The organism is Amycolatopsis acididurans, assembly GCF_012328925.1.
Taxonomy (GTDB): Bacteria; Actinomycetota; Actinomycetes; order Mycobacteriales; family Pseudonocardiaceae; genus Amycolatopsis_E; species Amycolatopsis_E acididurans.
The window spans coordinates 1-48624 of sequence record NZ_JAAXLS010000050.1 but is presented as its reverse complement, the minus strand read 5'-3'; the positions used below and the strand labels follow the sequence as shown (position 1 = coordinate 48624).

The window sequence follows — 48624 nt, the reverse complement described above, 5'->3', positions numbered from 1 at the left end:
CCTAACCCACCCACCCGGCTGGGGTACCTACCGCCGCCGCGTTCTGCACGAGGCGCTGCACGACGCCGGCCTGCCGAACGTGCTCCTGCTGCCCAGCCCGGTCGCGGCGGCGGAAAGCCAGCTCGTGCGCGAACGCATCGAACCGGGCACCACGCTGGCCGTGTGCCGGCTCGGCGGCGAGCACGTCGACACCGCCCTCCTGCGCCGCGGCGCCAGCACGTTCGAGATGCTCGCCCACGCCGAACAGCCCGCGCCCGAATTCGACGATCTGCTCGCCGACCGCTGCGAGGGCGATCTCACCCAGCTCAAGGAACTGCTGTCCACCTCGGCGGACTTCGACGCGCCCGTCACCCGCACCGAGTTCGAACGCCTCATCCACCCCTACGTCCACACCACGCTCACCCAGCTCACGCGGTACGAACAGCTCGACGCCGTCCTGCTCGCCGGCGGCCACGCCCGCATCCCGCTGGTCGCGGAGGTCGCGGCCGAACTCGTGGACTGCCGGATCATCACCGATCCCGACGCCGGCACGGCGGCCGCGCGCGGTGCCGCACTGGCCGCGCGCCCCGCGGCGGAGGCCTCGCCGGAGTCGACCGCGCTCGTGCCGCGCGTCACCGGCTATCCCGAGCTCGACCCGGACGAGGTCTACGATGCCGAACCCGCACCCCCACGACCTCCGGTCGTGATCACCCCACTGGAACCACCGCGCCGCCGGTTCGTGCCGGCGCGGCGCTCCCGTAGCGAGGACACCGAGTGATCCTGCTGGACGAGCCCACCGAACGCGTGTGCGCCGCCATCGTTTCCGGCGAGCTGGCGCCCGTGCGGCTCGCGATGGTCGCGCCCGGTGGCTACGGCAAGACCACCGTGCTCGACCACCTCGCGGGGGCCGACGTGCGGCTGGTCGACGACGCGCATCTGCTCGGCGACGAGGACCTCGCCGCGATCCTGCGACACCTCGACGACGAGCAGGCCGGCCTGGTCATCGCCGCGCGCCCGTATCCGCGGCCGGTCAAGCTGAACGAGGTGCTGGGGCGGCTGCGCGGCCAGATCGTGCTGCGCCCGTTCGACCGCGCGCGCACCGAGCGTTTCCGCGGGCGCGAGTCCGCCGCGGTGCAGGCACAGACCGGCGGGGTGCCCGGTCTCGTGCGCGCGGCCGACGACCTGACGCTGCTGCGGCACGAACTGGACCGAGCCAGCGAGGACGTCCTGCGTTTCCTGCTCGCCGCCGAGGCCGGCGCCGGACCGGACCTGGCAGGCACGGCGATCGAGGCCGCGCACGCCACGGGTCTGCTCGCGGCCGACGGCACGCTCCTGCCCGTCGCGGCCCGCGCGTTGCGGGAACTGATCCCGCACGACCGGCAGATCGCGTTGCGGCGCCAGCTCGTGGAACGCCAGCTCGAACGGGGCGGCCCGGTCCTGCGCCTGGTGCTTCCGCTGCTCGGCGCGGGCCTGACCGGCGACGGGATCGCGGCGGCCTTCGAGGCGGCGGCCGCCGAGGCCGAGCCGGCGACCGCGCTCGAACTGTACGAGGCCGCCGTACGAGCGGGACGCCCGGTGAGCGCGCGCTGGGCGGAAGCGGCCGTGCGCCATGGGGATTTCGACACCGCGCTCCGGCTGGCCGACCAGGTCATCGCCGCCGAGTCCGCACCGGATCGCGGCGAGGCGGCCCGGATCGCGGGCATCGCCCTGGCACATCGCGGTCAGCTGGCGCGCAGCGCGGAGTTGTTCCAGTGGTCGGACAACGGCGACGGCAACTGCTTCGCCGCGATCGGTTTCTACGGCACCGGGCAGGCGACGCAGGCACGGCAGGCGCTGGAGAAGTGCTCGGCCGGCGGCCCGCCGACGCTGCTCGCCGGTGCCGTTTCCGCGGCCGCCAAAGGGATCGCCGAATCCGTAACGGACCAGCCCGCGGTCGCGCTGGCCACACTGGTGCGCTCGGCGGAGATGCTCGAACCGGTGTCCGCGAGCGCGCTGCTGCCCGACAGCCCCGCCGCGCTGGGCGCGCTCGTGGCGCTGCACAGCGGCGAGGCCGCGATCGCCGAACCGCTGCTGGCCCGCGCGGTCGAAGCCGGTTCGCTGGTGGCACGGCACCGGCTGCTGCTCGCGTGGATCGCGATGGTGCGTGGCGAGGAAGAGACCGCCGCCACCAGGCTCGGCGAGGCCGGCGACGAGCTCGCGCCCCGCGACTGGTTGTTCGCGGTCGGCCTGCGGGTCGGACTCGCGCGCCGGGCGAGTGACCTGGCGGCACTGCGCCGGATCTGGGGGCAGGCACGGGAGGCCGTCGTCCGGCATCCGGTCGACCTGTTCACTTTCCTGCCGTTCGGGGAGTTCGAGGTCGCCGCCGCCCGGCTCGGCGAACGAGCCCGGCTCGCCCCGCATCTGCGGCAGGCGCGGCAGTTGCTGGCCGCGCTCGGCGACCCGCCGCTGTGGGCGACGGCGCTGCACTGGAGCGGGCTGCACGCGGCGATCCTCGACGAACAACCCGGCGAGGCCGCCGAGCACGCGGGCGCGCTGCGGGCCGCCGCGGAGGCCGGGCCGTACTTCGAGGTGATGGCACGGGCCGCCGAGTGCTGGCTGAAGGTGCTCGGCGGAGACGTGGATCCGATCGCGGTCGAGGACGCCGCGCGCGGCCTGCACGGCGCCGGGCTGTGCTGGGACGGGGCGCGGCTGGCCGGGCAGGCCGCGATCCGGACCTCGGACCGCAAGGCGATGGTGACCCTGCTCGACTGCGCGCGCGTGCTCCAAGGCCGGGAACCGTCGGTGACGCCGGGTCCCACGCGGCTGTCCGAGCGGGAACGGCAGGTCGCCGAGCTGGTGCTGGCCGGGTTGACCTACAAGCAGATCGGCGACCGGCTGTTCATCTCCGCCAAGACGGTCGAGCACCACATGGCGCGCATGCGGCAGCGGATCGGCGCGGGCAGCCGCAGCGAGCTACTCGCCGAACTGCGCGTGGAACTGGATCAGGGCACGACCTGAACGGCCTCGCCCACGCTGAGCGAGTTGAAGAACTTCTGCGCCGCAGCGCTGGACAGGTGCACGCAGCCGTGCGACTGGGCGGCGAGGCTGCCGGAGTGGAACGCGACGCCGGTGTTGGTGAAGAACACCGAGTTGGGCATCGGCGCGTTGTTGAACTCCTTGCTGTAGTGCATCTTCTCCTTGTACTGCACGCTGAAGCGGCCGACCGGAGTCGGATGTCCCTTGCGCCCGGTGGTGACCGGCACCGGCCCGTACACCACCTTGCCGCCGCTGATCAGCCACGCCTTCTTCGCGGAGATGTCCACGCACGCGCCCTCGGTGATCGAACAGGGCGTGCCGGTGTCCGCGGGCGCAGCGGTGGTGCTCGCCGGCTTCTTCGTGGTCGTGGTCGACCGGCTGGTGCTGGGCGGGGTGGTCGTGGTGCTCGGCGGCGCCGTCGTGGTCGTGGTGGTCGGCGCCGCTTCGCTGCTCGACGCCGGGGTGCTCGCCAACGCCGCGGCCTGGACGTTCGCCCCACCGCCGCCGGACGAGCAGCCCGCGAGCGCGGCCGCCGCGACGGCACCGGTCAACACCAGCCAGATCTTGTTCACGCCGGTATTGACGTCGTGCGGGCGCCGAAGGTTCGCTCCGCGATGATCACGATCTTGTTGCTGCAAGGATGGGGGCATGCGGTATGTCGTCATCGGTGCGGGGGCGGTCGGTTCGACCGTGGCCGCGCAGCTGCAGCTGGCCGGAATCCCGACGGTTCTCATCGCACGCGGCGAGCACGCCGCGGCGATCCGCGAGCGTGGGCTGCGATACCGGCGTCCCGGCGGCGAGCAGGTGGTGCGAATCCCGGTCGCGACGAGTTCCGCCGAGGTCGAGCTGACCGAGGACGACGTGCTGGTGCTCGCGACGAAAACCCAGCACACCGAGGACGTGCTGCGGGAATGGTCGTGGCGGCCGGCAGGCAACGGCGTCGCGGCCGATCTGCCGGTGGTCAGCCTGCAGAACGGGCTGGAGAACGAACGCGCGGCGCTGCGGCGCTTCCGCACCGTGTTCGGCGCGGCGATCTGGCAGCCGTGCGCCTACCTGGAGCCGGGCGAGGTCAGCGCCGAGGGTGTGGAGAAGCCCGGGCTGTTCTGGCTCGGCCGGTATCCGAGCGGCGGCGATCCGCGGCTTACGGCGATCGCGGCGGACTTCCGTGCCGCGGACTTCGCGGTGCAGGAGGTGCCCGATCTGCCGCGCTGGAAGGCGGGCAAGCTGCTGGGCAACCTCGGCAACGCGGTGCGGGCCCTGTTCGGTGCGGACAACCGGTTCGCCGCGCTGGCGCGGGCCGAGGCGCTGCGCGTGTTCCGCGCGGCGGGGCTGACCGCGGCGAACCTCCTCGAAGAGTCCGAAGTAGACGTTTCCATGGTGGTGTCGGTGCTGCGCGGCCAGGGGTCGACGTGGCAGAGCCTGGCGCGCGGCGCCGGATCGGTCGAAGGGGACTTCCTCAACGGCGAGATCGTGCTGCTCGGCCGACTGCACGGGGTGCCGACCCCGGTCAACGAGGCGTTGCAGCGCAGGCTCGCGATCGCCGCCGCCCGCGGCGAGAAGCCGGGTAGCGCCCGCGTCGAGGAACTGCAGCTGCCGGTGCTGGTCGGCGCCGGGGAACTGGCGCGGGAACTGGCCTCGGCGGAACCGCCGGTACTGCTCGACGTGCGCTGGGCCCTCGGCGATCCGCACGGGCACCAGCACTACCTCGACGGCCACATCCCCGGCGCCGTCTACGTGGACCTGGACACCGAACTGGCGGCGCCGCCCGTGCCGACCGAGGGCCGCCATCCGATGCCCGATCTGGACGCGTTGCAGGCGGCGGCCCGTCGGTGGGGGATCCGCGAGGGTTCGTCGGTCGTGGTCTACGACAACACCGGCAACACCGCGGCGGCCCGCGCGTGGTGGTTGCTGCGCTGGGCGGGCCTGACGGACGTCCGGTTGCTCGACGGCGGTCTCGGTGCCTGGCAGGCAGGGCTGGAAGCCGGGCCCGGACCCGAAGTCGCACCCGGTGACGTGACGTTGACACCGGGCAACCTGCCGACGCTGACGATCGACGAGGCGGGCGACTTCCCCGGCGGCGGCGTGCTGCTCGACGCGCGGGCGGGCGAGCGGTATCGCGGTGAACAGGAGCCGGTGGACCCGCGCGCCGGGCACATCCCCGGTGCCGTGAGCGCGCCGACCTCGGAAAACCTCGCGGCCGACGGCCGGTTCCGGTCTCGTGCGGAGCTGGCCGCCCGGTTCCGCGCCCTGGGCGCCGCGGACCGTCCGGTCGGCGTCTACTGCGGATCCGGGGTCACGGCGGCGCACGAGATCGCGGCCCTCGCCGTGGCCGGGATCAACGCCGCGCTGTACCCGGGTTCGTGGTCGCAATGGTCGAATCATCCGGCCCGTCCGGTGGAGAACTGACGGCGGGAAATGCCTCGCCACCGAGGAATTCGCATTTGGTCCTTTGTGGAGTGGCTGCGGATGCCGGGTGAAATTGACGGCCATTCCCGAATGGAAGTACGTCAATCAGCCACGGTGGTTACCCTGCGCACGAACTCCCCGACCTGCATCACCCGATAGAGTCAATTTATCCCGCGACCGTGGAAAGTGAGACTCTCTCGCCATCGTTTCAGGGGTCGCCCTGGTAGTTTCGGCCGGGCGTCGGGGGCGGCAATACAACGTCGTGTGTGCGTTCGGGTGAATGGGTTTTTCTGGAGGGTTTGATGACGCGCACGATCCTGCACGGCAGGTCGAGCGATCTCCTGTCCGAGGTGCGGATCGCCGACCGGACGGGCATCGTCGCGGCGAGCGCGCCGCCCGCCGCCGAACCGGACGACGTCACCGAGGCCCTGCCCGTCCCGTTCTTCGAGTTGCCACCGCTGCCCGCGAAACCGCGCCGCGTCCGGCGGACCGTGCTGTTCACCTGCGCCGCGGCTCTGTTCCTGGTGGTCGGCTGGATCGGCGGCGGCACGTTCGGCCAGAGCGATCCCGTTCCCGCGGCCGCGTCGGCGCCCGCGCCCGATCGGGACGACCTGCCGGGAGGTGCCGGCGGCCCGGCGACCACGTCGGTCCCGAGCGCGCCGCCCGCGCCCGCGGCCCCCGCGCCGGTGGACAAGACGGTGACGGCGACCAAACGCGTCACGGTGCGGCCGCAGGCTCCCGTGTCGAGCGACAACGCCGCCCAGGCGCGCAGCGAATCGGTCGCGCCGAGCACCGCGGCCCCGGCCAACCCGATCGACGCCGTCAACCAGCAGGTCCAGCAGGCGCTGGACCTCTGGGCACAGGTGAACACCGCGCACCGCGACAGCACGCCGCGACTGGGGCGCTAGTTCAGGGCTTCAACGCTCCTACCGCCCACGCGACGACCAGCAGCGCGATCATCAGCGAGATCGCGGACTGGAGCATCATCGTCAGCTTCGCCCAGCGGCGTAACGGCATGACGTCGGTGGGGCTGAAGGCGGTGGCGTTGGTGAACGAGAGATACAGATAGTCCGGATACGTCGGCTCCCAGTCCTTCGGCGCCAGCTCGGGGTTCGACATCTGGGGGAACATCAGGTCCGGATACTCGGCGCCACCGGACGCTCGCTGTCCGGGACCGCCGCGGTCGAACTCCCAGTACCACAGGGAGAACACGACGATGTTCGTCCAGTACACGATCGCGGCGCTCAGCAGCACCGAGCCGGGCCGGTTCGTGATCGAACCGTCGATGATGCCGGAGACCAGCCCGACGGCGGACGCGCCGTTGGCGACGCTCACCACCGCCACCACCCCGAGCGCCACCGTGCGGTCGACCGGCGTGCGTCTGCTGACCCGGCCGGGATTGATCAGCATCAGCGCCACCACGAGCAGCGCCGTCACGGCCGGCAGCAGCCACCATGGCCGCAGCACCAGTTCGTCCGGCAGGAGCACCTGCAGTGCGACGGTGCCGACGACGACCGCGACCGCGGGCCAGCGGTGTTCGCCGGGGGTGGGTCCTCGCCACGCCGGAACCGGCGTCTCGTCCGCGTGCACGGACCAAACGTAGTACGGATCAGACGTTGGTGATTTCGGCGATGAACGCGTCCACGTCGAAGTGCTCGCTCTCGCTGCCGATCGGCACCACCGCGGCGGCGGCGTCGAGGAACCGCTCGACGTCCTCGCGCTCGATCTCGACCAGCGCGTACCCGTCCGGGGACTCGATCTCCAGGATCAGGATGTCCTCGTCGGCGGCCAGGTCAGGGCGCACACGCACGTCGCCGAGACCGGCCGGCTCGGCCAGGCCGGTCACGAGCAGGTCACGTGCGAACGTCCACTCGACCCAGCGGCCGCGCTCCGTGCGGAAGGCGATGTTCACGGCGAACGGCTCGGTGCCCACATAGGACAGTCGAGACAGGACTGGGGCGCCGGACCCGTTGAGGGTCACGAACTGGCTCTGGTTGACGGCATCGGTGTTCACGTGCCACTCCTCGCGGTCTTGGTTCGCGGGGGCGAACGGTTCGGACAGCCAGGAGATGGTGTAGCTACTCAACGATGATGCGCGGACGCCGACTTTCACGCGATCGGCTGCAAATGTCGGAAAACCTGTAACGCAGTGCGCCACTGGTTGTTAGTCCCCGTGCAGCGGGACGCTCAGGCCGACCTTGACCCGGTCCATGACGACGCTGGTCGTGAAGTGCCGTACCTCACCGTTGTCGAAGAACATACGCCGCGTGAACTCCTCGAACTCCGTCATGTCCCGGCAGGCCACGACCAGCACGAAGTCAGCCGTTCCGGTGACGTAGTAGCACTGCTGTACGGCGGGGTCGCCGAGCACCTGTTTGCGGAAGGCGTCGAGCACCTCGATCCGCTCGCGCTCCATCTCGACCATCACGACGAAGGTCATGTGCACGCCGACCGACTTCGGCTCGACGACCGCGACCTCGCGCGCGATGACGCCGGTCTCCCGCAGCCGTTTGATCCGGCGCTGCACGGCCGCGGCGGAAAGGCCGATCTGGGCGCCGATCGACTCCGCGATCGTGCGGGAGTCTTCCTGCAACTTGCTGAGAATGGCGCGGTCGAGGTAATCCAGGTCGGCGGCGGGCACGTCAGGCATCCTATCCGGGGAACCGTCGCCGTAAGGGCGGATTACCTACCAGGGAGTCATGGTCCTTATGGGGGCAATGGAAGTGACCTGGAACACAACTGACCGGTCTACTAAGGGGTAGCCCCTACAACCGATGCATGAGAAAGGGGCACTCCGCGGTTCTCGCCGGGCTCGGTGCCTGGCTCCCGCCGCGAGTGGTGGACAACCAAGAGCTCTCCCGGCGCCTGGACACCTCCGACGAATGGATCCGCACCCGCACCGGCATCCGGGAGCGGCGCATCGCCGACCCCGATGTGTCCACAGTGGACATGGCTGTGCACGCGGGCGGAAACGCGTTGCGCAGCGCGGATTCCGACGAGGTGGACGCGCTCGTGCTGGCCACCGCGACCCCGGACCATCTGTGCCCCGCCAGCGCGCCGAGGGTGGCGTCCGAACTCGGCCTCAGCGGTATCGCCGCGTTCGACGTGAACGCGGTGTGCAGTGGTTTCGTCTACGCCCTCGCGACCGCGAGCGGGCTCATCGCGGCGGGCGCCGCGAACCGGGTGCTGGTCATCGGCGCGGACGTGTTCAGCCGGATGTGCGATCCGGACGACCGCGCGACCTACCCGATCTTCGGGGACGGTGCCGGTGCCGTGGTGCTGCGTGCGGGTGAGGCGGACGAGCCCGGCGCGATCGGCCCGTTCGACCTGCACAGCGCGGGCGACCTGGCGGAGCTGCTGATCGTCCCGGCCGGTGGCGCGAAACAGCGCGTCGCCGCCGAGCCGCACGACTACTTCGTGACCATGCAGGGCACGGCGGTGTTCCGGCACGCGGTCGCACGGATGGCGGAATCGGCCCGCACCGTGCTGGGCGAGCTGGGACTGGCGGTCGGCGACGTGGACCGCTTCGTCGGGCACCAGGCCAACATCCGCATCCTGCACGGCGCCGCCAAGCAGCTCGGCCTGCCCGAGGAGCGCGTGGTCGCCAACATCGGCTCGGTCGGCAACACCAGCGCGGCCTCGATCCCGCTCGCACTGGCCGACGCCTGCGACGACGGCGACCTCCGCCCGGGGCACCGCGTGCTGCTGGCCGCCTTCGGAGCGGGCCTCACCTGGGGCTCGACGGTGCTGACCTGGCCGGACGTCAAACCGGGCTAGGCCCGCCACGTCACGGTCGGAACGCGGCGGCCGCGCAGGCGGATCTTGCGGTGCTCGGTCCACAGCTCGCGCTCGCCCGGCGCGGCTCCCACCAGGACGGCGTCGCTGGCCAGTATCCGGCCGGGCACCTTCTTCGCGTGCTCGGTCAGCCGCGACGCCTCGTTGACCGCGTCGCCGATGACCGTGTACTCCAGCCGGCTGCGGGCCCCCAGCTGCCCGGCGAACACCGGACCCCACGCGACCCCGATGCCCAGGTCCAGCTCACCGGTCTCGCGCACCGCATCGCGGATCGCGCGTGCCGCCGACAGTGCCGCGGTCGCCGGATCGGCCAGCCGGGTGGGCGCGCCGAACACGCACAGCGCCGCGTCGCCCTGGAACTTGTTCACCAGCCCGCCCCGCGCGTCGACCGCCTGCACGACGCTCGCGAACAGGCGGTTGAGCTTGCGCACCAGCTCCTCGGGCGGCAGCTGGTAGGCCAGCGCCGTCGAGTCGACCACGTCCACGAACAGCGCGGCGGCCTCGCGCACATCGCCGGAAAGGGAGACGCCGTGCTCCAGCGCGTGCGTCGCGACATCGGCCCCGACGTGCCTGCCGAACAGGTCGCGCATCCGGTCCCGCTCCCGCAGCCCGGCCACCATGCTGTTCACCGACACCTGTAGCTGCCCGATCTCACTCGCGTCGTCGACCAGTACCCGCACGTCGGTGCGCCCGCGCGCGACCTGGTCGAGCGCGAGCCGCAGCCGGTGCAGCGGCGCGGCGACGGCGTGTGAGAGCAGCGCGCTGGCGATCCCGCCGGACAGCAACCCCATGATCGCGAGCATGATCAGGCTCGCGGTGTTGTCGGCGTGCCCGAGGTCGGGCGGCGCGGCCACGACCAGCACGCCGAGCAGCGGCACCCCGGAGGCGACGCCCCAGCTGATCGCCAGCCTCGTGCGCACGGTGACCGTGGTGCCGCGTTCCGGCGGGCGGACCTCCAGTGCGCGGGTCAGGATCGGCCTGCCGACCCACTCCGCCGCGAGGTAGACCAGCCCGCAGGTGAGCAGCCCGCCGAGCCCGATGGTGAGCGCCACGCCGGTCATGTCCGCCCACGAGCCCAGCAGCGGCGCGATCCCGCCGAGCACGATCGTGCCGCCGAGCCACAGCATCCCGCTGATCACCGCCAGGTGCTGGGGCAGGCGCAGTGCCCGCTCGGCCTCGGCCTGTGTCGGCTTGCGTCCGGCGATGAACCACAGGCCGGTCCTGCGGTGCAGCACGGCCGTCCACACCGTGCCGACGGCGATCGAGACCGCGACGTAGACACCCGCGCACGCGACGAAGATCCAGGCGCGCCCGTCCATGTCGGCGGGCAGCCCCTGCAACGCCAGCAGCAGTGCCACGGCACCGGCGCCGAGCACGCTCGAGGCGAATCCGAGCACCCCGAAACCCAGCCCGGTGCGCAGCACCACCCGAAGCCCGGTCACCCGAATCACGGGTTGATCGTATTGCGCCGGCCGTTCAGGAGGCGCGCTTGTTCGCCGTTGCGACGGCTTTCTCCAGCTCGGCGCGTGCCATCTTCGAGCGGCCCTTGATGTCCAGCTCGCGTGCCATCCGGTCCAGTTCGGTCTTGGACAGCTCGGAAAGGTCGGGTGCCTTCTTCCGGGATTTCCGGCCGCCACCGGACTTGCGGCTTTCGACACTGCGGGACAGCGCGTCGAACAGGTCGACCACCTTCGTCGGTTCCGAGGGCGGCGCCTCGACCGACACCTTCCGCCCCGCCTTCTTGTCGTCGATGAGCTTGAGCACGCGCTCGTTGTACGTGTCGTGGTAGGCGTCGGGCCGCCAGTCCTCGGTCATGGAGTCGATCAGGCTCACCGCCATGTCGAGCTCCTTGCCGCGCGGCTCGGCCTTGTCCGGCAGCTTCTTCAGCTCCTTGGCCGGGTCGCGCAGGTCCTCGCCGAACATCAGGATGTCGAGGATGATCACGTTGTCCTCGCCTGCGCGGATGGCGGCGATGTGTTCCTTACCGCGCATGACGAAGCGCGCGATCCCGGCCTTGTTCGTGCGCTCCATGGCCCGCACCAGCAGCCCGTACGCACGCCCGAACTCCTCTTTCGACGGTGCCGAGCCAGTAGCTCTTCTGGAAGTAGACGGGATCGATGTCGTCCAGCTCCACGAACGCCTCGATGTCGATCGAACGGGAGCGCCCCGGCGCGATCTCGTCCAGTTCGTCCTGCTCGACCAGCACGTACTCGCCGTCGCCGAGGTCGTAGCCCTTCACGATGTCGTCGAAGTCGACCTCCTTGCCGGTGCGCTCGTTCACGCGGCGGTACCGTATCCGGTCCGACGTGCCGCGTTCGAACTGCCGGAAGTGCACCGTGTGGTCCTCGGTCGCGCTGTAGAGCTCCACGGGCACCGTCACGAGCCCGAAGTTGATCGCTCCGCTCCAGATCGCTCGCGCCATCACGCGCCTCCTAGCTGCCGCAACGCCTTCTCCGCCGAGCCGGCCGCCGCGTGCAGGTCCTGCCACGGATCGGACTTGCGGGCCAGCCTCCTGTCGATCCTGGCCGGATCGAACCCGTTCGGCACCGCGCGGCCCAGCTCGGACCAGTCCAGCGGGGTGGCGACCGGTGCCCCGGGCCTCGCCCGCAGCGAATAGGGCGCGACGAACGTCTGCGCGTAGCCGTTGCGGTTGGTGTCCAGGAAAATCCGGTCGCCGCGTTTGTCCTTGCGTTGTTCGGTGGTCAGCCGCCGCGGATCGCGTTGCGCCAGCACGTCCGCGACCCCGCGTGCGAGCGCGCGCACGGTTTCGTAGTCGGCGGAGCGATCCAGCGGCGTCACGATGTGGAAGCCGCGCCCGCCGGTGGCCTGCACGAACGCGGACAGGCCGAGGTCTTCGACGGTCTCGCGCGCCCGGCGAGCCACCTTCCGCAATTCCGCCACGCCGGTCCCCTCCGGTGGGTCGAGGTCGAGCACCATCAGGTCCGGTCGTTCCAGGTCATCCACAGTGGACAGCCAGACGTGGAACTCGATCGTCGCCTGGTTGGCCAGATACACCAGCGTGGCCTCGTCGTCGCAGACCACGTGGCGGACGTTGCCGCCGGCCCGCTGCGGGATCCGCTCGATCCGCAGCCAGTCCGGGAAATAGTCCGAAGCCTCCTTCTGGAACCAGCCTTCGCCGGAAATGCCGTCGGGAAAGCGGCGCAGCGTGAGCGGGCGCCCGCGCAGATGCGGAACCATGACCGGCGCGACCCGCCGGTAATGCTCGACCACGTCGCCCTTGGTCACGCCGTCGCCGGGGTAGAACACCTTGTCCGGCTTGGAAGTCCGGATCTCCTCGGGCTTCACGGCTGCTCCCGCACCACGTCGGCCGCCGGCTTGTCGTCGCGCAGTCCGGTGAAGCGCGGATGCCGCAGCTTGCCGTCGGTGGTCCACTCCGAGAACGCGACCTGCACCACGAGTTTCGGCTCCACCCAGCGCGCTCCGCGCTCGGGCACCGTCTCGGCGAACGGGGACCGATCGCGGCGCATTTCCCCCATCGTCGCCGACAGTTCCCGCAGCATGGCCTCGTTGTATCCGGTCCCGACCTTGCCCGCGTACCGCAGCTTCCCCCGGTCGTAGTAGCCCACCAGCAGCGCCCCGAACCCGTTACGCGAACCGCCGGGCAGGGTGTACCCGCCGACCACGAACTCCTGGTCCTTGACGCATTTGAACTTCAGCCAGTCGGGTGAGCGGCCCGGCCGGTACAGGCTGTCCGCGCGTTTGGCGATCAGCCCTTCCCAGCCGTGCGCGCACGCGTAGGCGAAGTACTCCTCGCCGTCGGCGTTGCGGTGCTGTGAGTACCGCAGCGGGTCCTCCCAGTCGAAAGCCTTGCGCAGCAACTGTTTCCGCTGCCGGAGCGGCAACCGTCCGGCGTCGGCGTGATCGAACACCAGCAGGTCGAACAGGTAGTAGTAGACCCGTACGCCGGTGGCCTCGATGCGCTTGCGGTCGGTGAGGTGGATCCGCTGCTGCAGCCTGGCGAAGCTGGTCTGCTGGCCGTCGAACGCGACGATCTCGCCGTCGGCGACGAAATGGGTGCCGCCCTGCTCGGCGAGGGCCTCGACGATCTCGGGATAGGAGGCGCTGACGTCGTTGTGGTTGCGCGACCACAACGTGGGCGTGCCCCCGTTGCGCGAACAGATCGCGCGCACGCCGTCGAGCTTGCGCTCGAACAACCAGTTCTCACTGGAGAAGCGCCGCTGCGTCAGCGTCGCGAGCGTGGGCTCGCGCCAGCCAGGCTCGACCTCCATGATCATCGGAGTACCCCCGATCCCGGCTGGTGAATCCTACGAGGAAACCGGGTCCTCGTCCTGCTCGGTGAGGCCCTCGCGCAGCCGTTCGAGGGTGCGCGCGAGCAGGCGCGACACGTGCATCTGGGACACGCCGATCCGCTCGGCGATCTGCGTCTGCGTCATGTTGTGCACGAAGCGCAGGCCGAGGATCTTGCGTTCCCGCTCGGGCAGCTCGCGGATCAGCGGCAGCAGCGCCTCGTGGTTCTCGACGCCCTCCAGCGCCGAATCCTCCTCGCCGAGCGTGTCGCCCAGCGCGAGGTTGTCGGTGTCCCCGGACAGCACCTCGTCCAACGACATCGAGTGGTAGGCGTTGCCCGCCTCCAGGCCCTCGAACACCTCGTCCTGGCTGACGCCCAGATGCGCCGCGATCTCGCTCGGCGTCGGCGCCCGGTTGAGCCGCTGGGCCAGTTCGGTGTTGGCGCTGGAGATCGACAGGTGCAGTTCCTTGAGCCGGCGTGGCACGCGCACCAGCCAGCCGGTGTCCCGGAAATGCCGCCGCACCTCGCCCATCACGGTGGGCACCGCGAAGGACAGGAAGTCGGTGCCGCGCGCGGGGTCGTACCGGTCGACGGCGTTGATCAGGCCGACCGTGGCCACCTGAACCAGGTCCTCCTTGGCCACGCCGCGGCCGGAGAACCGCTGCGCGATGTGTTCGGCCAGCGGCAAGTGCCCGGTGACGAGCTGGTCCCGCAGCTCGGCCCGCCGGGTCTCGTCCGCCTCGTCCAGTGCCGCGAGTTCGCCGAACAGCGGAGCGAGATGCTCGTATTCGTTCGACGAAGTCGGCTGTGCGGGCTCGGCTCGGGAGCCGGTCACGCGCCCGCCCCTGGCACGTCCACCGCTGCGCGCCGCTTCGCGATCTCGATGTCGACCTTGTGCCCGTCGTGCCCGTCGGCCGCGACCCGCGCGTCCACCGCGTCGGTGAGCGTCGTCAGCACCCGCCAGCCGAACGATTTGGTGCTGGGTGTGCTGTCGGTGGCCGACTTGACCGTTCCGATGAACCGCAGTTCGTCGCCGCTGACAGTGAACCTGCAGCGCATGGTGGTGCCGGGGATCGCCCGGGTGATCAGGGTCGAACACGCCTCGTCGACCGCCAGCCGGAGATCGGCGATCGCGTCGAGGTCGAAGTCGGCACGCGTGGCGATGGTCGCCACCACCGAACGCACGATCGGCAGGTGCACCAGGTCGGCCCCGAGCCACAACTCGATGTCGTTGTGCGCGTGCAGGGGCGGAGGTTCCCAACCGGTCACTTTCACCTCGCCGTAGTCGGAGTACTGCCTGCGCACCATGATGCCTCTATCGGGGGACGTTCGCCGGGTAGTGTCATCGGTGCCGCAAGATCACGCCGAACCCGTCGGCGAGATCGCTGTCGACGTATATCAGATCCGCGTCGACAGCGACGGCGGCCACCGGAATCGCCTCGTCGGCGTTGCGTTCGCGCACCTCGGACGCGCCGAGCGTGCGCAGCTGGTTTTCGGACGTGGCGATCATCGTAGGTTCCGTGCCGGTGTAGACGCGGGCCCCGGGCGGGTCGGAGATCAGCAGCGTCGCCACGTTGCCCTCCATCAGCGCCGAGGTCACCGCCTCCAGGCCCTGCACGGCCAGGCCCTGCTCCTGGCCCAGCTCGTCGCGGAACCGGTTCAGTACCTCCTCCAGCCTGCGCCGCTTCTCCGATTCGATGAGCTCGGGCACCACGTCGACGTGCGTCACCTCGTGCGTGATCTCCTGCCACGGCTTCGGCAGCGCCTCGTACACGCCGCGCCGGCCCTGGATCTCGCCGGCCAGCACCACGAGCCGGGCGCCGGTCCGCTGTGCCACGTTCGCCACCTCGTCGGCGATGTCGGCGACGTTGCGCCGCAGCGTCTCCTCGGTGTGCTCGCGCATCGGATACTGCGCCGACCCGCCGCCGCGGACCCGGTGCACGGGGTGGTCGCGGCCGGACACCTCGTCCGCGCCGATCTTCCTGCCGTGCTCGTCGAAGGCCTCCACGGTCGCGTTGACTTGGTCGAGCGAGGCGACCACGTAACGCGATCCCGGTTCGGCGTAGCGCGTCAGCGGCACCAGGTAGGGCAGTTCGGACACGCGCGTGACCGGTGCCGCGGGCGGCTCGTCGAAGCGTTCGTCCACGACCACCGAGTCACCGGTGGCCAGCAGTGCGCGGCCGCTTCGGCCCACCGAGGGCGGTGCCTGCCGTACCGCGGTTTCGATGGCCCGGCACGTCTCGTCCGGTGCGTGTTGTTCGGCCAGTTGTGCACGTAGGTCCCGCAGCTTGAGGTCGAGTTGTTTAGCGGCGTCCTCCGTGTCGTGCGAGTCTTCGAAGTAGACCGACGTGAACGGGCCGGGCTTGCTGACCAGCGGGCGCAACATCGTCGTCTGCATGGAATCACACATACCCGGCGGTACCGAGAGTGAAACTATGGAGCGATGCCAGCCGAATTCGAGGACCTCTGCCTTGCCCGCGGGCCGCTGATCTGGATCGACGTGTTCGCGCCATGACCTGGTGGCAGGCGCTCATCGTGCTCTTCGCCGGGGTGTGGGCGGGCACGATCAACGCGATCGTCGGCTCGGGCACGCTCGTCACGTTCCCGGTGCTGGTCGCGCTGGGCTATCCGCCGATCACCGCGACCACGTCCAACGCCGTCGGTCTCGCCCCCGGCACGATCAGCGGTGCGGTCGGCTACCGGCACGAGCTGAAGGGACAGGCACGGCGGCTCGCCCGCTACGCGGTGCCCTCCGCGCTCGGCGCCGGTTGCGGCACGGTGCTGCTGCTTCTGCTGCCGCCCAACACCTTCGAGTTGGTCGTGCCGGTGCTGGTCGGGCTCGCCGTCGTGCTCGTGGCGGTGCAGCCGCGGGTCGCGGTGTACGTCGCCCGGCGCCGCGAGCGCGAACCGGAACAGGAGACCCGGGGCGGGCCGCTGCTGCTGTTCCTGATCTTCCTGATCGGTGTCTACGGCGGCTACTTCACCGCGGCGCAGGGCGTCATGCTGATGGGCGTCATGGGCATGCTGCTGACCGATTCACTGCAGCGGCTCAACGGGATCAAGAACGTGCTCGCGGCCGTGGTGAACGTGATCGCCGGCACCGTCTACGCGTTCGTGGCACCGGTGAGCTGGCCGGTGATCGGGCTGCTCGCGGTCGGCTCCACGCTCGGCGGGCAGCTGGGCGCCAAGATCGGCAGGCGCCTGCCGCCCGCCGTCCTGCGGGGCGTGATCATCGTGGTCGGTATCGCGGCGATCGTTCAGTTCTTGCTGCGGTAGCTGCGAGCCGCGTGCAGGAACAGGTCGTTCTCGTCGTGGTGGCTCACGGTCACCCGCACGCCGTCGCCCGCGAACGCGCGCACGACGACCTTGTTCGCCAGGGTGTGCTCGGCGAAGTCCAGCGCCTTCTCGCCGAGGGGCAGCCAGACGAAGTTCGCCTGCGAGTCCGGCACCTCGTACCCGGCCTCGATGAGCGCCGCCCGCACGCGATCCCGTTCCGCCACAATGGTTTCGCAACGCTCGAGCAGCTCGTCCTCGGCGTCCAGCGAGGCCATCGCGGCGATCTGCGCGAGCGAGTTCACGCTGAAGGGCACATACACCTTGCGCACCGCCTCGGCGACCGCGGCGGGCCCGGCGAAGTAGCCGACGCGCAGCCCGGCCAGGCCGTAGGCCTTGGAGAACGTGCGCAGCACGGCCACGTTCTCGCGCGTGCGCACGTAGTCGAGGCCGTCCGGCACATCGGGGTCGGTCACGAACTCGCGGTAGGCCTCGTCCAGCACCACGAGCACGTCCGAAGGCACCCGGTCGAGGAAGCGGTCCAGTTCGGCGCGGCGGTTGGCGGTGCCGGTCGGATTGTTGGGATTGCAGACGAAGATCACGCGGGTCTTCGGGGTGATCTTGGCCGCCATCGCGTCGAGATCGTGCGTGTGCGAGGCGTCCAGCGGCACCTTCACCGGCGTGGCGTTCGCGATCTGGCTGACGATCGGGTACGACTCGAACGACCGCCACGCGAACAGCACCTCGTCGCCGGGTGCGCACATCGCCTGCACCAGCTGTTGGCACAACGCCACCGAGCCACAGCCGACCGCGATCTGCTCCACCGTGAGGCCGGTCTTCTCGGCGAGCCGCGCCGCCAGCTTCGCGACGCTGATGTCGGGGTAGCGGTTGACGTTCGTGGTGGCTTCGGCGATAGCCTTCGCTACGCTCGGTAGCGGGCCGCCGGGAGTTTCGTTACTGGACAGCTTCACCGCGCCCGGTACGGTTCGTCCCGCGACGTAACTGGGTAACGAGTCGAGATCGACGCGGGGCTGAACGGGCATCGGATGCTCCTTCTGGGCGAAAAAACCGGCTGCGATCACGGTAACGCGTGGCTTCCATGACGTGCGTGTTGACTAACGTTCACTCCAAGGTGGTTGAGTGGTGAGATGACGCAGACGCACACCGAACACTACGAGCGCGAGGACGGTCGCGCGATCGAGTTGACCTATGCCGCACCCGAGAACGTGGTAAGGGGCGGGCTCGTCGTTCTGCATGAGGGCGACGGTGTCACTGATGGAGTGCGACTGTTGATCACGAGTCTCGCGGAAGAGGGCTGGCTCGCCGTCGCGCCCCACGTGAAGGGCCGGCCGCAGCGCGAAGACATATTGGCCGCCACGGATGTCACGCTCGCGTGGCTCGTCGACCACGGAGTGCAAAGCGACCTGCTCGGCGTCGTCGGCTTCGATCTCGGCGGGGTCGCCGCGCTGCTGGTCGCGTCCAACCGCAAGCTCGGTGCCGCGGTCAGCGTCGGCGGCCAGGGCGCGGGCGAGCTGCCCGTGCTCGTGGACATCGCGGGCAGGCTGACCAGTCCGTGGCTCGGGATCTACGGCGACGCCGGCGACGAGCTCGGCGCGTCCGAGGTGGAGCAGTTGCGGGAGGCCGCGGCGGCGTCGGGCGCGGTGACGAACGTGGTGCGCTATCCCGGCGCCAACCACCGTTTCGACGCCGATCCGGAGGCCGCGGTGGAAGCCTGGCAGCGCACCCTGAACTGGTTCGACGCGCACCTTCGCTGACCGTAAGGTCGGCGTGTGACCAACGCTACTGCCGACACCCCCGAAGTCCTTTGGCGTCCCTCGCCGCAGCAGGTCGCCGACTCCCGAATCCAGGCCTTCCGTGACTGGCTGCGGACCGAACGTGACGTGCGGACGGCCGACTACGACGAGCTCTGGCAGTACTCGGTGGCGGACCCGGGCGGGTTCTGGGGCGGCGTCGCCGAATTCCTCGGGCTGCGCTGGCACGAGCGACCGGAACAGGTGCTGGCCGACGCGAGAATGCCCGGCGCGCGGTGGTTTCCCGGCGCCACGCTGAACTACGCGGAGAACGCGCTCACCGGCGGGGTCGCCGGCGCGGCGAAGGGCGACGACGAGCTCGCCGTGATCTTCGAACGCGAGGACGGCGCCGGCGCCCGGCTGACCTACGGCGAACTGCGCGCTCAGGTGGCGGCGGCCAGGTCCGCGCTCGTCTCGCTCGGCGTCGGCAAGGGGGACCGCGTCGTCGCGCTCGCCCCGAACTGCCCGCAGACGCTGATCGCGTTCCTCGCCGCGGCGAGTCTGGGCGCCACGTGGTCGTCGTGTTCCCCGGACTTCGGGGTGCGGGCGGTCGCCGACCGGTTCACTCAGATCGAGCCGAAGGTGCTCATCGCGGTCAACGCCTACGTCTACAATGGACGATCCTTCGACGTGCGCGGCACGGTGAACCAGTTGCGTGAGGACATTCCCTCGGTGCGCGCGACCGTGCTCGTCGACTACGCCGGTGGCGGCACCCTCGACGGGGCACTGTCCTGGGAGCGGTTGCTGGCCGAGCACGAGGGCGCGCAGCTGGAGTTCGAACCCGTCCCGTTCGACCATCCACTGTGGGTGCTGTACTCCTCGGGCACCACCGGGCTGCCGAAGGGCATCGTGCACGGGCACGGCGGGATCACCATCGAGCATCTCAAGGCGCTCGCGTTGCAGATGGACCTGCGCCCCGGCGACCGGTTCTTCTGGTTCACCACCACCGGCTGGATGATGTGGAACTTCCTGATCGCCGGCCTGCTCGTGGGCGCGACGATCGTGCTGTTCGACGGCAGCCCCGGGCATCCCGATCTCGGTGCGCTGTGGCGGCTGGCGCAGAAGCAGCGGATCACCTACTTCGGCACCTCGGCGCCGTTCATCCAGAGCTGCCTCAAGGCACGGCTGGAACCCGGCGGCGACTACGACCTGTCCAGCCTGCGCGGGATCGGGTCGACCGGCGCGCCGCTGTCCGTCGAGGGCTTCCGGTGGATCGCGGAGAAGGTCGGCAAGGACGTGCAGATCTGCTCGGTCTCCGGCGGAACCGACCTGTGCGCGGCGTTCGTCGCCTCGGCCCCGGACGTTCCGGTGTGGCTCGGCGAGCTGTCCTGCCGCGCGCTCGGGGCCGCGGTGCGGGCCTTCGACGACGACGGCAACGAGATCGTCGAGGAGGTCGGCGAACTGGTCGTCACCCAGCCGATGCCCTCGATGCCGGTGTTCTTCTGGAACGACGAGGACGGTTCGCGGCTGCGCGACGCGTACTTCGACTACTACCCGGGCGTGTGGCGGCACGGGGACTGGATCAAGATCACCGAGCGCGGTTCGGCGGTGATCTACGGTCGCAGTGATTCGACGCTCAACCGCGGCGGTGTGCGGATGGGCACCGCGGAGTTCTATCGCGTGGTCGAGGGCTTCGACGAGATCGCGGATTCGTTAGTGATCGACACATCTGGGAATACCCAGGGAGAGCTGCTGTGTTTCGTCGTAATGGCACCGGGTGCCACTCTCGACGAGGTGGAGCCGGCCCTACGCAAGGAACTGCGGATCGCACTGTCGCCGCGCCACGTCCCGGACCGTTTCGTCGAGGTGGCTGAAGTGCCCCGCACGCTCAACGGTAAGAAGTGTGAGGTCCCGGTGAAGAAGATCCTCGCGGGCACGGCGCCGGAACGCGCCGTCAGCCGGGACGCACTGGCCAATCCGGCGGCGCTGGAGCCGTTCGTCGAGCTGGCCAGAGGGGAGTAGGGGGGAAGGGCTTGACGACGGGGAGGGCGTTGACCGAGGAGAGACGGCACGCCCCTGTGCTGTGGCGGCTGACGGGGGTCGCGTCGGTGGTCGCGATCACCTGGGTGACCAGGCTGGTCGGGCTGCTCGCGGTGATCTCGGTGGTGCTGCCCGCCGGGCGGCGGGCGCGAGGTCACGTGGCGGGGTGGCTGGGGCTGCCGCAGGATGCGACGACGGCGGCGGCCACGGTCGTGCTGGTCGTCGGGGTGCTGCTGATCATGCTGGCGTCCGGGCTGCGGCGGCGTAAGCGGCGGGCGTGGCAGCTCGCGATGGCGGGCAGCGTGGTGCTGTCCTTGTCGCATCTGGGGCTGCAGCAGCACCTGCTCGGTTCCGGGCTGGTGTCGGTCGCGCTGGTGGTGGCGCTCGCGCTGAACCGCAAGTACTTCATCGCGCTGCCCGATCCGGTGACCGGCAAGTGGCGGTGGGCCCGGGTGTTCCTGCAGCTCGTCATCGCCGGCCTGGTGATCAACGTCGGGTTGCTGACGTTCGCGCCCCGCAGCGTCGTCGAGCCGCTCGGGTTCGGGGACCGGCTCGAGGAGTCGGCGCTGGCGCTGATCGGAGTCAGCGGTCCCGCGGTGTTCCGGTCGACGTTGATGGAGGACCTCGTCGCGTCGGTCGGGCTGCTGTTCGGGCTGGGCGCGGTGCTGATCGCGGCGTACTTCCTGCTGCGCTCGGCCGAGCCCGCACCGCATCTGTCCGAAGCGGACAAGAAGCGGTTGCGGGAGCTACTGGATCAGCACGGGCAGCGCGACTCGCTGGGCTACTTCGCGTTGCGGGAGGACAAGTTCGTGGTGTTCTCCAAGACCGGCAAGGCCGCGGTGACCTACCGGGTGATCGCGGGCGCGGCGGTCGCGTCGGCGGACCCGCTCGGTGACAGCGAAGCCTGGCCGGGGGCGATCGAGGAGTTCCTGGAGGTATGCCGGCGGCACGGCTGGGTGCCCGCCGCGATGGGGTGTTCGGAGCTGGGGGCGACCGTGTGGGCGCGGTACCACCTGGACGTGCTGGAGATCGGCGACGAGGCCGTGGTCGACACGGACACGTTCACCCTCGACGGCCGGGCGATGCGCGGCGTGCGGCAGGCGGTCTCGCGGACGAAGCGGGCGGGGTACGAGGTGCAGGTGCGGCGCACCGAGAACCTGGAGCCGGGGGAGCTGGCCGAGCTGGAATCGCTGGCGGCGAGCTGGCGCGGCAGTGACACCGAGCGCGGCTTCTCGATGGCGCTGGGCCGGATGGGCGACGCCGGTTCGGTGCTGGTGACCGCGACGCAGGACGGCCGGACGCGCGGCCTGCTGCAGTTCGTGCCGTGGGGTGAGGACGGGCTTTCGCTGGACGTGATGAGGCGCGACCGCGCGGCGGACAACGGCGTCAACGAGCTGATGATCTCGGAACTGCTGCTGCGCGCGCGTGATCATGGCGTGAAATATGTCTCGCTGAACTTCGCCGCGTTCCGGAAGCTGATGGAGCAGGGCAGGCGCATCGGCGCGGGCCCTGTGGCACGCGTCTCGGCGAAGGTGCTGGGCTGGGCGTCACACTGGATCCAGATCGAGACGCTGTACCGGTTCAACGCGAAGTTCCAGCCGCGGTGGGTGCCGAGGTTCCTGGTGTTCCCGAGCGTGCGGGAGCTGCCGAGGGTGGGTGTCGCGGTCTTCGAGGCCGAAGGCCTGGGTGGACGTTCCCCCTGGCTGATGCGCCTTTTGCGGCGATAAGGGGGCCCTTTGAAACCGTGACCAAGGGCTGTGTACGCTATCTGAGCAGTGGTCGTTGATCCGGGAGGCTTCGCCTAGTCTGGTCTATGGCGCCGCACTGCTAATGCGGTTGGGGGTAACCCCCCTCCCGGGTTCAAATCCCGGAGCCTCCGCTCAGCACCGGTTCGCCGGATGCTAAGTTAACAACTGAACAAGCGCCCGTAGCTCAACGGATAGAGCATCTGACTACGGATCAGAAGGTTAGGGGTTCGAATCCCTTCGGGCGCGCGCAAGGTTGAGACAGCAATACAGAAGACCCGCTGGTGACAGCGGGTCTTCTGCTGTCTGGGGGTTTGCCTCCCTCCGGGAGTCCGCGGGGCGATCGTGGGTTTGAAGTGCGGACGTTGGTCCCTTGTGATCCGGCGGACGCCCCGCCAAGGCTTCTCCATGGGATTCATCGGCAAGATCGCGGGTGTGGCTGGGACGGCAGCGGTCGTCTACGCGGCGTGGGTGCGTCCTCGCCTTTGGCGTTGGGGCGCAACCGATGAGGAAGTCGCTGGGCCCTACCCCGGTGCCGACCTGGTCCAGGACGGGCAGAGGTCGGCGACGATGGCCGTCACGATCGACGCACCGCCGAGCCAGGTCTGGCCGTGGCTCGTCCAGATGGGCTGGGATCGTGGGGGCTGGTACTCCTGGGACCGCCTCGACAACGCCGGCCGCCCGAGTGCCCGGGAGGTACACCCGGAATGGCAGAACGTCGCCGTCGGCGACTACCTGCGGTTCTGGACACCAGGCGCGGGCCCCACGGACGCCTACGCGGTCGCAGTGCTCGAACCGAACCGATTCCTCGGACTTCATGGCTTGAGCGATCTGCTGGGCCGCCGCCTCGATCCGGCGCAACCGCGGCCGCCGGCATACATGGAAGGCCTATGGGGCTTCCTGTTGAACGAGTTGCCGGATGGTCGCACACGTCTGGTCATCAGCGGGTATCAAACCTACCGGCCCCGATGGCTGGAACACTTCGTCGTCTCTTGGCTCTACATAACGGTCACCTGGGTCATGCAGGCGCGGATGTTGGCTGTGCTCAAGCGAAATATCGAACGAGCGGTCGCACACGAAAAGCCGGCCGCCGCCGAGGCGGTGCCGGCCGGTGCCGGAGAGAGCCGCGCTGACCGTCGGTGAACTCGTCAGGCCGGCCGCGACGACGGTACGCGCTCAATCGGTGAGGATGGCGCGGACCTCGCGCGCCGCGTAGAAGACCAACACGTAGCCGGCGACCGGGTCGGCCCACCACCAGCCGAGGGTCGCGTTGAGCACCAGTCCGGCCAGTACGGCGGTGGCGAGGATCCCGTCGACGAGAGTGACCCGGCCCTCGCTGCGCAGGACGGGGTTGCCCAGGGCGGCGCCGGTGCGGGCCTTGCCCGCCGCCAGGGCGAACATGGCCGCCGCGGTCAGCGCCGTCCAGACGATGCCGCCGGTGCTGTGGCCAGGGCGGTAGCCGGTGGCCAGCACGACGCTGGACTGGACGACCAAGTAGACGGCCAGCAACGCGAACGCGGCCGCGATCAGCCGCAGCGCGCGACGCCGCCGGGCTTCGCTGGTGCCCGACAACTCCCAGATCACGACGGTGGACGCCCCGATCTCGATCAGCGAGTCCAGACCGAACCCGGCCAGCGCGACGGAACGCGCGGAGACGGCGGTGATCGCCAAGATCACGATGCCGATCACGTTCCAGCCCAGTGTCGTGTATTCCAGAAGGAATCCGCGGCGCAGCAACGCTGCTCGCCGGGCGTGTTCACGCTCGGTGGTGCCGTGGGTGCCCTCGTGCTCGTCGGCGGGGTTCGCGTTGCTCACCTTGGCAGTCTGACAAGGCACAGCCGACGGGCGCTTACGGTGTGGCGCCGGCGCGCAGCGGTGCTCCGATCGCGTGCAGGTGCCTCAGCACCTCGGCGTAGGAACCGGCCGCGCTGGTCTCGTTGTAGGTGAGACCGTGACGGGCACAGAACTCCCGCACCAGGGGCCGGGCGTGGCGCAGGTTCGCGCGCGGCATTCCGGGGAACAGGTGGTGCTCGATCTGGTAGTTCAGACCGCCGAGCGCGGCGTCGGTGAACCGGCCGCCGCGGATATTGCGCGAGGTCAGCACCTGTTTGCGGACGTGGTCGAGTTTCCGGTCGGCGGGCAGCAGCGGCATTCCCTTGTGGTTGGGCGCGAACGAAAGGCCGAGGTAGACGCCCCACAAGCCCTGGTGCACCGCGATGAACGCGATCGCCTGCAAGGGCGACAGCACCCAGAACACCACCGCCAGGTAGCCGACTACGTGGATGGCCAGCAGGGTCGCCTCCAGCCGGACGGCCTTCACCTCGCGCCGCAGTACCGCTTGCACACTCGAGAGGTGCAGGCTCAGTCCCTCGAGCAGGAGCAGCGGGAAGAACAGGAACGCCTGGTATTTCGCCATCCAGCGCAGCACGCCCCGCTTGGCGGACGCTTGTTCGGGAGTGAACGCCAGCAACGGGATGTCCAGGTCGGGATCGTCGTGCTCGTGGTTCGGGTTGGCGTGGTGCCGATTGTGTTTGCCGACCCACCACTGGAAGCTCAGCCCGACCAGGGCGGCATGCAGATGGCCGACCACGTTGTTGGCACGTTTGCCGCGGAAGATCTGCTTGTGGCCCGCGTCGTGACCGATGAACGCGAGTTGGCCGAACACGACCGCGAGCAGGGCCGCGGTCAGCAGTTGCCACCAGGAGTCACCCACCAGCGCGAACAGGGTCCAGGCCCCGGCCAGCAGTGTCATGTTGATCGCGAGCCTGAGAACGTAGGTACGTGGACGCCTTTCGAGGAGACCTCGCTGTTTGACCGCGCGGGAAAGCTCCGCGAAGTCACTGTGGGGGCGTGTGGCGGGGGCGGTGTCGATTGACATGAACACCAGGGTTTTCTGTTTCGCGGAGGGATCGGAACCGTTCAGCCGACGCGAATATCCGGCTGTATCGCCGGGGTGAATTCCGTGGGCCGCGGTGGCCCCGCGAACACGCAAACCTTGCGACTTACCCCATCAACGCGTTGACCTACCGGAGAGTTCCCCGCCGCGGGACAACCTGACCGGATGGACACGAACGCGGACAGCACCCTCGCCACCCGCCTCCAACAGTACATTGTGGACTAAGGCTCTCGACTGCGCGCCACGCTACCGGTAGCTGGTCGTTACGGCTCCGTTCGAGAACCAGAATGTCAGCCACCCACCGGCGAAGTCGTTGCGCCGTCCGCCGTCGACGCCGTACTCGTCGGAGGTCGGGTAGCCCAGTCTGCTCGTTTCCCAGCCCATCGACGCCCACGTGGCGCGGATGGCGCCGTACACGCCGTTCGCACCTGTCGACGGGGTCCAGTAGATCGAGGCCGCCTTGCTGAAGTGGTTGTAGCGGCCCACGCCATCCGGCGTGCCCAGTTCGTCGGTCACGGGGTAGCCCATCGGACCGGCTTCCCAGCCCATCGCGGCCCAGTGCGCCCGGATCGCGCCGTACACGCCGTGTGCGCCCGTCGACGGGGTCCAGTAGACCGACGCGGCCTTGCTGAAGTGGTTGTAGCGGCCCACGCCATCGGGCGTGCCCAGTTCGTCGGTGACCGGGTAGCCGAGCGGGCCGGCTTCCCAGCCCAACGACGCCCAGCGGTCCCGGATCTGGCCCTGGATCGACCACGCCCCGGTGTTCGGCGTGAAGTAGATCGACGCACCGTCCGGCCGCGAGAAGTGGTTGTACCGCCCGATTCCGTCCGGGGTGCCGAGCTCATCGGTGATCGGGTAACCCTGCGGGCCCGTCTCCCAGCCCATCGACGCCCACTTCGCGCGGATCGCACCCTGGATCGACCACGCACCGGTGTTCGGCGTGAAGTAGATCGACGCGCCGCCCGAACCGTTGAAGTGGTTGTACCGCCCGATCCCGTCCGGCGTGCCCAGCTCGTCCGTGACCGGGTAGCCGAGCGAGCTCGCGGGACCACCGAGTGCCTTGTAGTGATCGAGAATCGCGCCGTGCACGGCGTGCGCGCCCGTCGCCGCCGACCAGTAGATCGTGCCGCCGCGGAAGTCCTGCGCCTCGCCGCCGCCCGCGGTCGGGTACTCGGCCGAAACCGGGTCGCTCAGGTACGAACCGCGCGCGCCGCCGAGCTGGTTGTAGTAGTCGGCGATCGGGTCGGTGTTGCCCTGTAACGTCACGTACTGCGCGCTCTGGCCGTCGTCGCCGGTGAGCTCGTAGGTCGCGGTCGCCGGGTACGCGTCGGCCGGGGTGAAGGTCACCGACTGCTGCAGCGAGTCGCCCGGCGCGATCACCTGACCCTCGGCGAGCGGGGTCGCGGTACTGAACACGCCCGCGGGCGCCTTCGCCTTGGTGATCGTCAGCGGCACCGTGCCGGTGTTGGCCACGGTGAAGGTCTGCGTCACCGACTGTCCGACCGCGACGGTGTGGAAGTCCACCAACGTCGGGTTCAGCGTCAGATGTGCCTGGCCCGACAGCGCGGTGCCGTTCACCGGCACGGACACCGAACCCTGGTCACTGGTCACCGTCAGCTGCGAGCTCTCGGCGACGCCGGTGTCGGTACCGGAGGTCGGCGTGTAGGTGACCGGGATCGTCAGCGACGCTCCGGCGGCCAGCACCGTTCCCGACGCCGGCAGGTTGGTCGCGCTGAACGAACCGGTCGGCGCGGTCACGCCGGTGATCGTCTCGCCGGTCGTGCCCGTGTTGAGGATGTTGACGCCGAGTTCCTTGGCCGCGCCGGTGCGCACCTGCCCGAAGTCGAGCGACGACGGCGTCGCGCCCAGCCCCGGCTGTGTGCCCTGCCCGTGCAGGTCCATGGCGACGGTCCCGGCGCTCGTGGTGAACGTCAGGCTGCCGGTCGAGCCGCCCCACGTCTTCGGCGTGTAGCTGACCGGTACCGCGAGGGTCTGGCCCTTGGTCAGGCTGACCGGCGTCTGCAGCGAAGTGCCGAACGGGGCGTCGGCGGAGGCGGCGCTCACGGACAGGTCCTGGTTCGCCGTGACGCTCACGGTCGCGTTCTGGGTGCTGCCGACCGCCGCCGAGCCGAAGTCGTACGGCTGCGTGGTCAGCGGGGAGGTGGTGGGCCTGCCGAACCCGAAGACCTTGCCGTCGCGGGTTCCGACGTAGACGCGGCCGTTGTCGGTCGCGGGCACGGAGAACTTGACCGCGGTGCCGATCGGTGCCGAGTACCGCAACTGCAGCACACCGTTGACCGGCACCGGGTCGTAGGCGCGCAGCTGGGCGTTCGCGCCGGTCGGGCCGGTGCTGTAAACGACCCACACCAGCGCCGAACCCGAGGTCGTGCCCGAGGAGGTGACGACCGGCGAGCCCGACGTGTAGCCGAAGTTGTCACTCGTCGTGCCGACGGAGGTCAGCGACGGCCCCGAGGCCGAGTACTGCAGTGCGCGCAGCGGGCCGCTGTTGCCGACCACGTAGACGTAACCGCCGTCGCCGCCCCAGAACCCGGCCCGGCCCCAGACACCCTGGAAGGGACCGGTCATGCCGACCACGTCGTCGCCACCGCCGGCGCCCTGACCCGCGCCACCGAGGTGGTCGGCGTCGAGCAGGTAGATCCGGCCGTCCTTGCCGACCTCCACCGCCAGATGCGGATGCGCGCTCGTGCCGAAACTCGACGGCAGCGCGATCGGTCCGCCCGAGCCGAGGTCGGCGTCGTCCTGGTTGAGTTTCGTGTTGTCGTGCGGGCTGAAGAAGCTCGCCGCGGTCAGCGATCCGTCGCTGTTGACGTTGAGGCGCACGACCGATTCACCGAGCGTCGCCGGCGGGGTGTCACCGGGGCCGGGAGCCGGGGCGACGCCGTTGCCGGTGGCGAACATGATCCGCCCCGGCCCGTCGGAGACCAGCCCCGAACCGCCCTGCCAGATACCGCCCTCGTCGGAGACACCCGCCTCGGTCGACCACATCGTGGTCTGCGCCCCGGTGGACGCGTTGACGCCCACGACATAGCCGACGTAGGGCGTGTAGTCGCAGTGGCTGCCGAAGCCCATGTAGACGACGCCGTCGAGCAGCAGCAGACCCGGCCGCTGCATCGCCGTCAGCGGGTTGAACGCCACGCTCGGGTTGTTGGTCGGCGCACCCTGGATCGTCGTCGGGAAGCCCGCCTTCTCGGTGCCGGTCTTGACGTCCAGCGCGTGCAGGTACCAGTGCGGGTGTTGCGCGTCCGGGCCGTCGTTGACCTTCGACGTCAGGTACACGGTGCCGGTGCCCGCGTCGTAGACCGGCGTCGAGGTCACGCCGATGTCGGGCACCAGGTCGCCACAGCTCAAAGTGGACGCAGGCCATGCGGGACCCAGGTTGACCAGCCACTTCTGCGCGCCGGTCACGGGATCGAGGCCGTAGACCTTGTTGTTCTCGGTCGCGACCACGACGACCCCGTTGCCCACGATGGGCTGGGCGTAGACCTGGCCGTCGACCGCGCTGCTGAACAGCTGACCGAAATCGGTGGCGCCGACCTGCGAGGGCGCCAGGCCTGCTTCGTTGTCGTCCCAGCCGGTGCGCAGCGTGGTGTGCGCCGCGGTGGCGTCGTCGGCCAGCGCGGGTGGCGCGATCAGCGCGACCACAGCCACAACTACGGTGAGCAACGAAATCCGGACAGCGCGACGAGACCGGATGAACAACTGTGCCTCCAGCGGCGTACGCGGACGCTCACAGTTGCGTCACCTCGCGACTGCCATGTCGCGATCTCACTCGAACGCGTTACAAGAGGCGGGAAAGTGGTAAGCGGATACCTCGTCTGTTCCGGACAATTCGCCCGCGTGGGGCAAGAAGCAGGTCCAAGCGTCCTTTTCGGACTGACCATCACAAAGAAAAGACCACCTCCGCGGGAGGTGGTCTTTTGCGAACCGAGCCGCGGGCCTACTGCGGCGGGTACTGCTGGCCCGGGTACTGCGGCGGCGCGCCGTAGGGGTTGCCGCCGGGCTGCTGGCCCGGGTACTGGCCGGGCGGCGGGTACTGCTGCCCGGGGTACTGACCCGGCTGGCCGTACGGCTGCTGCCCGGGCTGCGCCGGGTACTGTCCCGGCTGCCCCGGATACTGCTGCTGGTAGGGACCGCCCTGGTACGGGCCGCCGGGGTACGGGGGCTGCCCGCCCGCCGGGCCGACGTAGCGCGCGCTGCCGAAGCCGAGGATCGGGACGCAGATGTAGGGGAAGAACACCGTCAGCACCCCGAAACCGGTGCCCTGCCCGAACGACTTCGCGAGGTCGATGTAGACGATGAACAGCAGCACGATGTTGACGAACGGGATCAGCATCAGCAGCACCCACCACCACGGCCTGCCGACCACGCGCAGCAGCACGATCGTGTTGTAGATGGGAATGATCGCCGCCCAGCCAGGCTGTCCGGCCTTGCTGAACACGCGCCACATCGCGGCGATCATCAGTACCCCGAAGGCCAGGCTGATCAAGGCGATGGCGATGACGAAACCAGCACCGAGCTGGACGTTCGCCTGGTACTGGTACTGGTTCACGTGCGGGTCCTTCCACCGGCCGCTGGGATGACGCGGTCAGCGTAACCGGTGAGCCCATCGAACACGAGCGCATCGGCCCGAATGCCAAGGACGGCGCGTTGCCGGTCCACAGTGGACCGGCAACCGAAACGCGCCGAGCCCGGCCGATCGCGGGGACCGGCCGGGCTCGGCGTCCGGATCAGTCGAGGTCGAACCGGTCGAGGTCCATGACCTTCGTCCAAGCCGCGACGAAGTCCGTCACGAACTTCTCACGCGCGTCCTGGCCGGCGTAGACCTCCGACAGGGCCCGCAACTGCGAGTTCGACCCGAAGACGAGGTCGACCGCGGTGGCGGTCCACTTCAGCTTGTCGGTGGCCGAGTCGCGGATCTCGTAGACGTTCTCCTCCGACTCCGACGCCTTCCACCGCGTCCCGGGCGCGAGCAGGTTGACGAAGAAGTCGTTGGTCAGCACACCCGGCCGCTCGGTGAGCACCCCGTGCGTGGTGCCGCCGAAGTTGTTGCCGAGCGCGCGCAGCCCGCCGACGAGGACCGCCATCTCGGGCGCCGTCAGGTTCAGCATGTACGCGCGGTCGACCAGCAGCACCTCCGGCTGGAGCTTCTCACCGGAGCGCAGATAGTTGCGGAATCCGTCGGCGCGCGGCTCCAGGACGGCGAAGGACTCGACGTCCGTCTGCTCCTGGGTCGCGTCGGTGCGTCCGGGGTGGAACGGCACGCTCACCTCGACACCCGCGTCGCGCGCCGCCTTCTCGACCGCGGCCGAACCCGCCAGCACGATCAGGTCGGCGAGCGAGATCTCCGCGCCGCCCGACTCGTTGAACTCCCGCTGGATGCCCTCGAGCTTTTCCAGCACCGGCGCGAGCTTCTCCGGCTGATTGATTTCCCAGTTGCGCTGCGGTTCCAGCCGGATCCGGGCGCCGTTAGCGCCACCGCGCTTGTCGGTGGACCGGAAGCTCGCCGCGGCGGCCCAGGCGGTGGACACCAGCTGGTCGATGGTCAGTCCGGACTCCAGCACCTTCGCCTTGAGGTCGGCGATGTCGGCGTCACCCACCAGTTCACCCTCGACGGCGGGCACCGGGTCCTGCCACAGCTGCGGCTCGGGCACCCACGGCCCCAGGTACCGGCTGACCGGACCCATGTCGCGGTGCATCAGCTTGTACCAGGCCTTGGCGAACGCCAGCGCGAACTCGTCCGGGTTCTCCATGAAACGCCGGGAGATCGGCTCGTAGATCGGGTCGAAGCGCAGCGCCAGGTCCGTGGTGAGCATGGTCGGCTTGTGCTTCTTGTTCGGGTCGAACGGGTCCGGGACGATCTCCGGTGCGTCCTTGGCGACGTACTGCTTGCCGCCGCCGGGGCTCGTGGTGAGCTCCCACTCGTAACCGAACAGGATCTCGAAGAAGCGGTTGCTCCACTCGGTCGGCCGGTCGGACCACGTCACCTCGAGACCGCTGGTGATCGTGTCACTGCCCTTGCCGCTGCCGTGGGTGCTCAGCCAGCCGAGGCCCTGCGCCTCCAGCGGGGCGGCCTCGGGTTCCAGGCCCACGTGCTCGTCGGCGTCACCGGCGCCGTGGGTCTTGCCGAACGTGTGGCCGCCGGCGATGAGCGCGACGGTCTCCTCGTCGTTCATCGCCATGCGGGCGAAGGTCTCCCGGATGAAGTGGCCCGCGGCCACGAAGTCCGCGTTGCCGCGTGGCCCCTCGGGGTTGACGTAGATGAGGCCCATCTCGGTGGCGCCCAGTTCGGGCACCATCTCGGAATCGCTGACATAGCGCTCGTCGCCCAGCCAGTCGTCCTCCGGGCCCCAGTAGACCTCCTCGGGCTCCCAGGTGTCCTCACGGCCGAATCCGAAGCCGAAGGTCTTGAAGCCCATCGACTCCAGCGCCACGTTGCCCGCGAACGCGATCAGGTCGGCCCACGAGATCTTCTGGCCGTACTTCTGCTTGACCGGCCACAGTAGCCGGCGTGCCTTGTCGAGGTTGGCGTTGTCCGGCCAGCTGTTGAGCGGGGCGAACCGCTGCGCGCCCTGGCCGGCACCGCCGCGGCCGTCGGCGATGCGGTAGGTGCCCGCCGCGTGCCAGCTCATCCGGATCATCAGGCCCCCGTAGTGGCCGAAGTCGGCGGGCCACCAGTCCTGCGAGGTGGTGAGCGTCTCGATGATGTCGCGCTTGAGGGCCTCGACGTCGAGCTTGGCGAACTCCTTGGCGTAGCTGAAGTTCCTGCCCAGCGGGTTGCTCTTCGAGTCGTGTGCGTGCAACACCGACACGTCGAGATGGTTGGGCCACCAGTCCTTGATGGCGCGCGGACGGACGCCCGTCTTCGGGGTGGGCGAGTCGATCGCCGGGTTCTCGCTCTCGCTGCCGTGTGCCGTCGCCGAGTCGTTCGCGACCGGACAGCCGGCCGCGGCCTTCTGGTCCACTCCCTGAGCGCTGGCAGGGGTGTTGTCCTGGGTGTCGCTCATCTGCTTGCCTTCTTCACTCGGGAATCAATGGGCAATGCGGCCGGCCGAGCAGTCGGGGCAGGTGCCCCAAAAGACGACCTCCGCCTCGTCGATCGCATAGCCGTGGTCGTCCGAGGCGGTGAGACACGGAGCGTCACCGATGGCGCAGTCGACGTCCGCGATCGCACCGCAGGAACGGCACACGACGTGGTGGTGGTTGTCTCCGACCCGGGACTCGTAGCGGGCGGTCGCACCGGCAGGCTGGATGCGCCGAACCAGACCGGCGTCGGTGAGCGCGCGCAGCACGTCGTAGACCGCCTGGTGGGAGACCGCGGGATGGGCCTTCCGCACCAACGCGATCACCGCTTCGGTGTCGACGTGCGGGTTGTCGTGCAGCGCGGCGAGCACCGCCAACCGAGGCCGGGTCACCCGTAATGAGACCGACCGCAGCTGCGCCTCGAAGTCGGACGTCACGTCCTCCACCTTAGGACGCTTGTCTGGAATCCTTCAAATTATCGGGTCACCCATTCAGAGGCCCTCCAGATGCGCCAGTACGACGGCCTCGGCCTGTCGCGGAGTCAGCGAGTCCGGGTGCAGGACCCCGTCGAAGCTCAGCCCGTCCAGCAGGGCCGTGAGCCGGCGCACCTCCAGCTCCAGATCGTCCACTTCGGACGGTTCCAGCACGCGCCGGACGAGCGCGCGGGTGCCCTCGGCCGCCTCGCGGGCGAGATCGGCGAGCGCCGGATCGGTGCGGGCGGCGGTGACGAACTCCAGGAACACCGTGGCTTCGGCGCGCCGGTCCCGGTCCAGGGGCAGGAGTTCGCAGAGCAACTCCGCCGCGTGCCTCCGGCGCGTGCCGCGGGGGAGCCGGGCGGGGTCGCCGAGTGCCTCGACGCGCCGTTCCAGCCGGGCCGACACCCGGTCGATCATCGAACGCATCGCGAAGCGCATCAGCTCCGCCTGACTGTCGAAGTAGTGCCGCACCGATCCGACGTTCAACCCCGCCTCGGCGGCCACGGTGCGCAGCGAAACCCGGTGCAGCCCTTCCCGCTCGGCGAGCCGGAACAGTGCGTCGGCCACCTCCGCGCGCCTGCTCTCCGGATCCACGATCTTCGGCATGCTTCCTTTTTATCACAGCTGTGATACCGTGGATTTATCACAGTCGAGATATAACGGAGGTTCTGATGGAAACGGTGCTCACGGTGCTGCTTGTCCGCTTCGGCATCATCGCCGCCGCGCTGGTCGTGCTCGGCCTTGGCGTGCTCGGGGTCGTGCTGGTGCTGCGCAGGCACGGCCGCGGCGAGCAGGCACGCAGACTGGTCGAGTTCGCGGCCAGGCAGGCGGCCGAAACCCGCAGGTGGCGACGGTGACCGACGGCAGCGAGCTTGCCCGCCACGTGCTGACCGATCTGCTGATCAAGGGCGCGATCGTGCTCGCCGCGGTGCTCGCGTTCGTGCTCGGCGCGGTGCTGTTGTGGCGCAAGCTCGGGCGCTGATCCGGCTCGCGCGCAATGGCGAAAATCGTTTTGCCCGCAGTGGTATCCACGAAGTCATGAACGACGAGACGTTCCTCGGTCACGTCGCCGACGAACTGGCCGCCTTGCCTGGCGTGCGGAGCGTCACGCTTGGCGGCTCACGGGCGCAGGGGACGCACACTCCGGACAGCGACTGGGACTTCGCCGTCTATTACCGGAGGGACTTCCAGCCGGCCGATCTGCGTGCGATCGGCCGGGAAGGGCGGGTCTGCGAACTCGGCGAGTGGGGTGGCGGCGTGTTCAACGGCGGCGCCTGGCTCACGATCGATGGGCGCCACGCCGACGTGCACTATCGCGACCTCGACACCGTCGAGCACGAACTCGCCGAGGCGCGGCAGGGGCGCTTTCACTGGGAGCCGTTGATGTTCCACCTCGCGGGCATTCCCAGTTATCTCGTGGTCGCCGAACTGGCCCTCAACCAGGTTCTTCGCGGCAGCCTGCCGCGGCCGGACTATCCGGAGAAGCTGAAAGAAACCGCACCGGAGATGTGGCGCGGCCGGGCATCACTCACGCTGGGCTACGCCCGTACCGCCTTCGCCGGGAAAGGACAAGTCACCGAGGTCGCGGGCGCGCTGGCCATCGCCGCCGCCGAAACCGCGCACGCCGTCCTGGCTGCTCGTGGCGAGTGGGTCACCAACGAGAAGCGGCTCTTGAAACGGGCAGGCCTGCGCGGCATCGACCCGATCATCGCCGGACTCGCGCCCGAGAGCCTCGGCCAGGCGATCACCGCCGCGGAGGAGCTGTTCCGGACCTGACGCGGCCGGCCGGGATCACGCGGTGGGGGCGAGACCCGGAGTCACGGCGCCGACGTCGATGGTGTGACTGGCCGGGGTGGCGTCCACGGCGCCGAGGTCCCAGGGCAGGTCCATCGTCGGGTCGATGTAGTCACCGTGCGGGTTGTACTCGCCCGGCGCGTCGACCGTGATCGCGTTGGGGGTCTGCTGCCCGGCGGCGGGCGCGATGCCGGTCCAGTGCAGCGGCACGTAGGCGGAGGAACCGTTGGTGAGCGCCACGCTGGGCGCGTCGGCGGGCGCCTCGTCGTTGATCAGCACATCGTGCGCGCCGACGAGGTCGACCTCCAGCTTGCCGGGCAGGTAGCAGCGCTCGCCCGGGTTCGCGGTGATCTGCAGTGCCGCGTTGCGGTTGCCCATGCCGGCGCCCCCGTACACCAGCTGGGTCGTGACCTGGTGGGACGTGCACGCGAACACGCTGGGCCCGTAGTCGTCGGCGGAGGCGGTGCCCGCGGCGAATGCGGTGGCTCCTGCGGCGACACCGGCGACGGCGATGGCGGCGACGGTGCGGTGAATCGTCTTACGGGCGACCATGGCTGTTCCCCTCTCGTTTCGTGATCAACTCACCGTGTGAGCTCTCACTTGGAAAGACGTTCATGTCGAGAGGGGGATGTGTCGATGTGGGATCGCTCGCGGTGAGGCAACCTCGGCGTGCCCCGGTGTCGAATCAGTCCAGGCAGAACTCGTTGCCCTCGATGTCCTGCATCGTCAGGCACGACTCGTTGTAGTCATCGGCGCGCAGCAGTCGCACGCGTACCGCGCCGAGGGTGAGCAGTCGTGCGCACTCGGCCTCGAGCGCGGCGACGCGCTCCTCACCCACGAGCCCGGTGGCGACCCGCACGTCGAGGTGGACCCGGTTCTTCACGACCTTGCCTTCGGGAACGCGCTGGAAGAACAGCCGTGGGCCCACACCTGAGGGGTCGACGCAGGCGAACGCCGAACCCCGGCGCTCGGGCGGCAGCGAGCGATCGACATCGTCCCAACTGGCGAACCCGGCCGGTGGCGGTGGTACGACGTACCCCAGCACCTCGCACCAGAAGCGAGCGACGCGCTCAGGTTCCGCGCAGTCGAAGGTGATTTGGATCTGCTTGACCCCCATCGGTTCACCGTAGCAACAGCTCCGCCAGCACCACAAAATCCTTTTTGGAGAGTAGGACGTGATGGCCGTGCCGAAACCTCATGATCGCCGAGGCGATTGAGAACTTGATTAAACGGGTATCCTCGCATCATGAGCCGTACGCTGCTGGGGATCTATCTCAACGATCACCTCGCGGGTGCCACCGCGGCCGCGGAGCTGGCGAAACGGCTGGCCAGAGCAGAAGGCGAGTGGGCAGGCAACGGCAAACTCGAACGGCTCGCCGAAGAGATCGAGCAGGACCGCGAAACGCTGCTGGCGTTCATGGCCACGGTGGGTGAACCGGTGCGGCGGCTGGAGGCGGCCGCGGGCTGGGCACTGGAAAAACTGGGCAGGCTCAAGCCGAACGCCCGCGTGGTGGCCCGGTCCCCGCTGAGCCGCGTGGTCGAACTGGAGGCCATGCGCACCGCGATGGAAGGCAAGATCGCCTGCTGGCGCACGCTCCGCGCTCGCGCCGCGGTGGATCCCCGGCTGGACGCGGAGCGGCTGGACGAGCTGATCTCGAACGGGCGCAGCCAGGTGACCAGGGTGGAGCGGCTGCGCCTGCGCGCCGGCACCGAGCTGTTCGGCTGATCGTCCACTGTGGATCAGGCCGAGGCGATCGCCTCCCGTCGGGACTTCTGCACGGTACGGCACACGATCCGCCGCGCGGCGGTGATGTTCATCCGCCACTGCGCCATCGCGACGCTGACGTTGAAATAGCGCGCCACCGACTGATCCGACCAGCCCTTGAAGGCCGCGATCCTGGCCGCGTCGGTGGGAATCAGCAGTTCGCCGGACAGTTCGGCCGCTTCCTCCTCGATGTCGCGCACCGCCGAACGGCAGCCGTTCTCGTCGGTGAGCATGAGGCCGAACGGATGCTCCAGCAGCACATGCGCCATCTCGTGCGCCATTGTGGAGCGTCGGCGCCGTGGATGGTGCACGTGGTTCTCGATGATGATCGCCCCGCTGGGCTGCAACGGGACCAGTGCCGCGGAGAACACGTCCGGCCGCACTTCCGTCAGATGGCGCACGGATTCCTTCGGCAGCACCGGGTTTCGCAGATCGAACACCTCGATGCCGTACAGCTCGGCCAATGCGTACGGGTCCAGCGGCGCGAACACGTCCGTGCCCAGCTCCTCGCGGACCTCCAGCGAGAGCGCTCTGGCCTCCTTGCGGAAACCTCGCCTCAGTGTCATCCGAATCCCCCCAGTTCCGGCCGTGCGACCGCTCAGTCGCCGGTTTTCTTGTTCTTGTTGTTCTTTGCCCTCAGGTGGCGCATCGTCATGCCGACCACGTCCAGTACGTGTTGCTGGTCGTCCTCGCCGAGGTCCTCCTCGGCTCGCAGCAGCGGCGCCAGCTGCGCCTCCAGCGACGGCCGGGGACGCTTGTCGCGCAACCCTTCCGGCCACACCATGAAGGTTTCGGCAGGCATGCCGAGCCACTGCACGAGCGCTATGAAACCGTCGAGGTCGGGCCGGTGTCCATTGCCCATCCGGCTGACCAGCGACGCGCTCACACCCGCTTCGATGGCGAGCTGCCGCCAGGACAGGCCGCTGGCTTCTCGTTGCGCGTCCAGGGCCGCGTAAAGCCTGCCCGCGTCCAGCCGTCCCACCATTCTTGTTCACCCTCCGCGAATTGTGCCGTCGCAGTGTCGCGGAGCCCTTCCACTCTTGCAACGCGGATGTTCTAATGGTGACACAGTATTCCGATACTGAACCAGTGGGGCCGGGGGAGCGTTCGCCGCCGGCATCGTGCAGAGGGGAGCATCGACATGGCAGGCATCGCCGTCGCGCGCACCGTGTACTGGGTGGCGCCGTTGTGTGGCAGCTGGGATGTGCGGCGTGCGGGAAAGGTGCTGTCGCACCATGAACGCAAACGCGAGGCCGTGGCCGCCGCCGCGCGGCTGGCGCGGGCGGATCGCCCCAGCCTGCTGCAGATTCAGCGGCGGGACGGGTCGATCGAGAGCAGACGGGTGTATCGAAGGGGTGCGGCTCCGGGATGATCCGCCGGCGCGGGGCAGGTGCTCCAACATGGGTTCGAGAATAGGAGTGGGGTCTGACAGTTCGGGGCCGCCGCGGGCGGGCCGGTCAGGACGCCCGATGCTTCGAGTCCTGTGTGGACAGTGCGCTTTCCGCTGTGGCACACAGGATGTGCACCGCGACGAGATGAGCCTCCTGCACCGTGGCCGCGGTGCCGGGCAGGCAGATCGCGTCCTCGACGGCGTTCGCGAGCGGATTCGGCCCGGGGCCGGTCAAGGCCCATACGTTGGCGCCGGACCTGATCCCGGCCTCCGCCGCGAGCACGAGGTTACGGCTGCGCCCGTTCGCGGACAGCAGAACCACGATGTCGCGGGGCCGGGCGTGCGCGGTCACCTGCCGCGCAAAGATCTCGGCGAAGTCGTGGTAGTACTCGTCGCCGAGCGCGGTGAGGCTGGAAGTGTCGGCGTGCAAGGCGATCGCGGAGTACGGCGGCCGCCCGTTCGGATAGCGCCCCAGCAGTTCGGCGGCGAGTTGCTGTGCCTCGGACGCGGATCCGCCGTTCCCCGCCGCGAGCACGCGACCGCCCTCGCGCAGCCGGTCGGCGATCAGCTGCCCCCAGCGGGTCAGCCGGCCGGTCTGCTGGCGCAGCGCGGTCAGTGTGTCGTCCAAGGCACTCAGGTGTCCGCGCGCCACGTTCGGAAGCAGTGTCGCGCTCATGCCCTCCGGATGCCCTTTGCGGGAAGGAGTAAACGCCGGAGGACGGTGCTCCGCGCTAGGACTTGACCAGCCGTGCGATCGCGTCGGAAGCCTCGCGCACCTTGACCTCGGCCTCGCGGCCACCCGTCTTCGCCGCGTCGACCACGCACGTCGAGAGATGCTCGTCGAGCAGTTCGAGCGAGAACGACTGCAGCGCCTTCGTGGCCGCCGACACCTGGGTCAGGATGTCGATGCAGTACTTGTCGTCCTCCACCATCCGCTGCAGGCCCCGGATCTGTCCTTCGATCCGGCGCAAGCGCTTGAGGTAGGCGTCCTTGTCTCCGCTGTAGCTCGCCATCGCTGCCCACCTTCGTACTCGAGTTCACGCCATCATACCCGGTCCCGGTATGCCGAGACACAACCGAAACCTCGTTCGCCTGCTCATCTGATTACTCTGTCAGATATGCAGAAGCACGACTGGTACCAGCTCGCCGCCATGGCCGCCTTCGTCGTGGTCCTCAACGTCCTCGGCTGGGGTGTGCTGACCCTGCTCGTCGTCCCGGAGCACTACTCGCTCGGCAGTTCCGGCGTGTTCGGCATCGGTCTCGGCGTCACGGCCTTCACGCTCGGCATGCGCCACGCCTTCGACGCCGACCACATCGCCGCGATCGACAACACCACGCGCAAGCTCATCGCGGAAGGAAAACGCCCGCTCACCGTCGGTTTCTGGTTCTCCCTCGGGCATTCCACGGTCGTCTTCGCGCTGTGCGTCCTGCTGGCCTTCGGCGTGCGCACGCTGCTGGGCCAGCTCGGCAACGACGAATCGACGCTGCACGCGGTCACCGGCGTGGTCGGCGTCCTCGTCTCCGGTCTGTTCCTCTGCCTGATCGCGCTGTTCAACCTGGTCGTGCTCGTCGGCATCCTCAAGGTCTTCCGCGGGCTGCGCGAGGGCCGGTTCGACGAGACCGAACTCGACGAGCAGCTGAACAAACGCGGCCTGCTCAACCGCATCCTCGGCAAAGCCACCGCTGCCGTCCGCAAACCGTGGCACATATACCCCGTCGGCGTACTGTTCGGCCTCGGCTTCGACACCGCGACCGAGGTCGGCCTGCTCGTACTCGCCGGCGGCGCCGCGGCGTTCGCCCTGCCCTGGTACGCCATCCTGGTCCTGCCGGTGCTGTTCGCGGCCGGAATGACCATGTTCGACGCGGCCGATGGCGCCGTCATGAACTACGCCTACGGCTGGGCGGCCGCCCGACCCGTCCGCAAGATCTACTACAACATCGCCATCACCGGGCTGACCGTGGTCGTGGCGCTGGTGATCGGCGGTATCGAGCTGATCACCGTGCTCACCGACCGTCTTGGCATCACTTCGGGCCCGCTCGCCGCGATCGCCGGGATCGATCTGAACTACGTCGGCTTCGTGCTCGTGGGTCTGTTCGTGGTGACCTGGGTGATCGCGACCGTCGTGTGGCGAATGGGACGATTCGAGGATCGGTGGCTGCCCAGCCCGCGGACGGAATATTTTCCCTGTACGGGTAGGGGGTATAGTCGCGGACATGACTGAGACTGTCTACACCGTCACCGGTATGACCTGCGAACACTGCGTCAAGGCGGTCACCGAGGAGATCGGCAACGTCGACGGCGTCGAGTCCGTCGCGGTGGACCTGCCGACCGGCGCGGTCACCGTCGTCAGTGCCGCCGCACTGAGCGACGAAGCGGTGCGCGCCGCCGTCGACGAGGCGGGCTACCAGGTCGCTTGATGACCGCCACCACGGGGCACGACGAGCTCGAACTCGCCATCGGCGGGATGACCTGCGCGTCCTGCGCGATGCGGATCGAGAAGAAGCTCAACAAACTCGACGGCGTCACCGCGAGCGTCAACTACGCCACCGAGAAGGCGAAAGTCACCTTCCCCAGTGGCGTGGACCCGCAACGCCTGGTGCAGACCGTGGAGGCCGCCGGATACACGGCGGCCCTGCCACGGCCGGAGCCGGCCGATGCCGACGAGACCGGGCCCCTGCGTCGCAGGCTGGCCGCCTCCGTGGTGCTGTCCGTGCCCGTCATCGCCATGGCGATGGTCGAGGCGTACCAGATGGACTACTGGCAGTGGCTTTCGCTCGTGCTCGCCACGCCGGTCGTCACGTGGGCCGCGTGGCCGTTCCACCGCGCCACCTGGGCCAACCTCAAGCACGGCACCGCGACGATGGACACGCTGATCTCGGTCGGCACCCTCGCCGCGTACCTGTGGTCGCTGTACGCGCTGGTGTTCGGCAGCGCGGGCACGATCGGCATGACCCACCCGTTCGAGCTGACCGTCGAGGGCGGCAGCGGCGCGGGCAACATCTACTTCGAGGTCGCAGCGGGCGTCACCACCTTCCTGCTGGCAGGCCGGTATTTCGAGGCGCGCTCGAAGCGTCGCGCCGGTGCCGCGCTGCGGGCGTTGCTGGAGCTGGGCGCGAAGGACGTCGCGGTGCTCCGGGACGGAACCGAGGTCCGTATCCCCGCCGGGCAGCTCGCGGTCGGTGATCGGTTCGTCGTGCGCCCCGGCGAGAAGATCGCCACGGACGGCGTGGTCGAGGAGGGCTCCTCGGCGATCGACGCGAGCATGCTCACCGGCGAGTCCGTTCCGGTGGAGGTAGCCGAGGGAGACACTGTCGTGGGCGCGACCGTCAACGCGGGCGGGCGGCTCGTGGTGCGCGCGACCCGGGTCGGCGGCGACACGCAGCTGGCCAGGATGGCCAAGCTCGTCGAGGAGGCGCAGACCGGCAAGGCACAGGTGCAGCGCCTGGCCGACCGGGTCGCCGGCGTTTTCGTGCCGATCGTGCTGCTGCTGTCGCTGGTCACGCTGGTGGGGTGGCTCGTCGCGGGCGGCACACCGGCGGCCGCGTTCACCGCCGCCGTCGCGGTGCTGATCATCGCGTGCCCCTGCGCGCTCGGCCTGGCCACACCGACGGCACTGCTCGTGGGTACCGGCCGCGGCGCGCAGCTCGGCATCCTGATCAAGGGGCCCGAGGTGCTCGAATCGACCCGCCGGATCGACACCGTCGTGCTCGACAAGACGGGCACCGTGACCACCGGCCGGATGTCGCTGGTGGACGTGCGGCCCGCGGAGGGCGAGGACCGGGACGAGGTGCTGCGGCTCGCGGGCACCCTGGAAGACGCGTCGGAACATCCCGTCGCGAAGGCGATCGCCGCAGCGGCGCCGGAACGGGGCGAGCTCACCGATTTCACGGCCGTCGAAGGTATCGGCGTGCGTGGCGTCGTCGACGGGCACGAGGTGTTCGCCGGACGTCCCGCGCAGCTCGAACAGTGGGGCACGCCGCTGACGGGCGCTCTCGCCGAGGCCATGACGGAGGCGGAAAAGGCCGGGCAGACCGCGATCGCGGTCGCCTGGGACGGCAAAGCGCGTGCCGTGCTGGCGGTGGCCGACACGGTGAAGCCGACCTCGGCGGAGGCGGTGCGGCGGTTCAAGGCCCTTGGCCTGCACCCGATCCTGCTGACCGGGGACAACGAGACCGTCGCGCGCACGGTGGCCCGCGAAGTGGGGATCGTGGAGGTCATCGCCGGGGTGCTGCCCTCGGAGAAGGTCGACGCGGTGAAACGCCTGCAGGATGGCGGTTATCGCGTCGCGATGGTCGGGGACGGCGTGAACGACGCACCCGCGCTCGCGCAGGCCGACCTGGGGCTCGCGATGGGCACCGGCACCGACGTCGCGATCGAGGCCGGCGATCTCACGCTGGTGCGCGGCGACCTGCGTGCGGCCGCCGACGCGATCCGGTTGTCCCGGCGCACGTTCGCGACCATCAGGGGCAACCTGTTCTGGGCCTTCGCCTACAACGTGGCGGCGCTGCCGCTGGCCGCGCTGGGCCTGCTCAACCCCATGATCGCGGGCGCGGCGATGGCGCTCAGCTCCGTTTTCGTCGTCAGCAACTCCCTGCGGCTGCGCGCTTTCCGCTAGTTTTCCCGTTATGCCCGATGCGATCGTGATCGGCGGTGGGCAATCCGGTACGGCGACCCACGGCGATATCCCTACCGTGACGAGGCCATCGCTTACCTGCGCGAGTACGCGGCCGGGCTCGACGCCGACATTCGCACCGGCCCGAGCTGCCGGGCCTGTACTCGTTCGCGGGCACGGTCTCGCATGCCGCCGGTTACCGCGAGCCGGGTCCGTTCGCGGGTGAGCGCGTCGTCATCGTCGGCGCGGGCAACTCTGCCGCGCAGATCGGCGCGGAACTCGCCGAGCACGCCGAGGTTACGCTCACGACCCGCAAACCGGTCGGGTTCGTCAACCGGCGGCCACTCGGGCTGGACCTCCAGTTCTGGTTCACCGTCACCAGGCTCGGTCTCCTGCCGGTCGGCTCGCGGCACCGCCGCCCACGGCGGGTTCCGGTACTCGACACCGGCGTGTACCGGCGCGCGATCCGTGCCGGACGACCCGAGCAGCGCAAGGGTTTGTCCACGACGCATCCCGGTCTCGGCTTCGTCGGGCTGGAGTGGCAGCGCGGGCTGCTGTCGGCCGGCCTGCGTGGAGTCGGCAGGGACGCGAGGTACGTGGCGCGTCGGCTGAGCCGTCGCTAGTGCTGGTGTTCCTCGCTCGGTGCGCCGCCCATCATCTTCAGCATCGGCCTGCCGCCGGTGCGCAGGAACCGCACCAGCAGCACCGCCGCGAGCAGCAGGAACGCGATGTTGAGCCAGGTCGTGTAGTTCCACGAGACGCTCGCTTCGAGCACACGCGCCGACCGCTGTTCCGGGACGAGTCCGCCGACGCCGAACAGCAGCTCCACGACGTATCCCGCGAGGACCATGGCCAGGTAGAACGTGCCGAACACGACCAGCGTCATCTTCATGCCGTAGTACTTCCGGTAGATGTTGAGGATCGGCAGGATCAGCAGATCGGCGAAGATGAACGCGACCACTCCGCCGAAGCTGATGCCGCCGTTCCACAGCACGGCGGCCAGCGGCACGTTGCCGATCGAGCACACGAAGCTCAGCAGGGCCACCACGGGGCCGACGACCGGTCCCCACACGGCGGACCAGACCGGATGGTCGGTGAGGAAGAAGCTCCGCCAGAACGACTCCGGCACCCACGCGGCGACCGCGCCCGCGATCAGCAGGCCGATCACCAGGTCGCGCAGGATCGCGGCCCACTCCATCACGAACACGTGCGCCACCGAAGTGAATCCCTCGCCCGAACCCAGCCGCCGCCAGAACGAGCCCTCGCGCGAGACCGACATGTCCATCGCCGCGTGGCCCTCCATCGAACCGGCGACGCCCTTCTCCGCCTGCTCGCGCGCCGCCCGCAGCACCCGCTCCCGCACGAAGAACCGGAACATCAGCGCGACCAGCACGATCATCACCGGTCCGCCGATGAATTCGGCGACGGTGAACTGCCAGCCCATCAGCAGCGCCATCAGGATGCCGAGTTCGACGACCAGGTTCGTGGACCCGATCTCGAACGCCATCGCGGCCGTGAAGTTCGCGCCCTTGCGGAACAGCGAGCGCGCCAGCGCGACCGCCGCGTAAGAACACGACGAGGACGCCGCGCCCAGCCCGGCCGCGACGGTCAGCGTGCGGGGCCGGTCATCGCCGAGCAGGTTGACGATCGTCGATTTGCGCACCACCGCCTGCACGACGGCCGACAGCGCGAAGCCGAGGATCAACGCCCACAGGATTTCCCACGTCATCGCTCCGGCGAGGGCGAGCGCGTGCCCGATCGCGGCCATGCCACCTCCTTATACCCTCACGGGGTATCACTGGTGGCTGAAGTCTAAACCTCTCATCCGCGCCACGCAGCACGTTCGATGGCGGCACGCGCGTCCAGCAGGGCGCCGATGATCTTCTCCTCGGTACCGGGGGTCAGCCGCGCGACCGGCACCGAGCACGAGATCGCGTCGGCCACCGGCGTGTCGTAGCGCAGGGCCACGCCGAAGCAGCGCAGGCCGACGGTGCCCTCTTCGTTGTCGATGGCGTAGCCGCGTTCGCGGATCACGGCTAGATCGGCGAGCAGCCCCGGCCGGTCGAGGGTGTGCTCGGTCAGCGCGGGCCAGTCCGGCGGCAGCAGCTTCTCCACGTCGGCGTCGTCCCGCTCGGCGAGGATCGCCTTGCCCAGCGACGTGACGTGCGCGGGCAGCCGCCGCCCGACCCGGCTGAACGGCCGCAGGTAGTGCCGCGACTCGCGGGTGGCGAGGTAGACGATGTCCGGGCCGTCCAGCCGCGCGAAGTGCACCGTCTCGCCGAGTTGTTCCAGCAGCGCGTCCAGATGCGGCAGCGCCACCGCCAGCCGGGGGTCACCGTCGATGTAGGACGTGCCGACCAGCAGGGCGCGCACCCCGATCGAGTACAGCGACCCGGTCGCGTCGGTGCGCACCCAGCCGCGGTGCACCAGGGTCTGCAGAAGGGCGTACAGGCTGCTACGCGGAACCTCCATCCGCTCGGCGAGCGCGCGCAGGCCGATCGGCCTGCCGTCGAGGCTGCCCAGTACCTCGAGCACCTCGACGGTCCGTGCCGCCGATTTCACATCCCGCACGCCCTTCTGCTGTTCAGCCATACCCGAATCTTCTCACCGCACCGCGGGTTCGGTGACGTCCGCGCGGGCCGGGGTGTGGCGCACCCGCATCAGGAACACCATGGCGGCGGCGACCACGGCCGCGGCGGCGAGCCCGTAGAGCCCGCCCCTGGTGCTGCCGGTGGCCTGCTGGAAGTAGCCGAGCACCGTGGGCCCGACGAAACCGCCGAGGTTGCCGATCGAGTTCACCAGCGCGATGCCGGCCGCGGCGATCTTGAGATCGAGCGTGTGCTGTGCGACCGGCCAGAACGCCGAGGCCGCGCACTTGAACCCGGTCGCGCCGAGGCACAGCGCGACGAGTGCGAACCACGGCGGCCCGACGGTGGCGAGGAACGTGCCCACCGCGCCGAGCAGCAGCCCGATCGCCACCCACGGCCTCCTGCGGCCGGTGCGGTCGGTGTACCACGCGAGCGTGTACATCGCCGCGATCGCGCAGATCCACGGGATGGCCGAGAGCAGGCCCACCTCGAAGTCCGAGGTGCCCTGGATCTTCTTCACGATGCTGGGCAGCCAGAACGTGATCGAGTACCCGACCATCGACATCGCGAAGAACAGCCAGCACAGCAACAGAAGCTGCGGATTGGCCAGCAGCCGCCAGCGCGACACCTTCGCCGTCCTGGCGTCGCGGCGGGCCGCCTCGTCCCGCCCGACCGCCGCGGACAACTGGGCCTTTTCCTCGTCGGTCAGCCACTTCGCGTCCCTGATCCGCGAGACCAGGAAGAACGCGGCGGCGATGCCGACGACGATGGAGAATCCGCCTTCCAGCAGGAACATCCACTTCCAGCCGGCGATCCCGCCGACGCCGTGCATCTCCAGCAGCGCGCCGCTGATCGGCCCGGTCACGATGTAGGCGCCGGCCGAACCGCCGAGGAAGATCGCGGTGGCGCGGCCCCGTTCGGCGTCGGGCAGCCATTTCGTGAAGTAGTAGAGGACGCCGGGGAAGAACCCGGCCTCGGTGACCCCGAGCAGGAACCGCAGGATGTAGAACGTGGTCGCATCCGTGGTGAACGCGGTCGCGGCCACCACGACACCCCAGGTGATCATGATCCGGGTCAGCCACACGCGGGCGCCGAAGCGTTCGAGCAGCATGTTGCTGGGCACTTCGAGCAGCGCGTAGCCGACGAAGAACAACCCGGCGCCGAGCCCGAAGGCCGCCGCGCCGATGCCGAGGTCGGTCTCCAGATGGGACTTCACGAACCCGACGTTCGTGCGGTCCATCTGGTTGATCACCAGCATGAACACGAGCAAGGGCAGCATGCGGCGGTAGAACTTCCGCACCGCGCTGCGATAGGCGAGCGTCTCCATTGACGTCTTCTTTCTGGGGAAGGGGGTTACCAGGTGGGGACTGTCCACTGAGGATTGACGCGGCGCATCGCGGCGAGATCGTCGCGCCTGCGCACATCACTGTCGACCCAGCGTTCGTGCAGTTTCGCCAGGCTGTCGCGGTCGAGCTCGACACCGAGACCAGGGGCGTCGGTGACCCTGATCCGGCCGTCGGTGAACGTGTGCGGTTCGGTGATCACGTCCTCGGTCTGCCACGGGCGGTGGGTGTCGCACGCGTAACGCAGATCTGGAATCGTGGCGGCGATCTGGGTCATCGCGGCGAGACTGATGCCCAGATGCGTGTTGGAGTGCATGGAAACGCCGACGCCGTACACGCCGCAGACGGCGGCCAGGTCCTGCGTGGCGCGCAGCCCGCCCCAGTAGTGGTGATCGGACAGCACCACCTGCACGGCGTCACAGGCGAACGCCTCCGGGATGTCGTCGAACGCGGTCACGCACATGTTGGTGGCCAGCGGAAGTGAGGTCTTGCGTGCCACCTCGGCCATGTTCCGCGTGCCGGTGGTCGGGTCTTCGAGGTATTCCAGCACGTCCTCCAGTTGCGCGGCGACCTCCAGGCTCGTCGGCACGGTCCACGCGCCGTTGGGGTCCAGCCGCAGCGGATGGCCGGGGAACGCCTCGGCGAGTGCTCGGATCGCGGCGATCTCCTGCGCGGGCTCGAACACGCCACCCTTGAGCTTGAACGAGTCGAAGCCGTAGTCGGCGGCCATCCGTTTCGCCTGCGCCACAACGCCTTCCGGGTCCAGCGCCGCGCCCCAGTCGTCCTTGGGCTCGTCCGGTCCGGGATGCTCGGCCCAGCGGTAGAACAGGTAACCGCTGAACTCCACGGCGTCGCGCACCTTGCCGCCGAGCAGCGCGTGCACGGGCACGCCCAGTTCGTGGCCGAGCGCGTCGTAGATCGCGACCTCGAACGCCGAGCGCACGCTCGCGGCGATCTTGCCGAGTGTCCGCGCGCCGCGCAGCCCCTCGGCCTGCACCCGGTTGTCGATGCGTTCGACGTCCACCCGCCGCACGGTTTCCAGCAGCCCGGCACCGAGGTGGTTCACCGTCAGCTCGGCGCCGGCCAGCGACGGGGCGAACTCCTGCGCGAGCTTGAGATAGTCGAGGTCGCCGTAGGTCTCGCCGAGGCCCATGGCGCCGTTTTCGGTGACGACCTCGACGATGGTGCGGGGCGTGTAGGGCTGGTGCACGCCCTGCACGTTCAGCAGCGGCGGATCGGAGATGAGAATCGGGGTGACGCGGACTTCCGCGATGCGGGGCAACGAAGTCTCCTTCTAGACGAGGTGCAGGCCGGTGGACAGCAGCGTTCGCAGCGTGGTCAGTTCGTCGGGGGAGGGGTCGGTCAACGGTGCGCGGACCGGTCCGACGGGCAGGCCGCGCACCCTGGCCGCGGCCTTGACCAGCGAGACGGCGTATCCGGCGCGGCGGTCGCGCAGCTCGACGAACGGCTGGTAGAAGTGCCGCAGCAGTTCGTCCACACGGGACTGATCGTCCTCGCGCAGCGCGGTGAAGAACGCCTTGGCGATTTCCGGTGCGAAGGCGTGCACGGCGGAGGAGTAGGCGGGGATGCCGATCGCGCGGTAGGCGCGGGCCTGCATCTCGGCGGTCGCGACCCCGTTGAAGAACAGGAAGTCCTCGGGCGCCGCCAGCCGCAGCCGCTGTAGCTGGTCGAGGTCGCCGTGCCCGTCCTTGAGCCCGATCACGCCGCCGATCTTGGCGAGCAGGCGCACCGCGTTCGCGTCGAACGTGACGTAGTCGCGCTGGTAGGCGATCAGCGGGAGCGACGTGCCCTCGGCGACCTTGCGGACCTGTTCGACCAGCCCGTCGGCCGGCGCCTTGACGAGGTAGTGCGGCAGCAGCAGGCCGCCGTCGGCGCCGGCTTCCTCGGCGCGCCGGGCGAACTGCCTGGCCATCGCCCAGCCGTAACCGAGTCCCGCGATGACGGGCACGCGGTGGGCGGTCTCCTCGACCGCGATCCGGACCACCTGGGCGTACTCGTCCAGCGTGAGGGAGAAGAACTCGCCGGTGCCGCAGGCGACGAACACCGCGGCCGGATCGGCGTCGAGCTGGATGCGGAGGTAGGCGCGGAAGGACTCGGGATCGAGCTCACCGCGGTCGGTGAAGGACGTCAGCGGGAACGACAGCACGCCGTCGCCCATGCGTGCCCGGAGCAGGTCTGCGGTTTTCATCAGCTCGTCTTCATATGTAGATGACAATCACGAATGAAGACAGCTTAAGAACTCAAAAGACCCCGAGTCAATGCCTGGATCGACTCGGGGTCCGTGTGCTAACGCGAGGGCAGCAACTCCTCGGCTTTGGTTTTGATGCCTTGGGTGATGAGGTGCCAGGCGTTGGGGTCGCCTTTGAGGACGGCTTCGGTCATGGATTTGATTTGTTCGTAGGTGGCGTGGGGTGGGATGGGTG

The 48624-nt window shown here is 69.4% G+C and carries 49 protein-coding genes, 2 tRNA genes and 1 pseudogene; 22 read left to right on the top strand and 30 right to left on the bottom strand.

The window, feature by feature from the left end:
- Together HFP15_RS35640 and HFP15_RS35635 are read left to right on the top strand one after the other, a co-directional pair.
- Positions 1 to 757 (top strand): Hsp70 family protein (locus tag HFP15_RS35640; protein WP_168521798.1); only part of this gene is annotated, 757 nt, incomplete at its 5' end.
- Positions 754 to 2976 (top strand): helix-turn-helix transcriptional regulator, encoded by a 2223-nt coding sequence (locus tag HFP15_RS35635; protein WP_168521796.1) that lies wholly within the window; start codon positions 754 to 756, stop codon positions 2974 to 2976. The genes HFP15_RS35640 and HFP15_RS35635, both read left to right, overlap by 4 nt.
- Here HFP15_RS35635 and HFP15_RS43175 read toward each other — a convergent pair.
- On the bottom strand, positions 2961 to 3281 hold the full coding sequence (locus tag HFP15_RS43175; protein ID WP_312871906.1) for a L,D-transpeptidase: 321 nt from the start codon (positions 3279 to 3281) through the stop codon (positions 2961 to 2963). The two genes, HFP15_RS35635 and HFP15_RS43175, sit on opposite strands and share 16 nt — an antisense overlap.
- Between HFP15_RS43175 and HFP15_RS43170 the strand changes: the two genes are divergently transcribed.
- The 3 genes from HFP15_RS43170 (at position 3274) to HFP15_RS35620 (ending at position 6308) form a co-directional block, all read left to right on the top strand.
- Positions 3274 to 3612 (top strand): hypothetical protein, encoded by a 339-nt coding sequence (locus HFP15_RS43170; protein ID WP_246272338.1) that lies wholly within the window; start codon positions 3274 to 3276, stop codon positions 3610 to 3612. The two genes, HFP15_RS43175 and HFP15_RS43170, sit on opposite strands and share 8 nt — an antisense overlap.
- Positions 3613 to 3642: 30 nt before the next feature.
- Positions 3643 to 5400, top strand: a complete 1758-nt coding sequence (locus tag HFP15_RS44050; protein WP_168521792.1) for a rhodanese-like domain-containing protein — start codon at positions 3643 to 3645, stop codon at positions 5398 to 5400.
- 302 nt (positions 5401 to 5702) lie between these two features.
- Positions 5703 to 6308, top strand: a complete 606-nt coding sequence (locus tag HFP15_RS35620; protein ID WP_168521790.1) for a hypothetical protein — start codon at positions 5703 to 5705, stop codon at positions 6306 to 6308.
- A 1-nt stretch (position 6309) separates the two neighbouring features.
- On the opposite strand, the gene HFP15_RS35615 is transcribed toward HFP15_RS35620, so the two are convergent.
- The 3 genes from HFP15_RS35615 to HFP15_RS35605 form a co-directional block, all read right to left on the bottom strand.
- Positions 6310 to 6990 carry a DUF1345 domain-containing protein gene (locus tag HFP15_RS35615; protein WP_168521788.1) on the bottom strand — a complete coding sequence of 227 codons (681 nt, stop codon included), beginning with the start codon at positions 6988 to 6990 and terminating at the stop codon, positions 6310 to 6312.
- 19 nt (positions 6991 to 7009) lie between these two features.
- Positions 7010 to 7414: an SsgA family sporulation/cell division regulator gene (locus HFP15_RS35610; RefSeq protein ID WP_168521786.1), complete on the bottom strand. Its 405-nt coding sequence runs from the start codon at positions 7412 to 7414 to the stop codon at positions 7010 to 7012.
- 150 nt (positions 7415 to 7564) lie between these two features.
- A complete protein-coding gene (locus HFP15_RS35605; protein WP_210718300.1) occupies positions 7565 to 8050 on the bottom strand; it encodes an Lrp/AsnC family transcriptional regulator in 486 nt (161 codons plus the stop codon).
- Positions 8051 to 8178: 128 nt separating this feature from the next.
- Here HFP15_RS35605 and HFP15_RS35600 point away from each other — a divergent pair, with 128 nt between their 5' ends.
- On the top strand, positions 8179 to 9177 hold the full coding sequence (locus tag HFP15_RS35600; protein WP_168521782.1) for a beta-ketoacyl-ACP synthase III: 999 nt from the start codon (positions 8179 to 8181) through the stop codon (positions 9175 to 9177).
- Here the strand turns inward: HFP15_RS35600 and HFP15_RS35595 are convergent.
- The 7 genes and pseudogenes from HFP15_RS35595 to HFP15_RS35565 all read right to left on the bottom strand — a co-directional run bounded on the left by HFP15_RS35595 (position 9174) and on the right by HFP15_RS35565 (position 15863).
- Positions 9174 to 10646 (bottom strand): adenylate/guanylate cyclase domain-containing protein, encoded by a 1473-nt coding sequence (locus HFP15_RS35595; protein WP_168521780.1) that lies wholly within the window; start codon positions 10644 to 10646, stop codon positions 9174 to 9176. The two genes, HFP15_RS35600 and HFP15_RS35595, sit on opposite strands and share 4 nt — an antisense overlap.
- Before the next feature lie 25 nt (positions 10647 to 10671).
- Positions 10672 to 11617 (bottom strand): annotated as a pseudogene (gene ku / locus HFP15_RS35590) (non-homologous end joining protein Ku).
- On the bottom strand, positions 11617 to 12501 hold the full coding sequence (ligD, locus tag HFP15_RS35585; RefSeq protein WP_312871905.1) for a non-homologous end-joining DNA ligase: 885 nt from the start codon (positions 12499 to 12501) through the stop codon (positions 11617 to 11619). Before ligD (HFP15_RS35585) ends, ku begins: the two are co-directional and overlap by 1 nt.
- Positions 12498 to 13445 (bottom strand): non-homologous end-joining DNA ligase, encoded by a 948-nt coding sequence (gene ligD / locus HFP15_RS35580; RefSeq protein ID WP_210718299.1) that lies wholly within the window; start codon positions 13443 to 13445, stop codon positions 12498 to 12500. The genes ligD (HFP15_RS35585) and ligD (HFP15_RS35580) overlap by 4 nt, the downstream gene beginning before the upstream one ends.
- Before the next feature lie 36 nt (positions 13446 to 13481).
- Positions 13482 to 14300, bottom strand: coding sequence for a SigB/SigF/SigG family RNA polymerase sigma factor (locus HFP15_RS35575; RefSeq protein WP_168521776.1), 819 nt, complete (start codon positions 14298 to 14300; stop codon positions 13482 to 13484).
- Positions 14297 to 14773, bottom strand: coding sequence for an ATP-binding protein (locus tag HFP15_RS35570; RefSeq protein WP_210718298.1), 477 nt, complete (start codon positions 14771 to 14773; stop codon positions 14297 to 14299). Before HFP15_RS35570 ends, HFP15_RS35575 begins: the two co-directional genes overlap by 4 nt.
- 34 nt (positions 14774 to 14807) lie before the next feature.
- Entirely contained in the window at positions 14808 to 15863 is a 1056-nt protein-coding gene (locus HFP15_RS35565; RefSeq protein ID WP_168521774.1) for an Rv2629 family ribosome hibernation factor, read from the bottom strand.
- Between the two features lie 113 nt (positions 15864 to 15976).
- Here HFP15_RS35565 and HFP15_RS35560 point away from each other — a divergent pair, with 113 nt between their 5' ends.
- Complete coding sequence (locus HFP15_RS35560) at positions 15977 to 16741, top strand: sulfite exporter TauE/SafE family protein (protein WP_168521772.1); 765 nt, start codon at positions 15977 to 15979, stop codon at positions 16739 to 16741.
- Here the strand turns inward: HFP15_RS35560 and hisC are convergent.
- Positions 16723 to 17781: a histidinol-phosphate transaminase gene (hisC, locus tag HFP15_RS35555; RefSeq protein WP_168521770.1), complete on the bottom strand. Its 1059-nt coding sequence runs from the start codon at positions 17779 to 17781 to the stop codon at positions 16723 to 16725. The two genes, HFP15_RS35560 and hisC, sit on opposite strands and share 19 nt — an antisense overlap.
- A 105-nt stretch (positions 17782 to 17886) precedes the next feature.
- Here hisC and HFP15_RS35550 point away from each other — a divergent pair, with 105 nt between their 5' ends.
- The 6 genes from HFP15_RS35550 to HFP15_RS35525 all read left to right on the top strand — a co-directional run bounded on the left by HFP15_RS35550 (position 17887) and on the right by HFP15_RS35525 (position 23417).
- A complete protein-coding gene (locus HFP15_RS35550; RefSeq protein WP_168521768.1) occupies positions 17887 to 18513 on the top strand; it encodes a dienelactone hydrolase family protein in 627 nt (208 codons plus the stop codon).
- 15 nt (positions 18514 to 18528) lie between these two features.
- On the top strand, positions 18529 to 20511 hold the full coding sequence (locus HFP15_RS35545; RefSeq protein ID WP_168521766.1) for an acetoacetate--CoA ligase: 1983 nt from the start codon (positions 18529 to 18531) through the stop codon (positions 20509 to 20511).
- Positions 20512 to 20540: 29 nt separating this feature from the next.
- Entirely contained in the window at positions 20541 to 22256 is a 1716-nt protein-coding gene (locus HFP15_RS35540) for a phosphatidylglycerol lysyltransferase domain-containing protein (protein WP_246272337.1), read from the top strand.
- A gap of 63 nt (positions 22257 to 22319) precedes the next feature.
- Positions 22320 to 22408: transfer RNA gene (locus tag HFP15_RS35535), tRNA-Ser, on the top strand.
- Between the two features lie 42 nt (positions 22409 to 22450).
- Positions 22451 to 22523, top strand: a tRNA-Arg gene (locus HFP15_RS35530).
- Between the two features lie 321 nt (positions 22524 to 22844).
- A complete protein-coding gene (locus tag HFP15_RS35525) occupies positions 22845 to 23417 on the top strand; it encodes an SRPBCC family protein (RefSeq protein ID WP_210718297.1) in 573 nt (190 codons plus the stop codon).
- Positions 23418 to 23450: 33 nt separating this feature from the next.
- Here HFP15_RS35525 and HFP15_RS35520 read toward each other — a convergent pair whose 3' ends face one another.
- The 7 genes from HFP15_RS35520 to HFP15_RS35485 form a co-directional block, all read right to left on the bottom strand.
- A complete protein-coding gene (locus tag HFP15_RS35520) occupies positions 23451 to 24089 on the bottom strand; it encodes a cation diffusion facilitator family transporter (protein ID WP_210718296.1) in 639 nt (212 codons plus the stop codon).
- Between the two features lie 34 nt (positions 24090 to 24123).
- Positions 24124 to 25152 (bottom strand): fatty acid desaturase family protein, encoded by a 1029-nt coding sequence (locus HFP15_RS35515; protein WP_168521764.1) that lies wholly within the window; start codon positions 25150 to 25152, stop codon positions 24124 to 24126.
- A gap of 264 nt (positions 25153 to 25416) precedes the next feature.
- A complete protein-coding gene (locus HFP15_RS35510) occupies positions 25417 to 28854 on the bottom strand; it encodes a choice-of-anchor D domain-containing protein (protein WP_168521762.1) in 3438 nt (1145 codons plus the stop codon).
- A 274-nt stretch (positions 28855 to 29128) separates the two neighbouring features.
- Entirely contained in the window at positions 29129 to 29740 is a 612-nt protein-coding gene (locus HFP15_RS42340) for a DUF5684 domain-containing protein (RefSeq protein WP_210718295.1), read from the bottom strand.
- 178 nt (positions 29741 to 29918) lie between these two features.
- Positions 29919 to 32195: a catalase/peroxidase HPI gene (gene katG, locus HFP15_RS35495; protein WP_168521761.1), complete on the bottom strand. Its 2277-nt coding sequence runs from the start codon at positions 32193 to 32195 to the stop codon at positions 29919 to 29921.
- 24 nt (positions 32196 to 32219) lie between these two features.
- On the bottom strand, positions 32220 to 32648 hold the full coding sequence (locus tag HFP15_RS35490) for a Fur family transcriptional regulator (RefSeq protein ID WP_168521759.1): 429 nt from the start codon (positions 32646 to 32648) through the stop codon (positions 32220 to 32222).
- 54 nt (positions 32649 to 32702) lie between these two features.
- Positions 32703 to 33293: a TetR/AcrR family transcriptional regulator gene (locus tag HFP15_RS35485; protein WP_168521757.1), complete on the bottom strand. Its 591-nt coding sequence runs from the start codon at positions 33291 to 33293 to the stop codon at positions 32703 to 32705.
- Positions 33294 to 33358: 65 nt separating this feature from the next.
- Between HFP15_RS35485 and HFP15_RS35480 the strand changes: the two genes are divergently transcribed.
- Genes HFP15_RS35480 through HFP15_RS35475 form a run of 3 tightly spaced genes read left to right on the top strand, consistent with a single transcriptional unit; the run spans position 33359 to position 34463 of the window.
- Positions 33359 to 33544, top strand: coding sequence for a hypothetical protein (locus tag HFP15_RS35480; RefSeq protein ID WP_168521755.1), 186 nt, complete (start codon positions 33359 to 33361; stop codon positions 33542 to 33544).
- Positions 33541 to 33669: a hypothetical protein gene (locus tag HFP15_RS43655; RefSeq protein ID WP_281355726.1), complete on the top strand. Its 129-nt coding sequence runs from the start codon at positions 33541 to 33543 to the stop codon at positions 33667 to 33669. The genes HFP15_RS35480 and HFP15_RS43655 overlap by 4 nt, the downstream gene beginning before the upstream one ends.
- A gap of 56 nt (positions 33670 to 33725) precedes the next feature.
- On the top strand, positions 33726 to 34463 hold the full coding sequence (locus HFP15_RS35475) for a nucleotidyltransferase family protein (RefSeq protein ID WP_168521753.1): 738 nt from the start codon (positions 33726 to 33728) through the stop codon (positions 34461 to 34463).
- 15 nt (positions 34464 to 34478) lie between these two features.
- Here the strand turns inward: HFP15_RS35475 and HFP15_RS35470 are convergent, their stop codons facing one another.
- Positions 34479 to 35033 carry a DUF4232 domain-containing protein gene (locus tag HFP15_RS35470; RefSeq protein WP_168521751.1) on the bottom strand — a complete coding sequence of 185 codons (555 nt, stop codon included), beginning with the start codon at positions 35031 to 35033 and terminating at the stop codon, positions 34479 to 34481.
- A gap of 133 nt (positions 35034 to 35166) precedes the next feature.
- A complete protein-coding gene (locus tag HFP15_RS35465) occupies positions 35167 to 35598 on the bottom strand; it encodes a VOC family protein (RefSeq protein ID WP_168521749.1) in 432 nt (143 codons plus the stop codon).
- A gap of 129 nt (positions 35599 to 35727) precedes the next feature.
- Between HFP15_RS35465 and HFP15_RS35460 the strand changes: the two genes are divergently transcribed.
- The gene (locus HFP15_RS35460; protein WP_168521747.1) at positions 35728 to 36207 is read left to right on the top strand and encodes a hypothetical protein; all 480 of its coding nucleotides are present in this window, start codon (positions 35728 to 35730) and stop codon (positions 36205 to 36207) included.
- A 14-nt stretch (positions 36208 to 36221) separates the two neighbouring features.
- Here the strand turns inward: HFP15_RS35460 and HFP15_RS35455 are convergent, their stop codons facing one another.
- Both HFP15_RS35455 and HFP15_RS35450 read right to left on the bottom strand, forming a co-directional pair.
- The gene (locus HFP15_RS35455; RefSeq protein ID WP_168521745.1) at positions 36222 to 36812 is read right to left on the bottom strand and encodes an ImmA/IrrE family metallo-endopeptidase; all 591 of its coding nucleotides are present in this window, start codon (positions 36810 to 36812) and stop codon (positions 36222 to 36224) included.
- Between the two features lie 32 nt (positions 36813 to 36844).
- Positions 36845 to 37231, bottom strand: a complete 387-nt coding sequence (locus tag HFP15_RS35450; protein WP_168521743.1) for a helix-turn-helix domain-containing protein — start codon at positions 37229 to 37231, stop codon at positions 36845 to 36847.
- 156 nt (positions 37232 to 37387) lie between these two features.
- On the opposite strand from HFP15_RS35450, the gene HFP15_RS35445 reads away from it, so the two are divergent.
- Positions 37388 to 37618, top strand: a complete 231-nt coding sequence (locus HFP15_RS35445; RefSeq protein ID WP_168521741.1) for a DUF2188 domain-containing protein — start codon at positions 37388 to 37390, stop codon at positions 37616 to 37618.
- Between the two features lie 85 nt (positions 37619 to 37703).
- On the opposite strand, the gene HFP15_RS35440 is transcribed toward HFP15_RS35445, so the two are convergent.
- Positions 37704 to 38312: a D-sedoheptulose-7-phosphate isomerase gene (locus HFP15_RS35440; RefSeq protein WP_168521739.1), complete on the bottom strand. Its 609-nt coding sequence runs from the start codon at positions 38310 to 38312 to the stop codon at positions 37704 to 37706.
- 55 nt (positions 38313 to 38367) lie between these two features.
- The gene (locus HFP15_RS35435) at positions 38368 to 38649 is read right to left on the bottom strand and encodes a metal-sensitive transcriptional regulator (protein ID WP_168521737.1); all 282 of its coding nucleotides are present in this window, start codon (positions 38647 to 38649) and stop codon (positions 38368 to 38370) included.
- 105 nt (positions 38650 to 38754) lie between these two features.
- Between HFP15_RS35435 and nicT the strand changes: the two genes are divergently transcribed.
- The 4 genes from nicT to HFP15_RS35415 all read left to right on the top strand — a co-directional run bounded on the left by nicT (position 38755) and on the right by HFP15_RS35415 (position 42872).
- Positions 38755 to 39858: a Nickel transporter NicT gene (gene nicT / locus HFP15_RS35430; RefSeq protein WP_246272336.1), complete on the top strand. Its 1104-nt coding sequence runs from the start codon at positions 38755 to 38757 to the stop codon at positions 39856 to 39858.
- Complete coding sequence (locus tag HFP15_RS35425) at positions 39851 to 40054, top strand: heavy-metal-associated domain-containing protein (RefSeq protein WP_168521735.1); 204 nt, start codon at positions 39851 to 39853, stop codon at positions 40052 to 40054. Before nicT ends, HFP15_RS35425 begins: the two co-directional genes overlap by 8 nt.
- Positions 40054 to 42252 (top strand): heavy metal translocating P-type ATPase, encoded by a 2199-nt coding sequence (locus HFP15_RS35420; protein WP_168521733.1) that lies wholly within the window; start codon positions 40054 to 40056, stop codon positions 42250 to 42252. The genes HFP15_RS35425 and HFP15_RS35420 overlap by 1 nt, the downstream gene beginning before the upstream one ends.
- 146 nt (positions 42253 to 42398) lie before the next feature.
- Positions 42399 to 42872, top strand: coding sequence for an NAD(P)/FAD-dependent oxidoreductase (locus tag HFP15_RS35415; protein WP_312871907.1), 474 nt, complete (start codon positions 42399 to 42401; stop codon positions 42870 to 42872).
- Here the strand turns inward: HFP15_RS35415 and HFP15_RS35410 are convergent.
- Genes HFP15_RS35410 through HFP15_RS35390 form a run of 5 tightly spaced genes read right to left on the bottom strand, consistent with a single transcriptional unit; the run spans position 42869 to position 48389 of the window.
- Positions 42869 to 44017: a permease gene (locus HFP15_RS35410; protein ID WP_168521732.1), complete on the bottom strand. Its 1149-nt coding sequence runs from the start codon at positions 44015 to 44017 to the stop codon at positions 42869 to 42871. The two genes, HFP15_RS35415 and HFP15_RS35410, sit on opposite strands and share 4 nt — an antisense overlap.
- 53 nt (positions 44018 to 44070) lie before the next feature.
- The gene (locus HFP15_RS35405) at positions 44071 to 44841 is read right to left on the bottom strand and encodes an IclR family transcriptional regulator (RefSeq protein ID WP_168521730.1); all 771 of its coding nucleotides are present in this window, start codon (positions 44839 to 44841) and stop codon (positions 44071 to 44073) included.
- Between the two features lie 12 nt (positions 44842 to 44853).
- Positions 44854 to 46164 carry an MFS transporter gene (locus HFP15_RS35400; protein ID WP_168521728.1) on the bottom strand — a complete coding sequence of 437 codons (1311 nt, stop codon included), beginning with the start codon at positions 46162 to 46164 and terminating at the stop codon, positions 44854 to 44856.
- 26 nt (positions 46165 to 46190) lie between these two features.
- A complete protein-coding gene (locus HFP15_RS35395) occupies positions 46191 to 47462 on the bottom strand; it encodes a glucarate dehydratase family protein (protein ID WP_168521726.1) in 1272 nt (423 codons plus the stop codon).
- A gap of 12 nt (positions 47463 to 47474) precedes the next feature.
- A complete protein-coding gene (locus HFP15_RS35390; RefSeq protein WP_168521724.1) occupies positions 47475 to 48389 on the bottom strand; it encodes a 5-dehydro-4-deoxyglucarate dehydratase in 915 nt (304 codons plus the stop codon).
- Between the last annotated feature and the right edge of the window lie 235 nt (positions 48390 to 48624).

Coding starts and splice junctions, on each gene's coding strand:
- HFP15_RS35390 (WP_168521724.1), bottom strand. CDS start 48,389: ATGAAAACCGCAGACCTGCTCCGGGCACGCATGGGCGACGGCGTGCTG.
- ligD (WP_210718299.1), bottom strand. CDS start 13,445: ATGGAGGTCGAGCCTGGCTGGCGCGAGCCCACGCTCGCGACGCTGACG.
- HFP15_RS35410 (WP_168521732.1), bottom strand. CDS start 44,017: ATGGCCGCGATCGGGCACGCGCTCGCCCTCGCCGGAGCGATGACGTGG.
- HFP15_RS35475 (WP_168521753.1), top strand. CDS start 33,726: ATGAACGACGAGACGTTCCTCGGTCACGTCGCCGACGAACTGGCCGCC.
- HFP15_RS35420 (WP_168521733.1), top strand. CDS start 40,054: ATGACCGCCACCACGGGGCACGACGAGCTCGAACTCGCCATCGGCGGG.
- HFP15_RS35455 (WP_168521745.1), bottom strand. CDS start 36,812: ATGACACTGAGGCGAGGTTTCCGCAAGGAGGCCAGAGCGCTCTCGCTG.
- HFP15_RS35570 (WP_210718298.1), bottom strand. CDS start 14,773: ATGGTGCGCAGGCAGTACTCCGACTACGGCGAGGTGAAAGTGACCGGT.
- HFP15_RS35605 (WP_210718300.1), bottom strand. CDS start 8,050: ATGCCTGACGTGCCCGCCGCCGACCTGGATTACCTCGACCGCGCCATT.
- HFP15_RS35460 (WP_168521747.1), top strand. CDS start 35,728: ATGAGCCGTACGCTGCTGGGGATCTATCTCAACGATCACCTCGCGGGT.
- HFP15_RS35565 (WP_168521774.1), bottom strand. CDS start 15,863: ATGCAGACGACGATGTTGCGCCCGCTGGTCAGCAAGCCCGGCCCGTTC.
- HFP15_RS35560 (WP_168521772.1), top strand. CDS start 15,977: ATGACCTGGTGGCAGGCGCTCATCGTGCTCTTCGCCGGGGTGTGGGCG.
- HFP15_RS43170 (WP_246272338.1), top strand. CDS start 3,274: ATGTCCACGCACGCGCCCTCGGTGATCGAACAGGGCGTGCCGGTGTCC.
- HFP15_RS35400 (WP_168521728.1), bottom strand. CDS start 46,164: ATGGAGACGCTCGCCTATCGCAGCGCGGTGCGGAAGTTCTACCGCCGC.
- katG (WP_168521761.1), bottom strand. CDS start 32,195: ATGAGCGACACCCAGGACAACACCCCTGCCAGCGCTCAGGGAGTGGAC.
- HFP15_RS35405 (WP_168521730.1), bottom strand. CDS start 44,841: ATGGCTGAACAGCAGAAGGGCGTGCGGGATGTGAAATCGGCGGCACGG.
- HFP15_RS35445 (WP_168521741.1), top strand. CDS start 37,388: ATGGCAGGCATCGCCGTCGCGCGCACCGTGTACTGGGTGGCGCCGTTG.
- hisC (WP_168521770.1), bottom strand. CDS start 17,781: ATGCCCGTTCAGCCCCGCGTCGATCTCGACTCGTTACCCAGTTACGTC.
- HFP15_RS35480 (WP_168521755.1), top strand. CDS start 33,359: ATGGAAACGGTGCTCACGGTGCTGCTTGTCCGCTTCGGCATCATCGCC.
- HFP15_RS35515 (WP_168521764.1), bottom strand. CDS start 25,152: ATGTCAATCGACACCGCCCCCGCCACACGCCCCCACAGTGACTTCGCG.
- HFP15_RS44050 (WP_168521792.1), top strand. CDS start 3,643: ATGCGGTATGTCGTCATCGGTGCGGGGGCGGTCGGTTCGACCGTGGCC.
- HFP15_RS35425 (WP_168521735.1), top strand. CDS start 39,851: ATGACTGAGACTGTCTACACCGTCACCGGTATGACCTGCGAACACTGC.
- HFP15_RS35525 (WP_210718297.1), top strand. CDS start 22,845: ATGGCCGTCACGATCGACGCACCGCCGAGCCAGGTCTGGCCGTGGCTC.
- HFP15_RS35600 (WP_168521782.1), top strand. CDS start 8,179: ATGAGAAAGGGGCACTCCGCGGTTCTCGCCGGGCTCGGTGCCTGGCTC.
- HFP15_RS35470 (WP_168521751.1), bottom strand. CDS start 35,033: ATGGTCGCCCGTAAGACGATTCACCGCACCGTCGCCGCCATCGCCGTC.
- nicT (WP_246272336.1), top strand. CDS start 38,755: ATGCAGAAGCACGACTGGTACCAGCTCGCCGCCATGGCCGCCTTCGTC.
- HFP15_RS35450 (WP_168521743.1), bottom strand. CDS start 37,231: ATGGTGGGACGGCTGGACGCGGGCAGGCTTTACGCGGCCCTGGACGCG.
- HFP15_RS35440 (WP_168521739.1), bottom strand. CDS start 38,312: ATGAGCGCGACACTGCTTCCGAACGTGGCGCGCGGACACCTGAGTGCC.
- HFP15_RS35485 (WP_168521757.1), bottom strand. CDS start 33,293: ATGCCGAAGATCGTGGATCCGGAGAGCAGGCGCGCGGAGGTGGCCGAC.
- HFP15_RS35620 (WP_168521790.1), top strand. CDS start 5,703: ATGACGCGCACGATCCTGCACGGCAGGTCGAGCGATCTCCTGTCCGAG.
- HFP15_RS35435 (WP_168521737.1), bottom strand. CDS start 38,649: ATGGCGAGCTACAGCGGAGACAAGGACGCCTACCTCAAGCGCTTGCGC.
- HFP15_RS35550 (WP_168521768.1), top strand. CDS start 17,887: ATGACGCAGACGCACACCGAACACTACGAGCGCGAGGACGGTCGCGCG.
- HFP15_RS35465 (WP_168521749.1), bottom strand. CDS start 35,598: ATGGGGGTCAAGCAGATCCAAATCACCTTCGACTGCGCGGAACCTGAG.